The organism is Streptomyces sp. NRRL S-87 (assembly GCF_000719335.1).
In the GTDB taxonomy this organism is placed as follows: domain Bacteria; phylum Actinomycetota; class Actinomycetes; order Streptomycetales; family Streptomycetaceae; genus Streptomyces.
In genome coordinates this window covers 1-55,080 of the sequence record NZ_JOGB01000016.1, presented here as the reverse complement: position 1 = coordinate 55,080, position 55,080 = coordinate 1, and the positions used below count along the sequence as shown (strand labels likewise).

53 protein-coding genes and 1 pseudogene are annotated in these 55,080 nt (G+C 74.1%); 26 read left to right on the top strand and 28 right to left on the bottom strand.

Going from position 1 to position 55,080, the window contains the following annotated elements; all coding sequences use genetic code 11:
• Positions 1 to 109 precede the first annotated feature (109 nt).
• Positions 110 to 1,114: a DUF1996 domain-containing protein gene (locus tag IF43_RS0112420; RefSeq protein WP_051795213.1), complete on the bottom strand. Its 1,005-nt coding sequence runs from the start codon at positions 1,112 to 1,114 to the stop codon at positions 110 to 112.
• Between the two features lie 141 nt (positions 1,115 to 1,255).
• Between IF43_RS0112420 and IF43_RS0112415 the strand changes: the two genes are divergently transcribed.
• Positions 1,256 to 2,218: a tellurite resistance/C4-dicarboxylate transporter family protein gene (locus tag IF43_RS0112415; RefSeq protein ID WP_030198442.1), complete on the top strand. Its 963-nt coding sequence runs from the start codon at positions 1,256 to 1,258 to the stop codon at positions 2,216 to 2,218.
• Here the strand turns inward: IF43_RS0112415 and IF43_RS0112410 are convergent.
• The 4 genes from IF43_RS0112410 to IF43_RS0112395 all read right to left on the bottom strand — a co-directional run bounded on the left by IF43_RS0112410 (position 2,188) and on the right by IF43_RS0112395 (position 6,162).
• Positions 2,188 to 3,297: an aryl-sulfate sulfotransferase gene (locus IF43_RS0112410; protein WP_030198441.1), complete on the bottom strand. Its 1,110-nt coding sequence runs from the start codon at positions 3,295 to 3,297 to the stop codon at positions 2,188 to 2,190. The genes IF43_RS0112415 and IF43_RS0112410 overlap by 31 nt on opposite strands.
• Before the next feature lie 176 nt (positions 3,298 to 3,473).
• On the bottom strand, positions 3,474 to 4,451 hold the full coding sequence (locus tag IF43_RS0112405) for an ABC transporter substrate-binding protein (RefSeq protein ID WP_030198439.1): 978 nt from the start codon (positions 4,449 to 4,451) through the stop codon (positions 3,474 to 3,476).
• 164 nt (positions 4,452 to 4,615) lie between these two features.
• On the bottom strand, positions 4,616 to 5,362 hold the full coding sequence (locus IF43_RS0112400) for an ABC transporter ATP-binding protein (protein ID WP_030198436.1): 747 nt from the start codon (positions 5,360 to 5,362) through the stop codon (positions 4,616 to 4,618).
• Complete coding sequence (locus tag IF43_RS0112395) at positions 5,359 to 6,162, bottom strand: ABC transporter permease (protein ID WP_051795212.1); 804 nt, start codon at positions 6,160 to 6,162, stop codon at positions 5,359 to 5,361. Before IF43_RS0112395 ends, IF43_RS0112400 begins: the two co-directional genes overlap by 4 nt.
• A gap of 147 nt (positions 6,163 to 6,309) precedes the next feature.
• Between IF43_RS0112395 and IF43_RS0112390 the strand changes: the two genes are divergently transcribed.
• A complete protein-coding gene (locus IF43_RS0112390) occupies positions 6,310 to 6,879 on the top strand; it encodes a helix-turn-helix domain-containing protein (protein WP_030198431.1) in 570 nt (189 codons plus the stop codon).
• 32 nt (positions 6,880 to 6,911) lie between these two features.
• Here the strand turns inward: IF43_RS0112390 and IF43_RS0112385 are convergent, their stop codons facing one another.
• Entirely contained in the window at positions 6,912 to 7,619 is a 708-nt protein-coding gene (locus tag IF43_RS0112385; RefSeq protein ID WP_030198428.1) for an HAD family phosphatase, read from the bottom strand.
• A 134-nt stretch (positions 7,620 to 7,753) separates the two neighbouring features.
• Positions 7,754 to 8,233, bottom strand: coding sequence for an Lrp/AsnC family transcriptional regulator (locus IF43_RS0112380; protein WP_030198425.1), 480 nt, complete (start codon positions 8,231 to 8,233; stop codon positions 7,754 to 7,756).
• A gap of 193 nt (positions 8,234 to 8,426) precedes the next feature.
• On the opposite strand from IF43_RS0112380, the gene IF43_RS0112375 reads away from it, so the two are divergent.
• Positions 8,427 to 9,104, top strand: a complete 678-nt coding sequence (locus tag IF43_RS0112375) for a DUF6445 family protein (protein ID WP_030198422.1) — start codon at positions 8,427 to 8,429, stop codon at positions 9,102 to 9,104.
• A 101-nt stretch (positions 9,105 to 9,205) separates the two neighbouring features.
• Here IF43_RS0112375 and IF43_RS0112370 read toward each other — a convergent pair whose 3' ends face one another.
• The 4 genes from IF43_RS0112370 to IF43_RS0112355 form a co-directional block, all read right to left on the bottom strand.
• Entirely contained in the window at positions 9,206 to 9,733 is a 528-nt protein-coding gene (locus tag IF43_RS0112370; protein WP_030198419.1) for a hypothetical protein, read from the bottom strand.
• A 131-nt stretch (positions 9,734 to 9,864) separates the two neighbouring features.
• Positions 9,865 to 10,146: an SHOCT domain-containing protein gene (locus tag IF43_RS0112365; protein WP_030198415.1), complete on the bottom strand. Its 282-nt coding sequence runs from the start codon at positions 10,144 to 10,146 to the stop codon at positions 9,865 to 9,867.
• Between the two features lie 139 nt (positions 10,147 to 10,285).
• A complete protein-coding gene (locus tag IF43_RS0112360; RefSeq protein WP_030198403.1) occupies positions 10,286 to 10,951 on the bottom strand; it encodes a response regulator transcription factor in 666 nt (221 codons plus the stop codon).
• Positions 10,948 to 12,183 carry a sensor histidine kinase gene (locus tag IF43_RS0112355; RefSeq protein ID WP_030198400.1) on the bottom strand — a complete coding sequence of 412 codons (1,236 nt, stop codon included), beginning with the start codon at positions 12,181 to 12,183 and terminating at the stop codon, positions 10,948 to 10,950. Before IF43_RS0112355 ends, IF43_RS0112360 begins: the two co-directional genes overlap by 4 nt.
• Positions 12,184 to 12,611: 428 nt before the next feature.
• Between IF43_RS0112355 and IF43_RS0112350 the strand changes: the two genes are divergently transcribed.
• Complete coding sequence (locus IF43_RS0112350; protein WP_037888261.1) at positions 12,612 to 14,267, top strand: FUSC family protein; 1,656 nt, start codon at positions 12,612 to 12,614, stop codon at positions 14,265 to 14,267.
• Between the two features lie 75 nt (positions 14,268 to 14,342).
• Here IF43_RS0112350 and IF43_RS0112345 read toward each other — a convergent pair whose 3' ends face one another.
• Positions 14,343 to 16,385, bottom strand: coding sequence for a prolyl oligopeptidase family protein (locus IF43_RS0112345; protein ID WP_030198392.1), 2,043 nt, complete (start codon positions 16,383 to 16,385; stop codon positions 14,343 to 14,345).
• 304 nt (positions 16,386 to 16,689) lie between these two features.
• On the opposite strand from IF43_RS0112345, the gene IF43_RS0112340 reads away from it, so the two are divergent.
• Entirely contained in the window at positions 16,690 to 17,952 is a 1,263-nt protein-coding gene (locus tag IF43_RS0112340) for a nitric oxide synthase oxygenase (protein ID WP_078910105.1), read from the top strand.
• Positions 17,953 to 17,987: 35 nt separating this feature from the next.
• Positions 17,988 to 19,019: a lactonase family protein gene (locus tag IF43_RS0112335; RefSeq protein ID WP_030198385.1), complete on the top strand. Its 1,032-nt coding sequence runs from the start codon at positions 17,988 to 17,990 to the stop codon at positions 19,017 to 19,019.
• 265 nt (positions 19,020 to 19,284) lie between these two features.
• Here the strand turns inward: IF43_RS0112335 and IF43_RS0112330 are convergent, their stop codons facing one another.
• Complete coding sequence (locus tag IF43_RS0112330) at positions 19,285 to 20,211, bottom strand: sirohydrochlorin chelatase (protein ID WP_030198382.1); 927 nt, start codon at positions 20,209 to 20,211, stop codon at positions 19,285 to 19,287.
• 231 nt (positions 20,212 to 20,442) lie between these two features.
• Here IF43_RS0112330 and IF43_RS0112325 point away from each other — a divergent pair, with 231 nt between their 5' ends.
• A complete protein-coding gene (locus IF43_RS0112325; protein ID WP_030198377.1) occupies positions 20,443 to 21,120 on the top strand; it encodes a uracil-DNA glycosylase in 678 nt (225 codons plus the stop codon).
• Positions 21,121 to 21,142: 22 nt separating this feature from the next.
• Here IF43_RS0112325 and IF43_RS0112320 read toward each other — a convergent pair whose 3' ends face one another.
• Complete coding sequence (locus IF43_RS0112320; RefSeq protein ID WP_030198374.1) at positions 21,143 to 22,228, bottom strand: sialidase family protein; 1,086 nt, start codon at positions 22,226 to 22,228, stop codon at positions 21,143 to 21,145.
• Positions 22,229 to 22,514: 286 nt separating this feature from the next.
• On the opposite strand from IF43_RS0112320, the gene IF43_RS0112315 reads away from it, so the two are divergent.
• Positions 22,515 to 23,978 carry a wax ester/triacylglycerol synthase family O-acyltransferase gene (locus IF43_RS0112315; protein WP_063753322.1) on the top strand — a complete coding sequence of 488 codons (1,464 nt, stop codon included), beginning with the start codon at positions 22,515 to 22,517 and terminating at the stop codon, positions 23,976 to 23,978.
• Between the two features lie 97 nt (positions 23,979 to 24,075).
• Here the strand turns inward: IF43_RS0112315 and IF43_RS0112310 are convergent, their stop codons facing one another.
• Together IF43_RS0112310 and IF43_RS40630 are read right to left on the bottom strand one after the other, a co-directional pair.
• Positions 24,076 to 26,109, bottom strand: a complete 2,034-nt coding sequence (locus IF43_RS0112310; protein ID WP_030198369.1) for a S8 family serine peptidase — start codon at positions 26,107 to 26,109, stop codon at positions 24,076 to 24,078.
• 251 nt (positions 26,110 to 26,360) lie between these two features.
• Positions 26,361 to 26,519, bottom strand: a pseudogene (locus tag IF43_RS40630) (NADH:flavin oxidoreductase/NADH oxidase); the annotation flags it as partial.
• A gap of 121 nt (positions 26,520 to 26,640) precedes the next feature.
• Between IF43_RS40630 and IF43_RS0112300 the strand changes: the two are divergent.
• The gene (locus IF43_RS0112300; protein WP_158939288.1) at positions 26,641 to 28,266 is read left to right on the top strand and encodes a recombinase family protein; all 1,626 of its coding nucleotides are present in this window, start codon (positions 26,641 to 26,643) and stop codon (positions 28,264 to 28,266) included.
• A gap of 5 nt (positions 28,267 to 28,271) precedes the next feature.
• Positions 28,272 to 28,553 (top strand): helix-turn-helix transcriptional regulator, encoded by a 282-nt coding sequence (locus tag IF43_RS0112295; protein ID WP_051795210.1) that lies wholly within the window; start codon positions 28,272 to 28,274, stop codon positions 28,551 to 28,553.
• Between the two features lie 30 nt (positions 28,554 to 28,583).
• On the opposite strand, the gene IF43_RS0112290 is transcribed toward IF43_RS0112295, so the two are convergent.
• Both IF43_RS0112290 and IF43_RS0112285 read right to left on the bottom strand, forming a co-directional pair.
• Positions 28,584 to 29,939 (bottom strand): FAD-dependent oxidoreductase, encoded by a 1,356-nt coding sequence (locus tag IF43_RS0112290; RefSeq protein WP_030198352.1) that lies wholly within the window; start codon positions 29,937 to 29,939, stop codon positions 28,584 to 28,586.
• Between the two features lie 53 nt (positions 29,940 to 29,992).
• Complete coding sequence (locus IF43_RS0112285) at positions 29,993 to 30,640, bottom strand: DUF305 domain-containing protein (protein WP_107048478.1); 648 nt, start codon at positions 30,638 to 30,640, stop codon at positions 29,993 to 29,995.
• 75 nt (positions 30,641 to 30,715) lie between these two features.
• On the opposite strand from IF43_RS0112285, the gene IF43_RS0112280 reads away from it, so the two are divergent.
• Positions 30,716 to 32,200, top strand: coding sequence for an LVIVD repeat-containing protein (locus IF43_RS0112280; protein ID WP_030198345.1), 1,485 nt, complete (start codon positions 30,716 to 30,718; stop codon positions 32,198 to 32,200).
• 11 nt (positions 32,201 to 32,211) lie between these two features.
• On the opposite strand, the gene IF43_RS0112275 is transcribed toward IF43_RS0112280, so the two are convergent.
• The 3 genes from IF43_RS0112275 to IF43_RS0112265 all read right to left on the bottom strand — a co-directional run bounded on the left by IF43_RS0112275 (position 32,212) and on the right by IF43_RS0112265 (position 34,880).
• Positions 32,212 to 32,850 (bottom strand): TetR/AcrR family transcriptional regulator, encoded by a 639-nt coding sequence (locus tag IF43_RS0112275; protein WP_030198344.1) that lies wholly within the window; start codon positions 32,848 to 32,850, stop codon positions 32,212 to 32,214.
• A gap of 386 nt (positions 32,851 to 33,236) precedes the next feature.
• The gene (locus IF43_RS0112270; protein ID WP_030198339.1) at positions 33,237 to 34,172 is read right to left on the bottom strand and encodes a M56 family metallopeptidase; all 936 of its coding nucleotides are present in this window, start codon (positions 34,170 to 34,172) and stop codon (positions 33,237 to 33,239) included.
• 126 nt (positions 34,173 to 34,298) lie between these two features.
• A complete protein-coding gene (locus IF43_RS0112265) occupies positions 34,299 to 34,880 on the bottom strand; it encodes a DUF5134 domain-containing protein (RefSeq protein ID WP_030198337.1) in 582 nt (193 codons plus the stop codon).
• A gap of 224 nt (positions 34,881 to 35,104) precedes the next feature.
• Here IF43_RS0112265 and IF43_RS0112260 point away from each other — a divergent pair, with 224 nt between their 5' ends.
• Positions 35,105 to 35,653, top strand: a complete 549-nt coding sequence (locus IF43_RS0112260; RefSeq protein WP_030198334.1) for a GNAT family N-acetyltransferase — start codon at positions 35,105 to 35,107, stop codon at positions 35,651 to 35,653.
• Between the two features lie 139 nt (positions 35,654 to 35,792).
• Here IF43_RS0112260 and IF43_RS0112255 read toward each other — a convergent pair whose 3' ends face one another.
• Positions 35,793 to 36,476 carry a glycerophosphodiester phosphodiesterase family protein gene (locus IF43_RS0112255; protein WP_078910101.1) on the bottom strand — a complete coding sequence of 228 codons (684 nt, stop codon included), beginning with the start codon at positions 36,474 to 36,476 and terminating at the stop codon, positions 35,793 to 35,795.
• 74 nt (positions 36,477 to 36,550) lie between these two features.
• On the opposite strand from IF43_RS0112255, the gene IF43_RS43460 reads away from it, so the two are divergent.
• The 5 genes from IF43_RS43460 to IF43_RS0112235 all read left to right on the top strand — a co-directional run bounded on the left by IF43_RS43460 (position 36,551) and on the right by IF43_RS0112235 (position 41,218).
• A complete protein-coding gene (locus IF43_RS43460; RefSeq protein ID WP_078910100.1) occupies positions 36,551 to 37,057 on the top strand; it encodes an alpha/beta hydrolase fold domain-containing protein in 507 nt (168 codons plus the stop codon).
• A 174-nt stretch (positions 37,058 to 37,231) separates the two neighbouring features.
• Positions 37,232 to 38,629 carry a DUF6421 family protein gene (locus IF43_RS0112250; protein WP_030198329.1) on the top strand — a complete coding sequence of 466 codons (1,398 nt, stop codon included), beginning with the start codon at positions 37,232 to 37,234 and terminating at the stop codon, positions 38,627 to 38,629.
• 86 nt (positions 38,630 to 38,715) lie between these two features.
• The gene (locus tag IF43_RS0112245; protein WP_030198327.1) at positions 38,716 to 39,480 is read left to right on the top strand and encodes an SDR family oxidoreductase; all 765 of its coding nucleotides are present in this window, start codon (positions 38,716 to 38,718) and stop codon (positions 39,478 to 39,480) included.
• Positions 39,477 to 40,538: a low specificity L-threonine aldolase gene (locus IF43_RS0112240; protein WP_199922718.1), complete on the top strand. Its 1,062-nt coding sequence runs from the start codon at positions 39,477 to 39,479 to the stop codon at positions 40,536 to 40,538. Before IF43_RS0112245 ends, IF43_RS0112240 begins: the two co-directional genes overlap by 4 nt.
• A 77-nt stretch (positions 40,539 to 40,615) precedes the next feature.
• On the top strand, positions 40,616 to 41,218 hold the full coding sequence (locus IF43_RS0112235; protein ID WP_030198322.1) for a transglutaminase family protein: 603 nt from the start codon (positions 40,616 to 40,618) through the stop codon (positions 41,216 to 41,218).
• Here the strand turns inward: IF43_RS0112235 and IF43_RS37990 are convergent, their stop codons facing one another.
• Positions 41,219 to 41,956, bottom strand: a complete 738-nt coding sequence (locus IF43_RS37990; protein WP_051795208.1) for a hypothetical protein — start codon at positions 41,954 to 41,956, stop codon at positions 41,219 to 41,221. It abuts the gene before it with no gap.
• Positions 41,957 to 42,077: 121 nt separating this feature from the next.
• The gene (locus IF43_RS43455; protein ID WP_051795206.1) at positions 42,078 to 43,502 is read right to left on the bottom strand and encodes an RNA polymerase sigma factor; all 1,425 of its coding nucleotides are present in this window, start codon (positions 43,500 to 43,502) and stop codon (positions 42,078 to 42,080) included.
• Between the two features lie 176 nt (positions 43,503 to 43,678).
• Between IF43_RS43455 and IF43_RS41580 the strand changes: the two genes are divergently transcribed.
• Entirely contained in the window at positions 43,679 to 43,978 is a 300-nt protein-coding gene (locus IF43_RS41580) for a hypothetical protein (protein WP_030198309.1), read from the top strand.
• A gap of 103 nt (positions 43,979 to 44,081) precedes the next feature.
• On the opposite strand, the gene IF43_RS0112215 is transcribed toward IF43_RS41580, so the two are convergent.
• Positions 44,082 to 45,521, bottom strand: coding sequence for a hypothetical protein (locus tag IF43_RS0112215; protein WP_051795204.1), 1,440 nt, complete (start codon positions 45,519 to 45,521; stop codon positions 44,082 to 44,084).
• Positions 45,522 to 45,574: 53 nt separating this feature from the next.
• On the opposite strand from IF43_RS0112215, the gene IF43_RS0112210 reads away from it, so the two are divergent.
• Positions 45,575 to 46,114: a CGNR zinc finger domain-containing protein gene (locus IF43_RS0112210; protein ID WP_234332121.1), complete on the top strand. Its 540-nt coding sequence runs from the start codon at positions 45,575 to 45,577 to the stop codon at positions 46,112 to 46,114.
• Between the two features lie 78 nt (positions 46,115 to 46,192).
• On the opposite strand, the gene IF43_RS0112205 is transcribed toward IF43_RS0112210, so the two are convergent.
• Positions 46,193 to 46,927 carry a 1-acyl-sn-glycerol-3-phosphate acyltransferase gene (locus IF43_RS0112205; protein ID WP_030198304.1) on the bottom strand — a complete coding sequence of 245 codons (735 nt, stop codon included), beginning with the start codon at positions 46,925 to 46,927 and terminating at the stop codon, positions 46,193 to 46,195.
• A gap of 254 nt (positions 46,928 to 47,181) precedes the next feature.
• Between IF43_RS0112205 and IF43_RS0112200 the strand changes: the two genes are divergently transcribed.
• The 5 genes from IF43_RS0112200 (at position 47,182) to IF43_RS0112180 (ending at position 51,698) form a co-directional block, all read left to right on the top strand.
• On the top strand, positions 47,182 to 47,511 hold the full coding sequence (locus IF43_RS0112200; protein WP_030198301.1) for a thioredoxin family protein: 330 nt from the start codon (positions 47,182 to 47,184) through the stop codon (positions 47,509 to 47,511).
• A gap of 125 nt (positions 47,512 to 47,636) precedes the next feature.
• Positions 47,637 to 48,167: a flavin reductase family protein gene (locus tag IF43_RS0112195; RefSeq protein WP_051795201.1), complete on the top strand. Its 531-nt coding sequence runs from the start codon at positions 47,637 to 47,639 to the stop codon at positions 48,165 to 48,167.
• 210 nt (positions 48,168 to 48,377) lie between these two features.
• A complete protein-coding gene (locus IF43_RS0112190) occupies positions 48,378 to 49,166 on the top strand; it encodes an electron transfer flavoprotein subunit beta/FixA family protein (protein ID WP_030198296.1) in 789 nt (262 codons plus the stop codon).
• 55 nt (positions 49,167 to 49,221) lie between these two features.
• Positions 49,222 to 50,196 (top strand): electron transfer flavoprotein subunit alpha/FixB family protein, encoded by a 975-nt coding sequence (locus IF43_RS0112185; protein WP_030198293.1) that lies wholly within the window; start codon positions 49,222 to 49,224, stop codon positions 50,194 to 50,196.
• 203 nt (positions 50,197 to 50,399) lie between these two features.
• Entirely contained in the window at positions 50,400 to 51,698 is a 1,299-nt protein-coding gene (locus tag IF43_RS0112180; RefSeq protein ID WP_030198290.1) for an aldolase/citrate lyase family protein, read from the top strand.
• Positions 51,699 to 51,956: 258 nt separating this feature from the next.
• On the opposite strand, the gene IF43_RS0112175 is transcribed toward IF43_RS0112180, so the two are convergent.
• Both IF43_RS0112175 and IF43_RS0112170 read right to left on the bottom strand, forming a co-directional pair.
• The gene (locus IF43_RS0112175) at positions 51,957 to 52,757 is read right to left on the bottom strand and encodes a zf-HC2 domain-containing protein (protein ID WP_030198287.1); all 801 of its coding nucleotides are present in this window, start codon (positions 52,755 to 52,757) and stop codon (positions 51,957 to 51,959) included.
• Positions 52,750 to 53,355: an RNA polymerase sigma factor gene (locus IF43_RS0112170; protein ID WP_037888249.1), complete on the bottom strand. Its 606-nt coding sequence runs from the start codon at positions 53,353 to 53,355 to the stop codon at positions 52,750 to 52,752. The genes IF43_RS0112175 and IF43_RS0112170 overlap by 8 nt, the downstream gene beginning before the upstream one ends.
• 304 nt (positions 53,356 to 53,659) lie before the next feature.
• Here IF43_RS0112170 and IF43_RS0112165 point away from each other — a divergent pair, with 304 nt between their 5' ends.
• Together IF43_RS0112165 and IF43_RS37980 are read left to right on the top strand one after the other, a co-directional pair.
• The gene (locus IF43_RS0112165; protein WP_051795199.1) at positions 53,660 to 54,184 is read left to right on the top strand and encodes a cupredoxin domain-containing protein; all 525 of its coding nucleotides are present in this window, start codon (positions 53,660 to 53,662) and stop codon (positions 54,182 to 54,184) included.
• A 38-nt stretch (positions 54,185 to 54,222) separates the two neighbouring features.
• On the top strand, positions 54,223 to 54,750 hold the full coding sequence (locus IF43_RS37980) for a hypothetical protein (protein ID WP_051795197.1): 528 nt from the start codon (positions 54,223 to 54,225) through the stop codon (positions 54,748 to 54,750).
• The last annotated feature ends 330 nt before the right edge of the window (positions 54,751 to 55,080 follow it).

Sequence of the window (55,080 nt, the reverse complement as noted above, 5' to 3'; positions counted from 1 at the left end):
CTCTCCCTCTGTGCGTTACGTGCCGTACACGCGCGGGCCGGGCGGGCGGTTCAACGGTGCCCGCGGCATTTTCCGCGGCGGCACGGTCCGCCTCCGCCGCACGGGGGCCTCAGCAGGTGCGGCCCGAGTTGAGGCAGTCCACCACCCGGTCCATCGCCGCGTCCGTCATCACGTCCACGAACATCGCGTGGTCGGTCTTCGGGCTGTGCCGCTGCTCGGGGAAGGAGTCCAGCGCCAGCGGAGCCCCGGACGGCACGTCGTAGGAGAGGGACAACCGCAGTGCGGGCACGGGGAAGGTGCCGGCCGGGCACACCCCGTTCGGCGCCGGGAAGCGCAGGTGCTCCCGGTGCGCGGGGCTGTCCGTGTCCAGCCCGTTCCAGCAGCTGGGGAAGAGCAGGGTGCGGGTGATCCGGTCCCCGGACGGACAGCGGGGATAGGACGCGGTGCCCCGGTCCGGAAGGCCGGCGCACCCCCAGCGGGCCCGTACGAGCGAGTCGTCCCGCGCCGTCGCCGCCACCGCGTTCCCGGTGACCGCCCGCAGGAAGCGGGGCATCGGCACCACCTTGCTCACCGGGTTGCCCAGGAACTCGACCGCGACCGAGGCCTCGGGCAGGACCGCACCCGTGTTGCCGTGCCCGGCGGACCGCTCGTACGGTCGGTCCGCCGGCCGGTCCGGGCGGCGCAGCACCGGCCAGTAGTACACGGACCGGTCACCGCCGCGGCAGGTCGTCGTGGCGGCGGCGAGGGAGCCGTCCGTGGAGCGCGCCGAGGCGGAGAGGTTCCCGACGTAGGAATGCGTGTGGTGCGCGCCGCCGGGCAGCCCCGGCGAGACCACCAGGTTGTCCTGGTTGTAGTGCCCCTCCGCGTTGCGCCCGCAGTCCACCCGCACCCGCCCGGTCGAGGCGTCCGGGCCGGGCGCCGGGGCGGGCGGGTCCGCGGGCACCGCACGCAGGTCGACGGGGCGACCCGCCCCGTCCACCCCGCCCGGGGCGGAGGCCGGACCCGCCGAGCGGGCGACTCCGAGCACGGCGGCCGTCAGGATCCCCACCAGGACGAGGCAGAGCCCGGGGAGCAGCAGTCCGCGGGCCCGGGCCGCGAGGGTTGTGGTGCTCATGCCGGTCACCGTCCCCGGTCGTCCGTACAGGCGTCAACCACCGTCTTGGTATGCGGCCGGGAACCACCTCTGAAGCGCCCTGGACAGCGCGAACGCGCCACCCGGGTGGCGAAACCGGCGGTACCGGGTTCCGCTGGGAACGTGCGTGACCACCCTCAGGGCCACTGGTGGGCCGAGCTGCCGCCCGCCGCGGGCGCCGTCGTCATGGCCACCGGGATCCTCTCCGTCGCCCTCCGACTGACGGACTACGAGATCCCCTCCCTGGTGTTCTTCGCCCTCGCGGGCCTGGTGTGGGTCCTGCTGGCGTTCGACTTCCTGACCCGGCTGTTCGGCGACCGGCGGCGCTGGCGCAGCGAGGCCGACAACCCGCCCGCCCTGACGGCCGTGGCCGCCACCACCGTGCTGGGCGTGCGCTGCTCGATGCACGGCTGGGGGGACCTGGCGTACGCGCTGCTCGCGGTCGCCGCCGCGCTGTGGCCGGTGCTGCTGCTGTCCGTGATGCGGCACTGGCACCGCGGCATGCCCGGGGTCGCCTTCCTCGTCTGCGTCGCCACCCAGGGCCTGGCGGTGCTCGCCGCCACGCTGTCCCTCGCCGGTCAGGGGGACTGGCTCGGCCGCGCGGCCCTGGTGGCGTTCGTGCTCGGTCTGCTGCTGTACGTCGAGGCGCTGCTGCGCTTCGACTTCGGGCAGGTACGGACGGGCGCCGGCGACCAGTGGATCGCCGGCGGGGCGCTGGCCATCTCGGCGCTCGCCGGGTCGAAGCTGACCCTCTCACCGCTGTGGACGGGGGCCGGGCACACCGCGCTGCGCGTCGGCACCCTCGTCCTCGTCGGCCTCGACCTGGCCTGGTACGTCGTCCTGCTCGCGGCCGAGGCCGCCTGGCCGCGCCCCGGGTACGACATCCGCCGCTGGTCGACCGTCTTCCCGCTCGGCATGACGGCCACGGCCTGCCTGTCCACGGCGACAGCCACCGGCGTCGACTGGCTGACCGCCACGGGCCGGGTGCTGCTGTGGATCGCCCTCGGCTTCTGGGTGGTCACCGCCGGCGCCACGGTGCTGTCGCTGCGCCGCCGTCAGAGCCAGGGGACCTCCTCGCCCGCGTAGCGGTAGGCGCGGAACACCGCGTTCTGCGCACCGCGCGAGGACTCCAGGCCCACGCCCCGGCCGAACGCACCGAACTCGGGCACCACGAACTCCCAGACCACGTCCCCGTCCGGGGTGACCTCGAAGAGCCGGCCGAAGGAGCCCTCGGCGACGAAGGTGTTGCCGTTCGGCAGCCGCTGCGCGCTCGACATGTAGGGGCTGTAGAAGTTCTGCGGCGGGTTGTCCTCGTACGACCAGACCCGGCGGCCGGTCACCGGGTCGAGTTCCAGCACCCGGGAGTAGGGCACCGAGGTGGTGTCGCGGTACGTGCCGTTGTCGAAGACCAGGACGGTGCCGCCCGGAAGCTCGTGCGGGTAGTGCTGCTGGGCCAGCACGTCGGGGCCGATCCGCCAGCGCACCGAGCCGTCCTTGCGGTCCACCGCCACGGTCGTCGAGGCGCTGCGGAAGCCCACCACGACCCCGCCGTCGGCGAGTTCGTTCACGGTGTTGGCCATGGGCCAGTGCTCGCGGGCGAAGTGCGGGTTCAGCGGGGTGCCGGCGGGGTCGAGGTGCTCGATCGCGGCCCACCGCCAGACGATCTCCCCGTCCCAGGTGAGCTCGTACACGACATCGCCCCAGACGGCGCCGTCGGGCGCCTCCGAGCCGGGGATGCCGCCCCGGATCCGGGCCGCGTCGGCGGGGTCGAGCCGCTCGACCGCGAGGACCAGCAGGTTGCCGTTGCGCAGGACCGTGGCGTCGTGGTGGTGGTGCGGGTGGCGCACCTCGCGCAGCACGGTGCCGTCGGGGGCCACCTCCTGGAGGATGCCACCGTGGTAGACGTCCCAGATGGGGAACAGGCTGGGGCCGGAGGTGTCCTTGCCCTGGTAGAAGAGGTTGCCGTTGGGCAGCAGCCGGCCGTGCCGGCCGGGCGGGTGGGGCAGGCGCCAGGTGTGCGCGGGGCGGCCCTCGATGTCGACGAGGTGGACCTCGCCGGGCCCGGCGATCGGGGTGTACAGGGTGTACCCGCCGTAGGAGCGGGCCGGGTCGTGGGCGCGCAGGCCGAGCCCGCGGCGGCGCAGGGTGTTCTGGTCGACGGTCATGGCGGGTGGTGTCTCCTCGTGGATCAGGGGATCAGGGGATCAGGGGATCAGGGGATTTTGGGTCGGTGTCGGTGTCGGTGTGGGTGTTGGTGGGGGTGGGGGTGGGGGTGTGGGTTCGGGGAGGCGTGGTCGGGGCGGGCGACCGCCCGACGCCGGGCGCGAAGCCGGAGCGGTGCTCAGCCGACGGTCACGGCGGCCGGGTCGACGGCCTTGAGCGGGCCGGGCCGCAGGGTGCGCCGCATCGCTGCCTCGTCACTCGGACCGGACAGCCCCTGGGCGGCCTTGGCCCACACGGCCTCCTCGTGCAACTGCCGGAGCAGGTCCGCGGACAGCGTCGAGCGGTAGGTGTAGCGGGGCTGGTAGCGCTCCACGTACGCCGCCTTCAGCGAGCCCTTGGCCTGGGCGAGGACCGAGCGCCGGGCCGCGGCGGGGTCCGCGGCCAGTTCTCGCTGGGCGCGCACGACCGAACGCAGCACGGCGGTGGCGGTGCGCTCGTCGGCCGCCGGGCCGCAGACCAGGAGCGTGCGGGCGGTGTAGCCGGAGAACGGCAGCTCGGCGTAGCGGGCGCCGAGGGCCGAACGGGTGGCGTCGTAGAAGCTGGGGAAGGTGACGCCGGCGTCGACGTCGCCGCGGGCGAGGGCGGCCGGGACCTGGTTGGGGGCCAGGTTGACCACCGTGACGTCGGCGGAGGTCAGGTGCCCGGCGGCGAGCATCCGGGAGAGCGCGTACTCGACGTTCGTGCCCCTCGGTACGCCGACCCGGCGCCCGCGCAGGCGGTCGAAACCGGTGACGGCGCGGTCGGTGCGGGTCAGCAGCCGCCAGTCGGAGAACGCGGAGAGCTCGGCCAGGACCTTCACGTCGCGGCCGTTGAGCGCGGCGGTGACCGCCGGCAGGTCGCCGACGACTCCGAAGGCCGCCTGACCGCCCAGGACGGCGTTCAGCGCGTCCCGGCCGGTGGCCAGGGTCCGTACCCGGGCCTCGACCGCCCACAGCCCGCGGTCCTCGGCGAGGTAGACGGGGGCTCCGCCGAGGTGGTCGCTGGCGGCGACGGTGACGGGCCGGGAGCCCTCGCCGCTGCTGCCGGAGCAGCCGGTGGTGAGGGTGGCGAGCAGCGAACCGAGCAGGAGCGCGAGGGCCGCGCGGGGTCTGAGCATGGTGGGGCTCCAGAGACGGGGAGTGGGTGACGGGGGAGGAGTGCCGGCAGGCAGCGGAGGTTGAGGGAGTCGAGGAGGAAAGGGAGGCGGAGCGGTGGGCGTCGCCGGCCGGGTGCGCCGGACGCCGACCCGTGGCGGATCCGTGGCGGTCCCGCGCGGATGGGTCAGGGGACCTCGGCAGGTGCACCCAACTGCTCGGCGACGCGCGCCCGAAGGAGCCGGTCGGGGCCCTGAGGGGGAACGTCGTGCGTGGCCACCACCCGGCCCGGCCGGCCGCCGAGCACGAGCACCCGCTGCGCCAGGGCGAGCGCCTCGTCGATGTCGTGCGTGACGAAGAGGACCGTGGTGCCGGTGCGCCGCCACAGTTCGACGAGCAGGGCCTGCATGCGGGCCCGGGTGAGCGCGTCGAGCGCCCCGAACGGCTCGTCCATCAGCAGTACTTCGGGTTCGGCCGCCAGCGCCCTGGCCAGTGCCACGCGCTGCTGCATCCCGCCGGAGAGCTGGGCGGGGTGCTTCTCCGCCCCGTCGGACAGGCCGACCTCGGCGAGCGCCGTCAGGGCCCGTCGCCGCCGCTCCGCCCGGTCGAGGCCGAGCCGCTTCAGGGCGAACTCGACGTTGCCGCGGGCGCTCAGCCACGGGAAGAGCGCGTAGTGCTGGAAGACCACGCCCCGGTCGGGGCCCGGTTCGGTGACGGTCCGCCCGCCGACCGTGATCCGGCCGCCCGCCGGCCGTACGAACCCCGCGACCGCATTGAGAACGGTCGACTTCCCGCAGCCGCTCGGCCCGAGCAGCGCGGTGAACGACCCCGCCGCGAACGCGGCGTCCAGGTCCGCTACCGCGGGCGCGCCGCGCCGGTCGCCCCGGCTCCCGTACCCGACGGACACCCCTTCCAGGCGCACCTCGCGGCTCACGGCGCCTCCCAATGGACGACGCGGCGGCCCAGCGCGGCCAGCGCGAGGTCGACCAGGACCCCGACGAGCCCCAGCACCAGCAGCCCGGCGAACATCCGGTCCACCCGCAGGAACTGCCCGTCCACCTGGAGGCGGTACGCCAACCCGTCCTCCGCCCCGCCCAGTTCGGCCGCGACGAGCGCGAGCAGGGCCACCGAGGCCCCGTACCGGAGCGCGGCCAGCAGGGCGGGGGCGGCCGCGGGGAGCAGCACCTCCGTGAACCTGCGGTGCAGCGGGGCTCCGAGCGAGCGGGCCGCGCGCAGGTGGCTCACCGGGACCCGCGCGACCCCGTCGTGCACGTACAGCCAGACCGCGAGCAGGACGGCGTACGCGATGAGCAGCCGTTTCGCGGTCTCGCCTATGCCGAACCAGGCGGTGGCCAGGGGCACCAGCGCGATCGCGGGGATGGGCCGGAGGAAGGAGACGAGCGGGGTCACGGCCGCGGACAGGCGCGGCACGTACCCGGTCGCGAAGCCCAGCGCGCTGCCGGCGGCGGCACCGAGGGCGAACCCCTGCCCGGCCCGGCCGAGGCTGGCGGCCAGGTCGGCGGCGAGCGTGCCGTCGGCGGCGGCGCCGGCCAGTGCGTGCAGGGTGGCACCCGGGCCGGGCAGCAGGCCGGGGGCGACGGCTCCGGAGGAGGCGAGGCCGGCCCAGAGGGCGAGGGCCGCCGCAGCGGTGCCGAGCGGCGGCAGCAGGCGCCGGAGCCCCGCCGGGCCGGGGGCGGGGGCGCGGTCGGCGCCGCGGTGATCGGGGTCAGACACGGGGCATCTCCTTGGGCCTGCGGCGTTCCGCGAGGCGTCTATAAGTGAGGTCAATAATTGACCACGCTTATTGCAGAGATGTTGCAGCCGTGCGAAACCCGTCCGGGGCCCCTCAGGCGGTCCGACCGGTGGGGTACGTTCGGCTGCGTGTCACGATCCGAACCCACGCCCGAGGCCCTCGCGGTCGGCCGGGTGATCCGCGCCCGCCGTAAGGAACGCGGCGTCCCCATGGCGGAGCTCGCGGCCCGCTCGGGCCTGTCGCAGCCGTTCCTCAGCCAGTTGGAGCGCGGGCTCACCACGCCCAGCCTGAGTTCGATCTACCGGATCGCGGAAGCCCTCGACGTGGCTCCCGGAGCGTTCCTCCGACCCCCCGGCCGTCCCGGCACGGTCAGCCACGAGAGCGATCCCCAGGTGATCCGGGTCAGCGAGGTGGCGGGACAGGTGGCGCGGGTGCTCATCCCGGGCGGCAGCAGCGGCCTGATGGAGGCCTACGAGCACCACTTCGAGCCCGGCCAGGGCGAACGAGGCTGGTTCCGACACCCCGGCGAGGACTTCCTCTACGTCCTGGAGGGCGAGATCGTCCTGGAGTTGGAGGGCGAGGAGCCGCTGACCCTGCGGGCCGGGCAGAGCGCCCACCACCGCGGCGACGTCCCGCACCGCTGCCGCCTCGCCACGGCGACCGCGGCCCGGACGCTCCTGGTCATCGCGTCCTCCTGACGGCCCCCGTCCCCACCGGGCCGCGGAGGAGCTCACGGTCGGGCGGTGGGCCCCCGGTGCCGGTCGGCGGCCGGCGCCGCCCGGGCGCGCAGCCAGGCGTGCGCCGCCTCCGCGTCGAACGACGCCTGTCCGCCCGCGAACAGCAGGTCGGCGGCCGCGAACGCCGGGTCGGCCGCCGCCCCGTACGGCACCGCCAGGCAGGCCATCCCGGCCGCGTGCGCCGCACGTACGCCGGGTGCGGAGTCCTCCACCACCACGCAGTCCGCCGCTGTGGCCCCGAGCCGTCGCGCCGCCTCCAGGAACACGTCCGGTGCCGGCTTGCCGTGCGGCACCTCCTCGGCCGACACCGTCACCGGCAGCAGCCTCGCCAGCCCCGTCCCGGCCAGCACGGCGTCGATGGCCTCCCGCGACGACCCCGATGCCACCGCCATCGGCACGCCGTCCGCGTGCAGCCGCTCCACGAGCCCGCGCATCTCCGCGTAGACCTCGGTCGAGCGGCCGGCGAGCTCCAGGTAAGCGGCGTTCTGCTCGTCCAGCAGCGTCGCCACCGGCGCCTCGATCCCGTACCGCTCCCGCAGGACCGCCAGCGTCTCCCGCGTGCCGACCCCGATGAAGGCCGCGTGCTGCTCCCAGGTGAAGTCGGGGACCCCGTGCCGCGCCAGGGTCCGGCAGCCGGACTCGTAGTAGTTCGGCTCGCTGTCCACGAGGGTGCCGTCGAGATCGAATATGACGGATAGCATCCGCAGCACCCGTTCTGCCGGTTCTGTTCCTGTCCCCCCAAGGATGTCAGGGTCTGCGGCTCCATCCGGCCCGCGGCCCGTACGGTGGTGCCGTACCCGCACCCGTGCCCGTACCCGGGCCGGCCGGCCGGACGTCAGGGCGTCCGGGCGGCCCTGCCCACGGACTCGACCAGCGGCAGCAGCCGGTGCGCCACCCGCTCCCGCAGTGCCACCTCCGTGCGCGTGCGCACCACGCCCGGCATCCGGATCAGCCGCTGGATGACGTCCTCCAGGTGCGCGTTGTCCCGGGCCGCCACCCTGGTGAGCAGGTCGCCGCCGCCCGTGATGGAGTGCGCCTCGATGATCTCCGGTACGGCCGCCAGCGCGTCCCCCACCTCGTCCAGGTGGCCCTGCGTCACCTCGACGTGCACGAACGCCAGCACCGGGTGCCCCAGTGCCGCCGGGGACAGCACCGGACCGGTGCCCGTGATCACCCCCGTCCGCTCCAACCGGTCCAGCCGTGCCTGGAGCGTCCCCCGGGCGATCCCGAGGATGCGGGCGTACTCGCGCACGCTGGTGCGCGGCTGCTCGATCAGCAGGCGCAGGATGCGCGTGTCGAGTTCGTCCACCGCCATGGTCCACCGGCCTCTACTGGAGCGAATGGTGCACCCCAAACGATACCGATGGCCCAGGCGTCGGGCCTGAAACATCCCTTCCGGCCTAAAAGCACCCCTCGCGCCCTCTGCTCCCCGGCCGTCGCCGGACCTTGCCGCAACCTTGGCCCCCGCTTTGCCGACCGAGGACCGGCCCGGAGCTACGGTCCCGGCCATGCCCCCACACCCCCGCGCCACCCCGCTGCCGGTGCTGCCGTACCGCAAGCCCACCCGAGGCCGTGACTTCTGGGTCCTCGACGACGTCCTCCCCGACCCGGACGCCGTCCGCGCCCGCATCCTCCAGCGCGACGACTGGACCGAGGGCTACCCGCACAAGCCGGAGGCCTGGCCGGGCCTGCGCACCATGCCCGGCCTCGAACCCGACGAGCTCGCCCACGTCGAACGGCTGGTCCGCCGGGCCACCGGCGCGGCGGAGATCTGGCCCGAACGCCCCGCCGGCGGCGGCACCTTCAACCACAACTGCGTCCAGGTCGTCGGCGCCGGCGAGTGCGAGTCCCGTCCGCACACCGACTCCCGCACCCTGTGCCGCTACGCCGCGGTCCTCTACCTCAACCCGACCGTGCCCAAGCAGTGCGGCACCAGCTTCTACCGCCAGTCCCTGCCCGGCGGCCGACTCGGCGGCAACCAGGTGCTGGCCCCGCACAACACCCTCGTCGACGCCCTCGGCACCCGCTTCGTCGCCCCGGACTCCTTCGTCGAGGACGTGGTGGTCCCGCACCGCTACAACCGGCTGCTGCTGTACTCGGCCAACCTGATCCACAGCGCCACGGGCTACTGGGGTGAGACGCTCGCGGACAAGCGCATGACCGCCGTGTTCTTCTGGATGGCCTGACGGCCTGACGGCCTGAGAGAAGAAGACCGGTCCCGGCGCCCCCCGTGGGTGCCGGAACCGGTCGGTCCCGCGCGGCGGCCGTACCGGCCGCCGGTGGTGGCTCAGCCCTTGATCGCCACGATCTTCTTCGTCCGCAGGTCGGCCTGGACGTGCACCTTCGAGGTGCTGCTGCCGCTGCGGTTCCAGGTCAGGGTGATCGTCGCGTTGGCCTTGCCCATGCCGTTGCCGTCCGAGGTCACCTTCCACTTCAGCGGCACGTTCTGGGCGCGCAGCACGCCGTCGGCGTGGTTGTGGTCCTCCCACGTCTTCAGGCTGCGCTGCAGGGACTTCGAGAGGTAGAAGGAGCGCAGCTGGTTCGCGAGGCGGCCGTTGTCGCTGTGGTCGTACACCGCGTCGATGTAGGCACCGTAGAAGTCCGCGATGCGGTTGAAAGCGCCCTCGGGGCTGCCGGACACCGAAGGGGCGGCGGCCGCGGCGGCGACCGGTGCGGCCGCCACCGGCTCGGCCAGGGTGGTCGTCGTGGCCTGACGGGGACCGTCGGCCTGCGAGGTCGCCACGAGCGCGAGCGTCAGGGCGGCGGCAGCGGCGGTGGCCGTGGCGGCGGTGCGGGTGGTGAGGAGCTTGGGCATCTGCGGTAGGAACCTTCCCCGTTCGGTCGTGCGGTGGCAGACGGTCACTGCCACTGCACTCACCGACGGGCTCCGGTGCCCGTCCGGTTCCCCACCCGACCGGAGATTTCCAGCCAATCGTGAAAGGTCACCTAGGCGTCGGTGTCCCTGGGCCGACGGCCGAACTGCTCGTCCAGGACGGACAGCCGGCGCCAGTACTCGTCCTCGTCGATCTCGCCGGAGGCGAAGCGGCGGCCCAGCATCGCGATGGGGGAGTGCTCCCCGTGCGCCGCCCGGGCCTGCCACGGCCCGCCCCGCCGGCCGCGCCACACGGTGCGGCGCAGGACGGTGAGGGTGCCGATGACGACGGCCGCCCAGATCAGCGGGAAGAACAGGATCCACGGGCCGGGCCCGGCGTAGGCCAGCGTGTTCATGAGGGTCATCTCCTCGGGGAGTCGGTGGTCTCTGTGGCTCCCTTCGAGAGTCGCGCCCGCGGCGCCCCGGGTCGTCGTACGGCCGGCGGCACCCGGGGTACCACCGGGGGAGTACGCCCGGCCGCGAGGAGCGCCCAGGTCAGTCCAGCCAGCCCGGCCGCACCAGCCCCGACTCGTAGGCCAGGACCACCAACTGCGCCCGGTCCCGGGCGCCGAGCTTGACCATCGCCCGGCTGACGTGGGTCTTCGCGGTGAGGGGGCTGACGACCAGACGCCGGGCGATCTCCTCGTTCGACAGCCCCAGGCCCACGAGCGCCATGACCTCCCGCTCCCGCTCGGTCAGCCGGTCCAGCTCCGCCGCCGGTCCCGGCTCGCGGGACCGGGCCGCGAACTCGGCGATCAGGCGCCGCGTCACGCCTGGGGAGAGCAGCGCGTCCCCCCGGTGCACGGCCCGCACCGCGCGCAGCAGCTCGGCCGGCTCGGTGTCCTTGACGAGGAATCCGGAGGCTCCGGCGCGCAGCGCGTCGAAGACGTACTCGTCCAGCTCGAAGGTGGTCAGCACCACCACGCGGACCGACGCGAGCGCCGGGTCCGAGGTGATCCGCCGGGTCGCGCCCAGGCCGTCGAGCACCGGCATCCGCACGTCCATCAGGACGATGTCGGGCCGCAGCTCCCCGGCCAGCCGCACCGCCTCCGCCCCGTCCCCGGCCTCGCCCGCGACCTCGATGTCGTCCTGGGCGTCCAGCAGCGCCCGGAACCCGGCCCGGACCAGCAGCTGGTCGTCGGCGAGCAGTACCCGGATCACGCCCCGTCCCTCCTCGTGTCCTGCGGGAGCGGCAGCACCGCCCGCACGGCGAATCCGCCCGTGGGCCGCGGACCGGCCTCGATCGTGCCGCCCAGGGCCGCCGCCCGCTCCCGCATCCCGGTCAGCCCGGTGCCGCTGCCGCCGGCGTCCCCACCGGTCGCCGGGCCGTCGTCGGCCACGGTCAGCTCCAGCGCGTCGCGCGTGCGCACGACGCGCACACGCGCCGTGCGGGCGGCGGAGTGGCGCACGACGTTGGTCAGCGCCTCCTGGACGATCCGGAAGGCGGCGAGATCCGCCCCCGGCGGCAGTGCCCCGCCCTGTGCCCCGGTCCGCTCGACCTCGACGGTGAGGCCGGCCGCCGCGGCCTGCTCGACCAGCTCCGGCAGCCGGTCCAGGCCCGGTGCGGGCGCCCGGGGGGCCGCTCCCGGGGTGCGCAGGGCGTCCAGCACCTGGCGCACCTCGCCGAGGGCCTCCTTGCTGGCGGCCTTGATCGTGGTCAGTGCCGTACGGGCCTGCTCCGGGTCCGCGTCGAGCAGCGCCAGCCCGACGCCGGCCTGGACGTTGATCACGGAGATGCTGTGCGCGAGGACGTCGTGCAGCTCGCGGGCGATCCGCAGCCGCTCCCGGTCCGCCCGGCGCCGGGCTGCCGCGGCCCGCTCGGTCCGCTCCCGGGCCCGCCGCTCCCGTCGTACGCGCACCAGCTCGGCCGCGGCGAACAGCGCGACCACCCACGCGACCGTCCCGAACTCCCCGGTCCAGGGGCGGGGGCCGTCCCCGGCGGGCGGCAGCCGGCGGTACAGCCAGTGCGCGATCGCCAGGTGCCCCGCCCAGAGCAGGCCGACCGCGGTCCAGGCGGCGTACCGGTGGCCCGCGGCCACGGCGCTGAGGGCCGCGACCGCGACGGCGACGAAGACCGGGCCGTACGGGTAGCCCAGCGCGAGGTACGCCAGCGTCACGGCGCACACCGCGAAGACGACCGCGACGGGGCGCCGGTTCCGCCACAGCAGCAGCGCCGGCCCGAGGGCCAGCAGCACGCGCGCGGCGGCGTCGAGGGGGCGGGCGTCGGGCTGGACGTGTGCGGCCCAGGTCGACCCCAGTTCGGCCGCCACGGCCACCACCACGGCCGTCCGGACGTCCGCCCCCGCCGCCCCGGGTGCCCCGCCCCGCCGTCCCCGCCGACGCCGGCCGTCCGTCCCGTCGTGCTCCGCGCCGTTCGGCCGCTGGTCCTCCATGCGGCCACGCTAGACCGGGCCCGCGGGTCCGGTCGTCACCCGAGCGACGTGATCACCCCTACTCCCGCGGGAGTACGGGGACGCGCCGGGCGCGGGGGAGCGCGGGCGGGGGGCGTTCGGAACGGGGCTGCGGATACCGTGCAAAAGGGCCGGTACGTACGCCGGGGCGGCCGTTGGCTCCTGCATGGCTCAGTTGGGCGCCATCCCGGTGGGCCATTGGTACCGGTCGGCCCGGTCGAGTTGAGCCACCACCCCTTTAGGTGTTTATCCTTGGCCTATCCATGCATCAGGCGGCGCCGCAGCGCCGGACGGCAACGGCGCCTCCGGACCGCGGCGCTTTCGTCGTGCCTCCGCGCCCCCACCACCCCCGGGCGGCCGGCCGCGCGGCGACCAGCACGACGAGGGGGCGGCCGACCGCCGTGAAGAGGATGTTCGTGGCACCCGATCCGGGACACCTGAGACTGCGCACCGCGGCCCGCGCGGTGCTCGGCGTCGGCCTCGCCGTGGCCGTCGCCGAACTGGCCGGCCTCTCCCTCACCGCCTCCATCACCGGAGGCCTGGCGGCCCTGCTCGCCCTCTTCACCGTCGCCGACGCCTCCGTCCGCGCCCAGGCGCGCACCACGGCACTGCTCCCGGTCGCCGGATTCCCCGTGCTGGCCCTGGCCACCGCGCTGCACGGGGTGCCGCTCGCCCGCGACGCGGCCTTCGTCGCCGTCGTCTTCGGCGGGGTGTACGCCCGCCGCTGGGGCCCGCGCGGACACGCGCTCGGGATCTTCGCGTTCATGAACTTCTTCGTCACCCAGTTCCTGCACGCCCTCCCCGGCCAGCTGCCCGAGCTCTATGCGGCCGTCGGCCTCGCCCTCGCCTCGGCCGCCCTGGTCCGCTTCGCGCTGTGGCCCCTCGAACGCCGCACCCCGCCCGCCCCGGTCCCGGCCCCGCTGCCCGGCCGGGGCCTGGCCCGCCCCACCACCCGGCAGGCGGTGCAGGCCACCGTCGCCTGCGCGCTCGCCCTCGGCGTGGGACAGGTGCTCTCCCAGGACCGCTGGTACTGGGCCGTCGGCACCGCCTGGTGGGTCTTCGTCAACACCACCTCGCGCGGCGAGACCCTGGTACGCGGCTTCCGCCGGGTGCTCGGCACCGTGATCGGCATCGCGATCGGCCTGCTCGTGGCCATCCCGCTGCACGGCGCCCCCGCCCCGACCGCCGTCCTGGTCGCCCTGTGCGTCTTCGGGATCTTCTACACCGCACCCGTCTCGTACTCGTGGATGATGCTCGCGGTGACGGTGATGGCAGGACTGCTCTACGGCCTGCTCGGCGTCCTCCACCCGGGCCTGCTGGTGCTGCGCCTGGAGCAGACCGCCGTCGGCGCGGGCGCCGCCTGCCTCGCCGTGGTGCTGCTCCTCCCCGTCACCACCCACACCACCAACCAGCTCTGGATCGAACGCGCCCTGCGCAGCGTGCACGCCGCCACCGCCGAGGCGATCGCCCGGCTCGCCGGCGACGCGACCGCCGACCCCGCCCCGCACGCCGCGGAGCTGGAACTGCTGCTGGGCCGGGTGCGGATGGCCCTGGCGCCGCTGGTCCACCCGCTGAGCCCGTTCCGGGGCCGCAAGGCCCGGGCCCGGCAGGTCATCGCCCTGCTCGACGAGTGCGCCCGGGAGGTGCGCGGGCTGGCGGCGGTGGCCGCCGACCCCGAGGCCGGGCACGACGAGCGGCTGGCCGCCGCGTGCTGGCGGGTCGAGGGCGCGGTCGAGGCCCTGACCGCCCGGGAGAACGCCGCCCACGAGGCCCGCGGCCGCGCCGCCCGGGCCACCGCCGCGCCGAAGGCCCCGGCGACCGCGACCGTCCCGGCCGCCCGCACCGCCCCCGACGCCGTGCCGGCAGCCGTCCCGGCCGCCCGCACCGCCGCAGACGCGGGCCCGGAAGTCGTTCCGGCAGCCGTCCCGACCCCGCGGGCCGCAGCCGCCCCCACCACCCCGCCCGGCGTCCCCGCCCTCGCCCACCTGCACGGCCTGGAGCGCCTGCTCACCGAGCTCGACGCCCCGCTACGGGTCACTCCCACCCGGCTGCTGACCCCGCGCTGACGCGCCGATCCGCACCCGACCCGGGCCGCCGTGCACGACGTACGGCGGCCCGGTGCCGTAACGGGACGCGGACCCTCACCCCGGCGAGCCCTCCGCCCCGGTGAGGTGGCGCCACAGGAAGGTGTGGGTCAGGGCCTCGTTCCACGCCGTCTGCTCGTGGTCGGTCGCCCCGCCGTGCCCACCGCCCAGGTGCTCGTGGAACAGCACCCGGTGGCCCAGCTCGCGCAGGCGGGCGGCCATCTTCCGCGCGTGCCCCGGGTGCACCCGGTCGTCCCGCGTCGAGGTGAGCAGCAGCAGCGGCGGGTACGCCGCCTCCGCCACCGCGTTGTGGTAGGGCGACAGCTCCGCCAGGTGCGGCCGGTCCGCCGGATCGTCGGGGTCCCCGTACTCGGCCGTCCACGAGGCCCCGGCCAGCAGCCTGTGGAAGCGCAGCATGTCCAGCAGCGGCACGGAGGCCACCACGGCCCCGAACAGCTCCGGGTGCCGCACCAGCATCGCGCCCATCAGCAGCCCGCCGTTGCTGCCGCCCTCGATGCCGAGGCGGTCCGCCGTCGTGACGCCCCGCTCCACCAGGTCCCGGGCCACGGCCGCGAAGTCCTCGAAGGCCCGCGGCCGGTTCGCGCCGAGCGCCGCCCGGTGCCAGGCCGGGCCGTACTCGCGACCGCCCCGGATGTTGGCCACCACGTACGTGCCGCCGCGGGCCAGCCACGCCCGCCCGGTCACCGCGCTGTAGTACGGCAGCTGCGAGACCTCGAAGCCGCCGTATCCGTACAGCAGGGTGGGCGCGGGGCCGCTGCCCTCGGGCCCGACCACGAAGTACGGCACCCGCGTGCCGTCGGCCGAGACCGCGAAGTGCTGCCGTACGGACAGCCCGGAGGCGTCGAAGAGCTCGGGCGCCCGCTTCAGCTCCTCGACGACCGCCGTGCCGTCCGGTCCGAGCTCGCCCCGCACCAGCGTCGCCGGCTGCAGGAAGCCCGTCACGGTCAGGAAGTACTCGTCGCCCTCGTACGGGTCGGTGTCCGTGACGGAGGCGGTGACCAGCGGCGGCAGCTGTGCCATCGGCCGGCGGGACCAGCCGTCCGGGCCCGGGGTGAGGACCTCCAGCCGGCTGGAGACGTCGGCCAGGGACCGCACGATCACGTGGTTGCGGGTCCAGCTGTGCCCGGCCAGCGCCGTGCTCGCGTCGGGCGTGAACAGCACCTCCGCCGCCCGCCCGCCGGCCAGGAAGTCCTCGAAACCGAAGACGAGCAGGCTGCCCGCCGGGTGGCCCAGCCAGGGCGACTTCGGCACCACGACGAGCCACTCGCGGTGCGCGTAGGCCGCCGCGTCCTCGGGCACCTCGATCAGGCGCGGCCCGTCCGCGGTGAGAAGGAACAGCTCACTGCGCCAGAAGTCGACGGAGCGCACCACGAAGTCCCGCTCGAAGCCGGGCGTGTCGTCCCGCCAGCCGGTCACCGACAGGTCCGCGGGCGCCACCTCGTGGACGAGCTCCGCCGCCGCGAGCGGGGTGCCGCGCCGCCAGCGGCGCACCTGGCGCGGGTAGCCGGACTCGGTCAGCGTCCCGGGGCCCAGGTCGGTGCCGACGTACACCGTGTCCGCGTCGATCCAGTCGATCCGGGTCTTGGCCTCGGGCACCTCGAAGCCGCCCGCCACGAACCGCTTCGTCGCCAGGTCGAACTCGCGCACCACGCAGGCGTCCGCCCCGTCCCGGGAGAGCAGCACGAGCGCCTGCCGGTACTCCGGGTACAGCACCCGGGCGCCGGCCCACACCCACTTCTCGCCCTCCGCCGCGGCCAGCGCGTCGACGTCGAGGAGCACCTCCCACTCGGGTTCGTCCTTGCGGTACTCGTCCAGGCCGGTGCGCCGCCACACCCCGCGGAGGTGGTCGGCGTCCTGCCAGAAGTTGTACAGGTGGCCGCCGCGCCGGGTGACGTACGGAATCCGGCCGGTGTCGTCGAGGACGTCCCGCACCTCCTCCCGCAGCGCCCCGAACACAGGATCGCCGGTCAGGGCCGCGACCGTCTCCGAGTTGCGGTCCCGTACCCATTCCAGGGCGGCCTCGCCCCGTACCTCTTCCAGCCACAGCCAGGCGTCAGCGTCATCAGCGGTATCCGTCACCCCGCTATTCTCGGGCCTCGCCGGGCCGCGCGTCCCGGCCTGCCGCCACGGAGCTCGCCATGGCGTCCGTACCGGAGCCGGCCGTCCGCGCTCGCGTCAGCCCGGCGTCCGGTGGGGAACCCGCCAGGGTACGCGCCGCAGGGCTCCGAGGAGGCCCGTGGGCGTGGACACCACCTGTGCGCGTGAATCCGCGTGACCCACGGCCCGGCCTTGACCTGCGGCATGTACAACGGGTGCTTGTTCACAGCACATTCATCCGGCACGTACAGGGTGGATCTGGCCGGACAGGGGGTAACCGCCCGGAATGGAAACAGTGCAGCTGCACTCGACGGTCGCTCAGATGTGGGCAGCGGCCGAGGAGTTCATCCGGCTCCACCACCGGGAGAACCCGGAGGAGGGGAGCCCCTTCAAGCGTCTCGCCGTCGTCCGCGACGAGATCGAGACCACCGGCACCTACCGGCACACGGCGCGGGAGCTGGAGCACGGCGCCCGCGTCGCCTGGCGCAACGCCAACCGCTGCATAGGGCGCCTCTACTGGAACTCGCTGCGCGTGCGTGACCGCCGGGACCTCACCGGCGCGGACGACATAGCCGCCGAGTGCGTCGAGCACCTGCGCGAGGCCGGCAACGGCGGCCGCATCCGGCCCACCATCACCGTCTTCGCCCCGGACACGCCCGACCGGCCCGGCCCGGTCATCTGGAACGAGCAGCTCATCCGGTACGCCGGCTACGGCTCCGAGGGCGGGATGCCCCAGGGGGACCCGCGCAACGCGGCCTTCACGGAGGCCGTGGGCCGGCTCGGCTGGCCGGGCGGCCCCGGCACCCCCTTCGACGTCCTGCCGCTGGTGGTGCAGGGCTGCGACGACAAGCCCCGCTGGTTCGAACTCCCCGCGGACGCGGTCCTCGAAGTGCCCATCGAGCACCCGGAGGACGAGAGCTGGGCCGACTGGGGGCTGCGCTGGCACGCCGTTCCCGCCATCTCCAACATGACGCTGGAGATCGGCGGCGTCCGCTACCCGGCGGCGCCCTTCAACGGCTGGTACATGGGTACCGAGATCGGCGCCCGCAACCTCGGCGACACCGACCGGTACAACCTGCTGCCGGCCGTGGCCCGCAGGCTCGGGCTCGACACCTCCAGCGACCGGTCGCTGTGGAAGGACCGCGCGCTCGTGGAGCTCAACCGGGCCGTGCTGCACTCCTTCGACCAGGTCGGGGCCACCATCACCGACCACCACACCGAGTCCCAGCGGTTCCTCGCGCACATCGACCGCGAGGAGCGGCACGGCCGCGAGGTGGGTGCCGACTGGTCGTGGATCGTGCCGCCGCTGTCCGGCTCGGCCACGCCGGTCTTCCACCGCACGTACGACGACACGGAGCGCACCCCCGCGTACGTGCACGACCCGGCGGCCCGCGACCGCGCCCAGGGCATCGGGCTGGTCCAGGACGACGTGGTGCACGACGGTGCCGTGGAGGACGACGTCCTCGCGCGGGCCGACGTCGCCGCGCGGGCCGACGACCTGCTCCTGGCCCGCTGCCCGGTCCAGGGCCACGGCCACGGACTGCTGTAGCGCCCCTCTTGGTCTAGACCTGCTACGGTCGGCGGGTGCGCGCATACATCGGATCGTTCACCTCGGCCGGCGGCCGCGGCATCACCACCGCGGCCGTCGACCCCGCGACCGGAAAGCTCACCCCGCTGGCGACCACGGCCCCCGTCCCCGACCCGTCCTTCCTCGCGCTCGACCCCGACGGCGCGGTGCTGTACGCGGTGAGCGAGACCGGGGCGGGTGCCGTAGCCGCCTTCGGGCTCGGCCCCGACGGGCCGAGCCCGCTCGGCGATCCGTGCCCGGTGGGCGGCTCGGGCCCCACGCACCTGTGCGTGACGGGGGAGTGGCTGGCCACGGCCCACTACACGTCGGGCGGCGTCAGCACGCTGCGCCGGGCGGCCGACGGCCGGCCCACCGGGCCGGCGAGCGTCCTCGCGCACGAGGGCTCGGGCCCCGACCCGGAGCGGCAACGCGCCCCGCACGCCCACCAGGTCGTCCCCGCCCCCGACGGCCGGTGGCTGCTCAGCGTGGACCTCGGCACCGACTCGGTGCGCGTGTGCGCGCTCGACCCGGGGACGGGCGCACCGCGGCTGCACGCGGAGGCCCGGTTGCGGCCCGGCAGCGGGCCCCGCCACCTGGCCTTCCATCCTGAGGGCCGGTACGCGTACGTGGTCAACGAGCTCGCGCCCACCCTCAGCGTGTGCCGCTGGGACGCGGCCGCCGGCACGCTGACCCTCCTCGACGAGGTGCCGGTGGCCCCCGAGGAGGCGTCGGAGTACGTACGCGGCTACCCCTCCGCGGTGGTCGCCTCGCCCGACGGGCGGTTCGTCTGGACGGCCGTCCGCGGCCACGACACGATCGGCGTCCTCGCACTGGCCGACGGAGGCGCGGCGGCGGTGCTCACCGCGAGCGTCGACTGCGGCGGCGTCTGGCCCCGCGACCTGGCCCTGGATCCGACGGGCCGTCGCCTGTACGCGGCCAACGAGCGCTCGGGGGACGTCACTTGGTTCGACCTGGACGAGGACACCGGCGTGCCCGTGGAGGCCGGCCGCATCGCGGTCCCGGCGGCCACCTGCGTGGTCTTCGGCTGAGGCCGGGCGCCCCCTGCCGGCGCCGGCGACGCCACCGGGCGCCGGGTGGGCTGACGACTGGCCGACCGGCGGACGGGTTGGCCGGCGGCCGGGTCGGCCGGCGGACAGGTCGACCGGCTGCCGGCTGACCGTCCCGGCGTGGGCGGATCGGGTTCGGGGCGCCGTTCCGGGGCGCGGCGTACGGGGGGCGCGGCGACCCGGACGCGCGAGGGCCCGCCGTCCCCGGACCGGGGGCGGCGGGCCCTGCTGCGGACGAACGGGAAGGTCAGCGCACCGGGGCGCCCTGCGCCGGCTGCGGGATGCCCAGCGCGGCCGCGTACTGGGCCACGGCGAGCTTGCCCAGCGCCGGGTACGCGCCCAGCGGCTCGGCGGTGGCGCAGTCGGCCTCCTTGCAGGCCGTGTCCAGCAGCCCCTCGGCGGCCTCCGGCCCGATCAGGTACGGGGCAAGCGCCAGGTTGAGCGAGCCGGAGCCGCGCAGCTGGTCGGCGACCGCGGCCACCGATCCCTCCTGGTCGAGCGCGGCGGCGATCACGGGCACCGCGAGGCGGGCGGCCAGCAGCATGCCGGTGATGCCGGCGGCCTGCACGGCCTCCTCGCCGCCCACCGTGCCGAGGATGATGCCGTCGGCGGCGGTCGCGACGGTGAACAGCCGCGCGCGGTCCGCGCGGGCCAGGCCCGCCTCGGACAGCCGCACGTGCAGGCCCTCGGCGAGCAGCGGGTGCGGGCCGAGCACGTCGGCCAGCTCCACGGCGGCGGAGCTGTCCATGAGCGCCTGCTTGATCCGGCGCAGCAGCGCGCCGTCGGGGCCCGCCAGCAGCGGCACGACCACGGCGGCCGGACCCTCCGACGGGGCCACCTCCTGGCCGGCGGCGCGGGCGAACTCGGCACGGGCCGCGCGCTCGGCCGCGATGGCGGTCAGCAGGGCCGTCAGCGTCGGGAACTCGGTGCCCTCGGTGTCCTCGCCGTCCAGGTAGCCGATCCGGGCGTCGAGGCCCGGCAGCTCGGAGCGGGCGATGCTCAGGGTCTCCTCCGCCAGCTGGCGCGTGGCGACCGAGGGGGTGCCGGGCACCGCGAGCACCAGTGCGGGTGCACCCTCGGGGGCCACCGCCGGCTCGGGGCGGCGGTGCCGCCCGGTCTGGCGGGGACGCGGCATTCGTACAGGCAGGCCAGCGGGCCCAGTGGGGGAGCTCATGGCGCCGCATGCTACTGGTTTTCCGGGACCGGCTGTTCGGGCAGGGCCCGGTCGGGCGGCATCTGTCCGCATTTATCCGATGAAGATTCGATACCGTCAACTCACGCTCGGCGCACACCACTCCACGGTGCGTGTCCGCCCGGCGGGTTCCGGTCCTGCGGTGGCCGAGACCCGTCGGGCCGGCCGGAGCGGGTTCGGAAGCAAGGTCATTGCGCCAGTAGAGTGACCGTCGTGGCAGCTCAACCCCTGAACGAACTGGTCGAGCCCGGCTGGGCGCAGGCGCTCGCCCCGGTGGCCGGGCGCATCGCGGCGATGGGCGACTTCCTGCGTACGGAGATCGCCGCGGGCCGCAGCTACCTGCCGGCCGGGCGGCACATCCTGCGGGCCTTCCAGCAGCCCTTCGCCGACGTGCGCGTCCTCATCGTCGGCCAGGACCCGTACCCCACCCCGGGCATGGCCGTCGGGCACAGCTTCGCCGTGTCGCCCGACGTGCGGCAGCTGCCCGGGAGCCTGGAGAACATCTTCCGCGAGCTCGGCCAGGACCTCGGTCTGCCCCGCCCCGCCAACGGCGACCTGACCCCCTGGACCCGGCAGGGCGTGCTGCTGCTCAACAGGGCGCTGACCACCGCCCCGCGCAAGCCCGGCGCGCACCGCGGAAAGGGCTGGGAGGAGGTCACCGAGCAGGCGATCCGCGCCCTCGCGGCCCGGGGCACGCCGCTCGTGTCGGTGCTGTGGGGGCGCGACGCCCGCAACCTCCGCCCGTTCCTCGGGGACTACCCGGCCATCGAGTCCGCGCACCCGTCGCCCATGTCCGCCGACCGCGGCTTCTTCGGCTCGCGCCCCTTCAGCCGCGTGAACGACCTGCTCGCCCGCCAGGGGGCCGAGCCGGTCGACTGGCGACTGCCCTAGCCGGCCGCCGGCGGGGCGCGGGTCAGGTCAGGACGGCCGCCCGCACGCACAGCACGTCCGGCAGGTGGGACAGCAACGGGTGCCAGCTGTCCCCGTCGTCGGCGGAGGCGTACACCTCCCCGTTGCGGTTCCCGAAGTAGATGCCCGCCGGGTCCGCGTCGTCGGTGCACAGCGCGTCCCGCAGCACCGTGCCGTAGTGCGCCGACTCCGGCAGGCCCGCCGTGAGCGGCTCCCAGCTCGCCCCGGCGTCCCCGGTACGGAAGACCCGGCAGCGGCGCCCCGCCGGCACCCGGTCGGAGTCCGCGTTGAGCGGGAACACGTACGCCGTGTCGGCGCGGTGCGGGTGGGCGGCGACCGGGAAGCCGAAGTCCGAGGGCAGCCCCGCCCCGATCGCGGTCCAACTGCCACCGGCGTCGTCGCTGCGGAAGACGCCCCAGTGGTTCTGCAGGTACAGCCTGTCGAGGTCCACGGCGTCCTGGGCGATCTTGTGCACGCACTGCCCGAACTCGGGGTTCGGGTCCGGCAGGAACACCGCCGAGACCCCCTTGTTGGACGGGTCCCAGTGGGCCCCGCCGTCCGTGGAGCGGAACACGCCCGCCGTGGAGACCGCCACCGTCAGGGCGTTCGCGTCGCGCGGGTCCGTCACGATCGTGTGCAGGCCCTCACCGCCGCCGCCCGGCACCCACTTGTCCCGCGTCGGATGCTCCCACAGGGCTCTGACCAGCTCGAACGTTTCGCCGCGGTCCTCCGAGCGGAACAGCGCGGCCGGCTCCGTGCCGGCGTATACGACCTCCGGCGCGGCCGACCCGGCCGGGTGCAGCTGCCAGACCCGCTCCAACGAGGCTCCGGTGTCCTTCGGGAACGCCACCGCGGGCCGGGGCGGTTCGGTCCAGGTGGCGCCCAGGTCGTCCGAGCGGAACACCGAGGGCCCCCAGTGCGAGCTCACCGCGCCCACCAGCAGCCGCGGCACGGGCCCGCGCCGGTCCACGGCCACCGCGTACACGGACTCGGCGGGGAAGTGGGGGCCGTCGAACTCCCACGTCCCGGCCCGCCGTCGGCCGACGAACAGGCCCTTCCTCGTGCCCACGGTGAGCAGTACCTCGGTCATGGCCGGCACCTCCGACGTCGCGGCCGTCCCGGTCCGGACCCGTGCCGGACGCGGCCCTTTCGACCCACTGTGCACCCGCCCGCCCGCCGTGGCCCCCCGGCGCGACCGCTGCCCGCGCAAGATTCTCGTAACTGAACGCCAGATGACGATCGCGTTGAGTTGCTTGATCGGACCTGACGCAGCAGGCTTCACTTCTGGTCTTACTTCTTGACACGAGAGGGACAGCGTGCTCGCAGACCCCGCGCACCCGCCGGAACCCGTCGACCTCGCCGGCCCCGGCGATCCGATGGAACGCCTCTCCCCGCTGGACCTCGCGTTCTGGCGCATCGAGTCCGCCCGCCACCCCATGCACCTCGGCGCCCTCGCCCTCTTCACCGCCGACGGGCCCGGCGCCGCCGCCCGCGCCGCCCGGCTGCTGGCCGAGCGCAGTGCCCACGTCCCCGGCCTGCGCCGCCGCATCCAGGACGTCCTCCTCCCCGTGGGCGCCGCCGCCTGGACGTCCGATCCCGGGTTCGACCCCGCCGACCACGTCCGGTTGCTGCCCGGCCGCCACCCCGACCCGCACCGCACGGCCGGACCGCTCATGGCCCGCCCGCTCGACCGCGGGCGGCCGCCGTGGGAGGCCCACGTGATGGAGGGCGCCGACGAGGGGTCGTTCGCGGTCCTGTTCAAGTTCCACCACGCCCTCACCGACGGTCTCGGCGCCCTCGCCCTGGCCGCCAGGCTGTTCGACGGGGATGAGGCTGGGGCGTCGGGTGGTGGGGCGCCGGGTGGTGGTTCGTCGGCGGCCGCCCCGTCGGCTGTCGCTTCGGGGCGTGCCCGGTCGGGTTCGGGTTCGGGGGCGGGTTCGGCCTCGGGTTCGGGTGCGGGTTCGTTCGTCGGATGGCCCGTGCCTGATCTGCGGCGGCTTCCCGGCACGCTGCTCGCGCGCGTCCAGGACCGCGTCCAGGACCTCGGCCAGGCCCTGGAGATCGGCGCCGCCGTCGCGCGTTCCGGCCTGCCGATCGGCGTCCCCGACGGTCTGACCACTCCGCCCGGCGCCGCAGGCGAGCGCAGTACCGCGGGTGTCACCCTCTGCCTCGACGACGTCCACCGGGTCCGCAAGGCCGCCGGCGGCACCGTCAACGACGTGCTCATCGCCCTCGTCGCGGGTGCGCTGCGCCGCTGGCTGGCCGAGCGCGGTGACCGCGTCACCGGCCCCGGCCCGCGCGCCCTCGTCCCCGTCTCGCGGCGCCGCCCCAAAGGCAAGGGCGCCGGCGGCGCCGGGAACCGGCTCTCGGGCTACCTCGTCCGACTGCCGCTGGCCGAACCCGACCCGCTCGGGCGGCTCGGAGCGGTACGCGCCGACATGGACCGCAACAAGGAGGCCGGCCCGCACCGGGGCGCGGGCGCCGTCGCCCTGCTCGCCGACCACGTCCCCCCGCTCGGCCACCGCCTCGGCGGCCCGCTGGTCGCCCAGGCCGCCAGGCTGCTCTACGACGTCCTCGTCACCAGCGTCCCGCTGCCCGGCCTGACCTTCACGCTCGGCGGTGCCACCCTGCGCGAGGTCCACCCGCTCGCCCCGCTCGCCCAGGGCCAGGCCCTGGCCGTCGCCGTCTCCACGTACAAGGGCGCCGTCCACTACGGCCTGGTCGCCGACTCCGCGGCGGTCCCCGACCTCGACGACCTGGCCCGCGCGCTGCGCGAAGAGCTCGACGGGCTGCTGCGGGCGGCGGACGGGGCGGCGGTCGGGGTCGTGGGGCGGGCCTGAAGAAGTTCGGCACGGCTGCCGGGTCGGGATGGGGGTTTTGAGGGGCAGACGGGACCGGCCCGGCCGTACGGCCGGGCCGGGAAGCACCTCGTACGGGTCAGAGGATGCGCCAGGCGACGGCGTACGGCTGGGCGAACAGCGTGATCCGGTGGGCCCTGACGACGACCTCCACCTCGCCGGACGGGACGGCCTGCCAGTTGACCTGCTCGACGTTGTTGACGCGGTCGAAGCCCGGACTCGTCCCCATGTTGCCGTGCCGCTCCTGGCCACCGGCCCGGACGATCAGGTCGAGGTCGTTCTGGAGCGCATCGCCAGGGGGGTCCGTCCAGACGAGCGTGACCTTCAGGGTGTGGGCCGCCACCCCCTGCGGGACCGTGATCGTGAACGCCCGTTCCTCCCCTTGTTCCAGTGCGTTGGCCTCGACGAAGCCCGCGAGGCCGGCTTCGGTCGGCAGGACGACGGCGCGCTGGAGGTTGACGCGGCCGAAGCCGGAGTTGTTGTTGGGGGAGGCGCCCGCCTCGGACGGCGTGTACTGGCCGGGCAGTTCGTCGGCCCCGTTGATCAGCATGGCCTTGATGAGCGCGGCGGTGGGCTTGGGCGTGCCGTTCTTCACCAGCGTCTCGCGCAGTACCGCCACACACCCGGCGACCAGCGGGGTGGCCATGCTGGTGCCGCTGTCGAACATGTAGGCGGAGTCCGTGGAGGTGCCGAAGGTCCCGCTGTCATCGGCCAGGCGGGAGCGGGCCGAGAGGATCGCGGTCCCGGGGGCGACGACATCGGGCTTGATCCGGCCCTCCCGGCTGGGCCCGCGGCTGCTGAACGCGGCCATGCCCGCGGGGTTGTCCGCCATCCTGTCGTCGTGGATCGGCGGGGCGGGCCACCGCGCCGCTCCGCCGAGCAGCTGGCTGTACGTCTTGGGGATCTCGGGGCGGTTGCCCTCGCTCGCGCCCACGGTGATGACGTTCTTGGCCCCGGCCTGAGCGCTGACGGACCGCATGTTGATGCGGCCGTCCCCGTCCCGGTCTTCGCCGCTGTTGCCCGCGGCGAAGAGGATGACGAAGTCCTTGTTGTCCCAGACCATCTGGTCGGCCTCGCGGGCGGCCGGGTTGTACGGCAGCCCGGGCTGGACGGGGCCCCACGAGTTGGTGTGGATGCGCGCCCCGTCGTCGTTGAAGGGCGGCTCGAACAGGTCGAGGAGGTTGTCCGGGATGCCGGTGAGCTTGAAGTTCTCGTCCATCAAGGACTGGAGGACCAGTCTCGCCTCGGGCGCCGTACCGGTGACGGGGCCGCCCATCGACGCCGACGTCCCGTCCCCGAGGACCGAGCCGGCCACATGGGTGCCGTGGCCGTGCGGGTCGTCGGTGCGCGCGGGGCTCGTACGGCCGAAGGCGACCAGGCGCTTCACGCGGTTGGTGAAGGCGGGGTGCACATTGGTGGTGGACCCCTTGTCGAGACCGGTGTCGGCGACGCACACGATCTGGCCCTCGCCCCGGAACTTCGTGCCGTTGAGCGACACGTGCGCCTGCATGAGGTTGCCCGAGACGGTGTTGTAGAGCGCCTGCTCCGGGACCTCCTCGATCTCCTTCACCTCGTCGAGCGCGGCGAGGGAGGCCAGGTCCTCCTCGCGGACCGTGATGCGCACCTTGCCGCGTACGGGCCGTACGCCGTCGCCGCCACCGGCGGCCGCCGCGATCCGGTCGCGCACTCCGTCCGTGCTCACGTCCACGTCGTCGTGCAGGACGACGTCGACGGTGCGCGTCGCGGGACCCGCGTCGTCCATGGGGTTCGCCAGCTCGGCGACGCTGCTCCGCAGCCGGGGGGACCGGAGCGACGCGCCGATCTTGAAGCCCTTGAAGTACACGTCCGCCCAGGCCACGAACGGCAGGGCGCGTACGGCGTCCAGGTCCGTGGCCTGGTAGCCGCACAGGTACGTGTCGTCGGGGACGTACTCGTGGACCACGACGCCGAGCGCGGCGAGCTGTTCCTTCTCCTCGGCCGTGGGCGGGTGGGTGGTCTGGACGAGGAGGTAGTCGGACGTGGCGGCGTCCTCGTTCGTCAGTGCGTGGGTGGCCAGCTCGTCCGCCTGGGCCAGTGGGTCGACGGTGACGCCGTTGATGGTGATTCGGGACATGCCGAACTCCCGGGGTGCGGGTGTGGGGGGAAGTCGCGCACCGGGGCGGTCTGGTCCTCTGGGGCAGTGCCCGAGCCGGCGCCCGCGCGGCCGGGGTCCGAACGGACCCCCGGCACGCCGGGCTGCGCGTCACTTCTGTTCGGCCAACACGCTAGGCCGGGGCCCGGCCGTCCGCACGCGGACCTCACGGGAGAGGCCCCCATCCGGGCGGGGTGTCCCTCGGGTGGGGGCCTCTCCGTCGACCGGGTGGGTCAGGAGCGGTGGTACTGGACGGGGGCGGGGACCTCGGCGCCCAGTTCCCGCGCGGCGTGCCGGGCCCAGTACGGGTTGCGGAGCAGCTCGCGACCCAGGGCCACGGCGTCGGCCTCGCCGTTGGCCACGATCTTGTCGGCCTGCTCGGGCTCGGTGACCCGGCGGCCAGGGCCCGGCGGGCGGCGGCCGCGAACTGGTCCACGACCTCCGCGATCTGCTCGGCCGTCAGTGCTGCCTTGCGGCCCGCGTGCGCTTGATGCAGTGACTAGCATGCGACACGTGGCAGCCATTCCAAGGGGGAGGGTCCCCGTACGCGAGGGCGGACTACGGCTCGTCGGCGCAGTGCGTCTCAGCCGCTACACGGACGCGTCGACGTCGCCCGAGGTCCAGAAGGAAACCGTGGAGCGGGCCGGCGCCCGTGTGGGCGGAACGTTCGTCGGGTGGGCGGAGGACACCGACGTAAGCGCTCTGAAGACGACGCCGTGGGAGCGTCCCAAGCTTGCCTACTGGCTCGAGCGTCCCGACGAATGGGACGTGATGATCTGGCAACGCATGGACCGCGCCGTTCGCTCCATGGCGGACATGGCCGATCTGGGGCGCTATGCGAAGAAGAACGGCAAGCGGCTGATCTTCGCTTCCGGTCCCGGGGGCGATCGCCTGGAGCTGGACTTCAGTTCGCCCATGTCCGAGTTGATCATGTTGATCCTGGCCTTCGCTGCGCAGCTCGAAGGCCAGACGATCATGGAGCGGAACCAGGGTGCAGCTGCACACCTCCAGTCCCTCGGACGCTGGACCGGTGGCACGCTGCCTTACGGCTACAAGCCTGGCCGGCGCGTCTTCGGCGACGGCAACGAGGGCTGGTGGCTCTATGAGCACACCGACGATGATCCGCGCCGCTCGACGGCCGACATCCGCCGCCGCATGGTCGGAATGGCCACCGCCGGGCGGAACTACAGCGAAATCACGAGGTGGCTCGAGGAATTCGGCGCCATCACTCCAACGAATCACCGGGCGCTCATGGCGACTCCGCCGCGGGATCTCGACGCGGAGAGCCGGTGGCAGATCACGGTAGTGCGTGAACTGCTGCTGTCTCCGACGATGCGCGGACACATCCTGAAGAAGGATGGAACGCTCGTCCGTGGCGAAGAGGGCGCTCCGATCTTGCAAGGAGAGCCGCTCATCGATGATGCGACATGGTACGGCCTTCAGGACGACGCCCTGAAGGCGCGTGCATCAGGCAACGTCGTTCGACGCAAGGACGCTCATCCGCTCCTGAATGTCGTCGTCTGCGGCGCGTGCGACCGGAACATGTACCTGAATTGGTACACGGAGCGGAAAGGCGGACGTGGGGAAAAGGCGAAGCTGACCGGCGTCAAAAAGCAGGTGTTCCGCTGTAACGGCAAGTACCACGCGCCGGGTGAACCCGCTATGACGATCCACGCCGAGCCCGTCATGGAATGGATCACGGGGCAGTTCCTCGCCCATCTTGGCCCTATGCGTCGAACTCAGCTCGTTCGTGTTCCGGGTTCGGACCACCGAGGAGAGATCGCCGACCTAACGGCAGATATCGACGAACTGTCGATGCGGCTCGCGCAGCTTCGCGGACGTGCGGCAGACGTGGTGATGCAGCAGCTTCAGGCGCGCAGCGATCGCCTCGAAGAGCTGGAGGCCACTCCCGTCGTACCCCCACGGGAAGAGGTCGTTCAGCTCGACGTCACATGGGGCGACGACTGGCGGGCGGCGGAAGACTGGACGGCGCGTCGGCACATGCTTATCTCTGCCGGCGTACGAGTGAAGGTGAGCGCTCCGCCCCGTTGGAGAGCACCCGTGGACGAACGCTGTGAGTTCCTCGTGGGGACGCACGTCGACCCGGTGGAGGACATGCTCGCAGACATCGTGGAGTAAGAGCTGTGATGCACGCGCTCTCCGACCCGGTCCGGCTCCTCGTCGTACGGCGGCTGGCCGCGGCCCGGGACGAGCTGGCGTGCTCGTACTTCGAGCTGCCCGTGACCAAGTCGACGAGCACCCACCACTTCCGCGTCCTGCGCGAGAGCGGCGTGATCCGCCAGTGCTACCGGGGCATGGCCAAGCTCAACCGGCTGCGGACGGACGACCTGGACGCGCTCTTCCCCGGACTCCTGGGCAGCGTCCTCGCGGCCGCCGACGCGGAGGCCGGCCGCCTGGCGCAGTGAGCCGGGCGAGGAGGATGCGGGCGCCCCGGTCTACGCCGGCTGCTCCGCGGCCGCCAGCAGCCCCTGCCAGTCCGGGATCTTCACCGAGCCGCGTCCCAGCGACCGCCCCAGCGACCGCTCCGCCGACTCGATCGACAGCCACCCGCCCCACTCCACGGGCCGCAGCCCCGCCGCGCGCAGCGCGGCGAGCGGGTCCGGTGCCACCGGCCGGGCGGCCAGCAGCGCCGCGTCCGCCAGCAGCGATCCCGCCGTCTCCTTCGCGCAGGGCCGGTTGGTGCCGATCACCCCGGTCGGGCCCCGCTTGATCCAGCCGGCCACGTACTCGCCCGGCGCCGGGGCCCCGTCCCGCAGCACCCGCCCGGCCGCGTGCGGCACCGTGCCGCTCGCCGCGTCGAACGGCAGGCCGGGCAGCGGCACCCCCTTGTAGCCGACCGCCCGCAGCACCAGCTGGGCCTCGATGTCCTCGTACGCGCCGGTCCCGCGCACCCGGCCGTCCGGCTCGGCCAGGGTCCGCTCGAAGCGCACCGCGCCGACCCGCCCGTCCGGCCCCGCCAGCAGCTCCACCGGCCGCAGGAAGAACCGCAGCGTGATCCGGCGCGGCAGAGCGGGGTCCGGACCGGCGCCGGCCCAGGCCCGCAGCACCTCCACGTTGCGGCGGTTCACCGCGGGCAGCGCGGCCGGATCCGCGAACGCCGGGTCCAGGGCGAGCTCCGCCGGGTCCACCGAGATCGCCACCCCCGGCAGGGTGCCCAGTTCGCGCAGCTCCTTGGTGGTGAACTTGCCCTGGGCGGGGCCGCGCCGGGCCACCATCCGCACGTCGCGCACCCCGCTGCCCGCCAGCGCCCCGAGGGCCGGCTCGGGCATGTCGGTCGGCCGCAGCTCGTCCTCGCCGCGGGCCAGCATGCGGGTGACGTCCACCGCCACGTTGCCCGCCCCGATCACCACGGCGGACCGGACCCCGTCGAGCGCGAACCCGCCGTCCGCCGCGTCGGGGTGGGCGCTGTACCAGGAGACGAAGTCGGTGGCCGCGCTGACCCCCGGCAGGTCCTCGCCCGGGACGTCCAGCCGGCGGTCCCGGGCGGCCCCCACGCAGTAGACGACCGCGTGGTAGAGCTCCAGCAGCCGCTCCGGGCCGAGCTCCGGGCCGCCGACCTCGACGTTGCCGAGGAACCGGACGCGGTCCTCCTCCAGCACCGTGCGCAGGTTGCCCTGCAGGGATTTGATCTTCTCGTGGTCGGGTGCCACGCCGTACCTGACCAGCCCGTACGGGCAGGGCAGCCGGTCCAGCACGTCGACCCGCACGTCCGGCACGTCGTGCTGCTGGACGAGCGACTGCGCCGTGTAGACCCCGCTCGGACCCGAACCGACGACCGCGACACGAAGCACGGCGGAGCTCCTTCCGCAGGGTGTCTTCAGCATGCCACCGGGGTCCCGGCGAGTCAGCCCATGGACCGCATCCGCTCGATCTCGGCACTCTGTTGGGCGATCACTTCCGTCGCCATCTCCTCCACCGCCCCGTTGTTCCCGCTCTTGAGTGCCTCGCCGGCCATGGTGAGCGCCCCCCGGTGGTGGGCGGTCATGAGCTGGAGGAAGAGCCGGTCGAAGGCCGCGCCGCGCGCCGCCCCGAGCGCGGCCAGCTGCTCCGGGGTGGCCATGCCGGGCATCGCGGCGTGGTCGTGCTCGTGGCCGCCGGCGGGGCGGCCGGCCGCGTGGAAGGACAGCCAGCGCTCCATGGCGCCGATCTCCGGGCCCTGGGCGGCGGCGATCCGCTCCGCCAGGCGCTTGACCGGGGCGGACGCGGCCCGGTCGGGCGCCAGTGCGCTCATCGTCAGGGCCTGCCGGTGGTGGGTGATCATGGATTCGACGTAGCCGAAGTCGGCGGAGTTCGGACTGTCGTCCGGGCGCTCCTTGGCGGCTTCCTCCGCGGTCAGCCGTCGGTTCGGCTCACCCGGTTTCCCCGGTGCCACCACCGCCGGGGCCGCCTTGTCCGTCCCGTCCGGAGCGTCGTCGCAGCCGGTCGACGCCAGGACGAGCGCCGCAGCGGCAAGCCCCAGGCCTAATCGTCGACATGTGCCATCTGTTGCCATGCGCATGATAAGGAACATACTGCCGGGGGCCGTCTTTCGCGCCCGTCGTGCATCAGTGGATCCCAGGAGGATGCAGTGATCGAGTTACGCACCACCCGCCGACGCAGAGGCCGTTGGGGAGCCGCTGCCACGGTGACCGGCCTGCTGGCGGCGTTCCTCGCAGCCGCCCCCGCGGCGGCCACCCCCGACCCCGGCACTGCCCCGGCGGGCCACGACGTCTCCCCGCGCACCGCCGAGCGGGTCCGCGGAGCCATCGCCGCCGGTGACCTCCCCGGCCAGGACGAGGTCGTCCACAGCGCGAACGTCGAGCACGTGGCGAACATCCCCAAGGGCGCGCTGCAGAACTTCAACACCGACCTCGCCTTCCAGGGGAAGTACGCCTACGGCGGCAACTACGACGGCTTCGTCATCTACGACATCAGCCGCCCGGCCGCTCCCCAGGTCGTCACCCAGGTGCTCTGCCCCGGCAGCCAGAACGACGTCTCGGTCTGGAACAACCTGCTCTTCCTGTCGACCGACTCCTCGCGCAGCGACAACTCCTGCAGCAGCGTCCCGCAGCCGGCCTCGGAGAAGTCCTCGTGGGAGGGCATCAAGATCTTCGACGTCAAGGACAAGAAGAACCCGAAGTACATCGCCTCCGTCGAGACCAACTGCGGCTCCCACACCCACACGCTCGTGCCCGGCGGGAACAGCGTCTACCTGTACGTCCAGTCGTACTCGCCCAACGACGCGTTCCCGGACTGCAAGCCCCCGCACGACGGCATCTCGATCGTCAAGGTCCCCAAGAACGCGCCGGAGCAGGCCAAGGTCATCGACTTCCCCGTCCTCTTCCCGGACGGCGGCAACCCCGGCGCGCCCACCAACCCCGGCGTCTCCAAGACCACCGGCTGCCACGACATCACCGTCTACCCCGCGAAGAAGCTCGCCGCCGGCGCCTGCATGGGCGACGGCGTGCTCCTCGACATCAGCAGGCCGGAGCACCCCCGGGTCATCGACCGGGTGCAGGACAACGTCAACTTCGCCTTCTGGCACTCGGCGACCTTCAACGAGCGCGGCGACAAGGTCGTCTTCACCGACGAGCTCGGCGGCGGCGGGGGAGCCACCTGCAACGCGGCCACCGGCCCGAACCGCGGCGCCGACGGCATCTACGACATCACCGGCACCGGTGACCAGCGCAAGCTGGTCTTCCGCAGCTACTACAAGATCGACCGCCACCAGGCCGACACGGAGAACTGCGTGGCCCACAACGGCTCGCTCATCCCGGTCGCCGGCCGCGACATCATGGTGCAGGCCTGGTACCAGGGCGGGGTCTCCGTCTGGGACTTCACCGACTCCGCCCACCCGCGCGAGATCGGCTACTTCGAGCGCGGCCCGCTGTCCACGACCGAGGCGCTCATCGGCGGCTCGTGGTCCGCGTACTACTACAACGGCCACATCTACTCGAGCGACATCGCCAAGGGCTTCGACGTCCTGACGGTCCGCGACCCGCTCACCGACCCGGCCGAGGACGTCTGGATGGACCGGCTCAACGTCCAGTCCCAGCCCGACTACCGCTACTGACCGACGCGCCCTCAGGCCGCGCGCGTACCGTGCGGCAGGGTTCCGCCGGGCGGCTCCCCGTCCGGCGGAACCCCCAGCTCCCAGTCCAGCCCGTACCGCTGGAACAGCTCCGCCCGCAGCCGTGCCGCCGCCATCGGCGCCCCCGGCAGCAGCGCCGCGAACACCGCTCCCATCAGCAGCGCCCGCAGCATCGGGTAGTCGGTGTCCACCGAGTCCGACCCGTACGCCGCCACCACGCCCCGCAGCAGCTCGGCCAGCCGCTGCTGCTCCGGGCACTGCACGAACCCCTCCGCCGAGAGGATCCCCGCCATGTGGGTGCGCATCAGCAGGGGCTGCTCCCGCGCCAGGCCCAGGATCGCGTCGATCGCCCGGGCCAGCAGCTCCCGACCGTCGTCGGTGCGCGGTTCGCGTTCGAGGGCCGCGGCGAGGCTCCGGTGCATCAGCCGGTGCACGGCGGACTGCAGCAGCTGCCGCTTGCCCGGAAAGTAGTACGACACGAGACCGCGGGCCGCTCCGGCCCGGTCCGCGATGTCCGCGAGGGTCGTCGCCTCGTAACCACGTTCGGCCACGAGCTCGACCGTCGCCTGCAGCAGGCGCTCCCGGGAACGTCTGCGCAACTCTTCATTGACCGACGGGCTGCGCGGGGACATGCTTAACTCCTGCGTTGACTGGCTCCCAGCCAATATACTCAGCGCACTCCGTCCCGGGGCCGTTCCGACGTGCTCGCGATCGCGTTCCCGCGACGGTCCGGCTGCCGGCGCTGGGGCGACGCGGGGGATCGTCCCAGCTCCGGCACCGTCATGCCCGTGCGGTCGCCCGCCTGCGCAACGCCGGACGGTCTTGCCCACGCTCCCGTCAGCGAACTCCGGGCTCACGACTTCACGAGAGCCCCGACGCCCACCCGCTCCCCGCGACCCGGGTCACCGTCTCACGAGAGTGCCGCCGCCCACCCCACCCCCGACACCGGCCCACACCACAGGGCGGAGGCCCCGCAGAGCGAGCCCCCGACACTCCGACCCCGCCCCACCCCCACCCCTCACCCCAGCGCGCTGAGCCCCGGCGCGAAGGCCACCAGCAGCGGCACGGCCGGCACCAGCGCGGCCGCGGCCGTCAGACGCAGCCGCCGGAACGCGGTCAGGCGGGGCTGCGCCGCCAGCAACCTCCGCACCCGCTCCGGGACATGGGACTGGGGGGCCGCGCCTGGCCCGAACACGCCCTTGTCCTCGTTGAGTTCGACCAACGCCAGAGCCACCGTCAGCCGGCCGAAGCGGCGCGAGGCCACGTCGTCGGCGGCCAGTTCCACCAGCCGGTGCATCTCCGCCCGGAACGCCGCGAACACCGGCACCTGCGGGAACCCGCCCGCCAGCGCCCCCGCGCAGTGCAGCAGCCAGTCGTGCCGGGCCGTGGCGTGCCCCTGCTCGTGCGCGAGCACGGCGTCCAGTTGACGGCCCTTGAGCCGGCGCAGCGCGCCCGTGGAGACCACCAGACGCGGATCCGTGCCCGCCAGCCACCACGCGTCGGGCCGCGGGGCCTCCAGAATGACCAGGTCCCCCGCGGCGGGCCGCTCACCCGGCAGCAGCGGTGCCCGTTCACGGAGTTCGGCCCGCCGGTACCTGCGTCCGGCCCGCGCCCGCAGCACCTCGCCGGTCAGCATCGCCGCGGTCCACACCCCGCCGAGGGCCAGCACCAGGGCCGTTCCGGCCGCCCACGTGCCGCCCTCGCCCAGCCCGTACGCGTCGGCCACCCCGTGCGGCGCCCCGGCGAACACCCGTCCCCGCACGGCCGACCAGGCGGCCGAGGCGCTGAGCACCATGGACAGCCCGAAGCACAGCAGGACGGCGGCGACCACGCACTGCCACACCCACAGCGCCACCACGGGTTCGCGGTCGGTCCAGTCGGCACGGGCCAGCAGGCGCGGAGCGACAAGAGCGGTCAGGACGCCGAGCACGAGGAGTACGGCGGGGACCATCATGGCGTCACCCTACGAGCGCGCCCCTACCCCCGGGTATGCCCCCGCACCCCAAGTGACGGAGACCACGTCGAGCAGCTAGACGGGAACTCCCGCCCCCCCACCCACAGAAGACACGCACGAGCCACGTCACATCCCGAGCAGCATCGCCAGCATCCCGAACCCCATGGCCAGCCGGCACGCCTCGGTGACCTCGCGACGCACGGCCCAGACCCCCTTGACCGCGGCCGGTCCCGCGGCCGCCGGGAGCCCGGCCCCGGGGCTGAGCGCCGCCGGGACCAGACGCGTGCCACCGTGCAGGACGTACACCGTGTAATAGAGGAGGAGCAGCCCGGTCACCACAGGCACCCCGCCCGCACCGCCGTGCCCGTGGTGTCCGCCGCCCGGCAGCATCCCCGCCGCCATGTAGACCATCGCCAGGGAGCCCACCAGGTGGTGCACGTGGTGGTGCCCGCCCCGCCGCGCGGCCCACAGCGCGTGCCCCGCCGCGCCCACGAACACCGCGCCCAGCAGCCGTCCCCCGTCGTCCGCCCACCGCCCGGCGACCGGCAGCGCTGCCATCGCCGCCATGCCGAAGCCCATCAGCGCCTCGGCGCCCGCCCCGACCCGGTCCTGCGCGGACTCCGCGCGCAGCCGACGTAGGCAGTACGCGCCGCTCAGCACGCACAGTGCCACGAGCAGCCAGCCAGGCGTAGCCGTCGCCTCGTGCACGAGGACCTCCCCTCCCTCGGGGGAGGGATGCCCGCCCCGGCGGGGGCGCACGCGGGCGCAGAGGGGCAGTGGGGCGGGGCCGCACGCACCCCGCCCCCTTTACGCGCCGCTGAGCGCGCCCGGGATAGGCTCGTCGGACCCCGCGCCGCGTGCTCCGGCCCGCCCGCGTGGCCCCGGGCACGCGCCACGCCCGGCACCGGCCGTACCGAGAACGGAGACCGTCCATGGAACCGAGCACCGTCCGTACCGAGGCAGCGCCGTCCTTCCGGCCCGCCGTCCTCGAGGACGTGCCGGCACTCGTGGCGCTGGTGGAGTCGGCCTACCGCGGTGACTCCAGCCGGGGCGGCTGGACCACCGAGGCGGACATCCTCGACGGCCAGCGCACCGACCCCGACGGGGTGCGCGCCGTGATCGAGGATCCGGCGAGCATCCTGCTCGTGGTCGAGCAGGACGGCGAGCTCGTGGCCTGCTGCCAGCTCGAACACCGGGGCGAATGCGCGTACTTCGGCATGTTCGCCGTACGTCCGGCGCTCCAGGGCGCGGGCCTCGGCAAGGTGATCATCGCCGAGGCCGAGCGTCGGGTCCGGGCCGACTGGGGCGCCCGCGAGATGCAGATGACCGTCATCTCCGTCCGCGAGGAGCTGATCGCCTGGTACGAGCGCCGCGGCTACCGGCGCACCGGCGAGACCAGCCCCTTCCCGTACGGGGACGAGCGTTTCGGCCTCCCGCGCCGTCCGGACCTGGAGTTCGAGCTCCTCGTCAAGGTCCTCTGAACCAACCCTCGCCCTCAACGCCGAGCCCTGAGCCCTCAACCGGCCTCGGCCCTCAACCGGCCTCGGCCCTCAACCGACCTCGGCCCTCAGCCGACGTCGGCCCTCAACCGACCTCGCCCCCCACGACCTCACCCCACCTTCAGGCAGTGAACCGGCCGGTCCGCCGGATCTCCGGGAAGTCGGTCGTCGCCCCGTCGAGTTCGAGGGCCCGTGCCAGCCGCAGCTGCTCCAGCGTGTTGACCGTCCAGCCGGTCACCCGCAGCCCGGCCGCGTGCGCGGACTCGACGGTCTCCAGCGTGAGCCGGCGCAGGTTGAGGGCCAGCGTCTCCACGCCCGCCGCCAGCGCCCGGTCGACGACGTCCTCGCCGTACCGGCTCGCGGTCAGGGTGGTGCGCACGCCCGGCACGAGGCGGGCGATCTCGGCGAGGGCCGCGTCGTGGAAGGAGGAGACCTCCACGCGCGCGGTCAGGTCGCGGCTGAGCATGACCTCGGCGAGGGCGGTGGCTGCGGCGAGGTCCCGGACCTCCGCCTGCAACGGGGCCCGGACCGCGTCCAGAACCTCCTCGAACACCGGGATCCGCTCGCCCTGCCCGGCGTCGAGCTCGCGCAGTTCGGCGAGGGTCAGATCGGCGACGGCACCCGAGCCGTCGGTGGTGCGGTCCACCTCGGCGTCGTGCACGGCGACGAGGACGCCGTCCTTGCTCAGCTGGAGGTCGAGCGCGATGACGTCCATGCCGGAGCGTTCCGCGCGGACGAACGAGCGGAGGGTGTTCTCGGGTTCGACGCCCATGACCCCGCGATGACCGATGGTGAGGAAAGTCAAGGTTCTCTCGCTTCCGTCGACGGCGGCTCACCGCACGGCGGCCCTGACCGCCCGCGCGGTAAGCAGGCAGCGTAGTGGGCCGTGCGCGGATTGAGACCGTCCGTGCACGCACTGTCGCGACGTCCTTGGCCAGGAGGGGACTGGCCTCCGGCGCCGGGCGGGGCCGCCCGGTCCCGTTGCGCGTCACCCGGGCGTGGGCGCGTCTTCCGGGTCTTGACGCGGCGAGCGCGCCGGTCCCGGCTCAGCCGCCATCGCCGGGCGCTCGTACGGTCGCACCGGCCCCCGCGCCAGCACCGGCCCCGGCACCAGCACCGCCACCAGCCCCGGAACCAGCACCCGCACCCACACCCACACCCGCACCCGCACCCGCACCCCCGCCGACCCACCCCCTCACCTCCCCCCTGCTGGCCGAAACGCACCGCCTGCCGCCCGCCCGCAGGGTGACTGCGGAGTGTGATCGCTGCGCGACGACGGGGCGGCGTACGTCCCGGGCCCAGCGTGCGGCCGGCGTCCCGGCGCGGGAGGATGCGTACCCGGGGATGTACCACGGCTCCCTCGCCCTCGCGGGCCTGCTCGGGTAGGCGGACCAGGCCCTCGCGGGGATCGGCGAAGGCGTCGCCGCGACGGTGGGTGACGGGAAGACTTACGGTCGAGCGGGGGGTTCCGCAGAATAATTTATTGATCCCCCTCTTGAGCGGAAGAGCCTCGCATGCATACGCTGTGTTGACGTGAGGTTCTCCTGTGGAGGAAGTGACATGACGGAAACTCTTGTGCCGGGCGCCGACGGTGGCGTGATAACCGCCGGTCAGCGGGTGGTGGACCACCCGGCATGGCCCGTGCTCAAGGCCGCCGTGGAAGAGATCCGGCCTTGGCAGTCCAAGGACGGCTCGATCGACTTCGACGCCGAGGGCGCTCCCCAGTCGGCGACGGTCGCCGCCGTCGTCGAGCGCATGATCGGCGCGGTGCAGGAGCTCTCCCCCCTGCTGCCCCACGCGAAGGCCTACCACGAGGCCCTCGTCTCCGACCTGCGCAAGTGGGTCGCCGACGGCTTCCAGGTGCCGGACTTCCTCGACTCGCTGCTGGCCTTCCAGCCGGCCGCCGAGCGCGCCGACGGCCTGCAGCACCTCGTGGTCTTCCCGATGTACACGCAGAACGGCAACCTCGACCGCAACTTCGAGGCCGTCGCCCTGAAGATGGTGTGGCCCGACTGGCTCGCCGAGCTGGAGCGCACGCGCTACGACAACCCGCTCTTCCTGGGCATCACCTTCCAGGACTTCACCGCGGGCTACGACACCAACTCCGCCGTGCTGTTCCCGGAGACCATCGCCGTCCGCGAGGCCCCCGAGCGCTTCAGCTGGGGCGGCATCTTCTGCGACCGCGAGGCCGCCCGCTTCCGCGTGGTGACCGAGGCCGCCGTCGAGACCCTGGGCCTGGAGCTGCCGGAGGACATCCGCGAGATGCTCGGCGACCAGGACCGCTGCGAGAAGGCGTTCGTGCTGTGGGACATGGTCCACGACCGCACCCACAGCCACGGCGACCTGCCGTTCGACCCCTTCATGATCAAGCAGCGCCAGCCGTTCTGGATGTACGGCCTGGAGGAGCTGCGCTGCGACCTCACCGCCTTCAAGGAGGCCGTGAAGCTCGACGCCGAGGGCAACGAGCACGGCCGTGACGTGCAGTACGCCGTCCTCTTCGACCGCATGTTCCGCTTCCCGCTGACCGGTGACCGCAACCGGAACTACGACGGTCTCGGCGGCCAGCTGCTCTTCGCGTACCTGCACAAGCACGACGTGATCCGCTGGACCGACAACAAGCTTAAGATCGACTGGACGCGTGCGCCGGAGATCACCAACCAGCTCTGCGCGGAGATCGAGAAGCTGTACCGCGACGGCATCGACCGTCCGAAGCTGGTGCACTGGTTCAAGGCGTACGAGCTGGTCTCCACCTACCTGGCCCCGCACCCGGGCTCCAAGTGGGCCAAGGGCGCCGACGCGCTCGACCTGACGCAGCCGCCGCGCAAGCTCGTCGACGACGTGCTTCCCGACGAGTTTCCGCTCAGCATGTTCTTTGAGGCCCTCGCCAAGAAGCTCAAGGGCGTGATCGCCTCGACCAAGGGCATCACGGCGGAGGACGCCGAGCGAGTGGCCGCGTGACGGACCACGCGGACGAGGCCTCCGGGGCGGCACACGCCGCGGAGGCCCCCACGAGTGCCAACGACAACGGGGACGGGAACGCGAACGTGAACGCAAGCACGAACGGCAACAACGGTCCGCTCAGCGGCGCGGTGGTCGCCGTCGCCGGCGCCGGCGGCCCCGCCGGCAGCGCGGCGGTACTGCGACTGGCCGAGGCGGGTGCCACGGTCGTCGCCTGCGACGCCGACCCGGCCCGCCTCGCGGAGGCCGTGGACGCCGCCCGCTACGCGCACGGCGGCGCCACCGTGATCGGCGACACCGTCGACCTGCTCGACCTGGACGCCACCAAGGAGTGGGTCGCCCGGACCGAGAAGGAGTTCGGCCGGGTCGACGGCCTGGTCCACCTGGTCGGCGGCTGGCGCGGGGCGGACTCGTTCACCGAGTCGCGGCCGGAGGACTGGGAACTGCTCGAGAAGCTCCTGATCCGTACGGTCCAGAACACCTCGATGGCCTTCCACGACGCCCTGCAGCGCTCCGGCAACGGCCGCTACGTCCTGGTCAGCCAGGTCGGCGCGCACAAGCCGGTGGCGAACAACGCCGCGTACAACGCGGGCAAGGCGGCGGCCGAGGCGTGGACGCTGGCCATGGCCGACTCGTTCCGCAAGGCCGGCGGCGACGAGGGTCCCGCCGCCGCGGCTACGATCTTGGTCATCAAGGCACTGGTGCACGACGCGATGCGCGCCGAGCGTCCCAATGCGAAGTTCGCGGGCTTCACCGACGTCAAGGAGCTGGCCGAGGCCATCATCGGCGTCTGGGAGCAGCCCGCCCCTGAAGTGAACGGACAGCGTCTGTGGCTCACCCCGCAACCCTGAGGACCGACGCCCGCCGGCACCACGATCCGGCGGTACGCGGCTTCGCCTCCGACAACTACGCGGGAGCGCACCCGGAGATCCTCGAGGCGATCGCCCTCGCCAACGGCGGCCACCAGGTCGCCTACGGCGAGGACGAGTACACCGAGCACCTCCAGAAGGTCATCCGCAGCCACTTCGGCCCGTACGCGGAAGCCTTCCCGGTCTTCAACGGCACCGGCGCGAACGTCACCGCCCTCCAGGCGATGACCGACCGCTGGGGCGCGGTGATCTGCGCGAAGACCGCCCACATCAACGTCGATGAGGGCGGCGCTCCGGAGCGGATGGCGGGCATCAAGCTGCTCGCCGTCCCTACCCCGGACGGCAAGCTGACGCCCGAGCTGATCGACCAGGAGGCCTGGGGCTTCGAGGACGAGCACCGGGCGATGCCGCAGGTGGTCTCGATCACCCAGAACACCGAGCTGGGCACGGTCTACACCCCGGACGAGATCCGGGCCATCTGCGAGCACGCCCACGGGCTCGGCATGAAGGTCCACCTCGACGGGGCCCGGATAGCCAACGCCGCGGCTTCGCTGGACGTGCCGATGCGCACGTTCACGAACGCGGTGGGCGTCGACGTGCTGTCGTACGGCGGCACGAAGAACGGCATGCTCTTCGGCGAGGCCGTGGTGGTCGTCAACCCGGACGCGGTCCGGCAGATGAAGCACGTGCGCAAGATGTCGATGCAGCTCGCGTCGAAGATGCGGTTCGTGTCGGTGCAGCTGGAGGCCCTGCTCGCCAAGGACCTGTGGCTGCGCAACGCGCGGCACGCCAACGCGATGGCGCAGCGCCTCGCCGCGGGCGTCCGGCACGTCGACGGGGTGGAGATCCTCTACCCGGTGCAGGCCAACGCGGTCTTCGCGAAGCTGCCGCACGAGGTGACGCTGCGCCTGCAGAAGCGTTACCGCTTCTACTTCTGGGACGAGGCCGCCGGCCACGTCCGGTGGATGTGCGGCTTCGACACCACGGAGAACGACGTCGACGGCTTCCTCCAGGCACTCAAGGAAGAGATGGCCCGGTAGCGCCGACGGCTGAATACTCATACCCCCGACCGCAAATGCATTGCATTGCGGTCGGGGGTATACCTATGCTCCCGATCATGGAGCTGATCCAGAAGGAGCCCTCGCTCGACGCCTACCTGGCCGCCAGCGAGGCCATAGACCACACCCACCCCCTGGTGCGAGACACCTCGGCCGCCCTCTGGGCGGACACCGGCGACGCATACTCATACGCCCGCGCCGCCTTCGAGTACGTCCGGGACGCCATCCCGCACTCCGCCGACTCGGGTGACCCGCGGGTCACCTGGCGCGCCTCCGACGTCCTCGCCGCGCGCACCGGCATCTGCTACGCCAAGTCCTTCGCCCTGGCCGCCCTGCTGCGCCACCGCGGCATCCCCACGGCCCTGTGCTACCAGCTCCTGGGGGAGGACGACGGCTCGGACCAGGTGGTCCACGGCCTCGTCGCCGTCCGCCTCCCCGGCGACGACACCTGGCGCCGCCAGGACCCGCGGGGCAACAAGCCGGGCGTCGACGCCCGCTTCTCCCTCGGCCCCGAGCGGCTGGCCTTCCCCGTCCGCCCGCACCTCGGCGAGATCGACTACCCCGACCTCCACGCCACCGTCCCGCCCCCCGTCCTCGCAGCCCTCCAGCAGGCCGAAGACCGCTCCGCCCTCTGGCGCACCCTCCCGACGTCGCTGCCGTAGCTAGCGGGTGCCGCCCGGCGCGGTGCGCGGCGGTCCCCCTCGGCCCCCCAGAGCGGCCCGCAGGCTGCCGGGTAGCCCGTGCCCCGGCACCGGGATGCTCCCGAGCACCTCGTGCCGGTGCTCGACGACCTCGGCGAGCAGACCGGGCGCGAGGGGTGCCGCGCGGGGGTCGGCGTCCCCGCGGTCCCCCCAGGCGTCCTGGGCCCGGAAGCCGGTCCCCGCCAGCGCCCCCGCCCACAGACCGGCGTCGTGGTACTCGCCCTGGCCGGCGTGATCGAGGAAGAGACAGTACGCGGCCCGCGGATGGCCGGCGCCGGCGGCCAACTGCCACCAGAACCGCGCGCCGTCGGCACGGCCCAGCAGGTGCAGCAGGCAGCCGAACACGAAGGGACCCTCGTCCTCCCCGGCCCCGGCCCCGACGAGGCGCGCGAGGTGGTCGCCGGACTCTGCATCGAGGGACACCGCGCAGATGGCATTCAGGTCCCGACCCGCCCGCTCGGCATCGACCGGGCGGTCGGACGCCGGGTCCGGCCACTGCTCCCGCTGCCCGGCCGGGACGCCGGGGTCCTGCGCACCCTCGCCCGCCCCCGTGCGCCACCGGGCGACGGTGCGCAGGGCCCCCTGCCGGCGGAGGAGGTGGTTCCGTGCCGCCGAGACGTCGTAACGGGTGGTCCGGTCCGTGACCTCCGCCCGGGCCAGGTAGTCGGCCAGGGACCGGTTGCGCCGGCCGTCACTCATGCTCTTGTCCCTCCGTGTTCGACGCGTCCCGTCCGCCGCGGGGGCGGACGACGGCTCCGGGTGCCCGACGAGGGCCGCCTCCACCCAGCGTCCGGGGACCTCCGAAACGTGCAAGGGGATGTCAGCCCGGCTGCGGCACGTCGCCCTCGGACACGTGCAGGAGGTCGGCCAGGCGCGTGCGCGCCAGGCGCAGGAGGGAGCGGACGGACGCCTCCTCGACGCCCATGAGCCGTGCCGTGTCACGGGTGGTGAGGTCCAGCCCGTAGCGCAGCACCACCGCGTCCCGCTGCCGTTCGCTCAGGCGCCCCACCGCCGCGTAGAACTGGATCCGGTCGGCGAGGACCTCGTACGGGTCCTGCCCGACCGCCGCCGCGGCCGTGTCGAACGCCGCGATGTCCATCGGCTGTGGATTCCGCTTGCGCCCGCGCTGCTGGTCGGCGATCCGGTGCTTGAGGATCGCCCACGCGTACGCCTCCGGCCGCTCCATGGTGAGCATCCGGGGCCATGCCTGCATGACCGAGTCGAACGCCCTGTCCACCGCCTCCTCGGCGTCGGCGTCCGACCCCAGCTGGAGGTAGGCGTACCGCAGGTAGGTGTGCAGCGATTTCCCGTGGAAGGCCCAGAACGCCAGGGACTCGGCCGATCCCTGCTGCATCAGCGCGGTCGGGGCCGGTCCCGAGGGCGACCCGGCGGGAGTGGCGGCCGTCTCGGAACCGGCATCCCGCCGGTGGTGGGCCGGAGGCTCCCCGTACCGGCCGGCCGGCCCCTGCGGGAGCCGTCGGTGGAGGGCCTCGCCGGTCAGCACCCGGTCGAGCCGGGCGATCGCCAGGGCGAGCGCGTCGGGTACCGGCGAGCGCGGATCGACCCCGCCGTCAGGGGCGGGCTCGTCGTGTCCGGTGCCCTCGGGCAGGGCCAGCTCCCGGGCCATGAGGGCCAAGCGGGCCGCCCACTCGAGGAGGAGCTCCGCCAAGCGGTCCAGCTCCGCCACGGGACGGCCACCCGCCTCCCGCTCCGGCGGCCCGGACCGGAACCGCGCGGAGCGTTCGGCGGTGACCTGGGCCTCGATCAGCTCGCAGGTCGTGACGAGGAGCCAGACCAGGCTGCCGACCCGCTCCCGTTCCTGGCGGTACGCGGCCAGCTCCTGCTCCCGCTTCAAGAGCCGCTCCGACAGCTCCATGATCCTCAGCCCGAGCTCGTCGAGAGAGGGGGCGGGACCGGTCTCGCGCACTCCTTCCGCCGCTACGGCTGCCTGCCACAGGGGCCGCGCCTCGGCCAGGAGGCCCTGTAAGTCGGTGGCGCTCCTGGTCACCGCGTCGGCAACCGCCTCGACGAACTCCCACGAGACGCCGATCCCCGCGAAGTGCTCGTACACAGCGGTGCGCTTGGGGGTGCCCGCGCTCCCGAAGTGCTCTTCCTTGAAGCCGGCACGCACCTGTCCCACGGAGAGTCCGGCCCGGTCCACCCACGTGCGCAGGCACTCCGCGAGCGCGTTCGCCTCGGGCGTGCCGCGCGGCGGCTCCCACTTTCGACGCCCACCACGGCCCATGTGCCGCACTGCCCCCTCCGTGCATCCGCTCGACGCCGTTGCGAGGCCCATCCTTCCCGCGCGCCCGGGTGTCCGGGACCGTCCGCCGGACGGCCCGGACGGCTCGACACCGTCGTTCCCCACCCACCAGGGTCGGAAGGCCACATGGTCATCCGAGCACGGGAAGGCAGATCGACATGCCGATTCCACTTGATCTCCTGCAGGCGACGCCCTGGTGGGTCCTGGCCGGTCTGGCATTCCTCGCGGTCGTTCTCGGCTTCGTCCTGCGGCTCGCCCGGATGGCACTGCCCACGGAATCCGAGCACCGGCTGCGCTGGTGGCAGATACTCCTGACACAGCGCCAGGAAAGCCCGGCCGAGGGGTCGGAGGAGGGCAGGGGACGGGCGCCGGCCCCCACCACCGGGCCCGACCACCGGGCCCGACCACCGGGACGTGAGCGCCGGCCGCGCCCCGGCGCGGGGGAGCGCCCGCAGTGAGGTCCGCGGTGGCGCGGGGGGTGACGCCCCGCGGGTCGGTCGGGTCGGGCGACCCGCACCCCCCAGCCCCGGCACGCGCCCGCCCCCGGCCGGCCGGGGCCGTTCAGCCCGTCCGGCGACCGGGGCGCGGACGCCCGGGCGGAGCCTCGGGTGCGGGGCCGGGCAGCACCGGCTCCGTGGCGGGGTCCGGCGCAGTGCCGGGCGCTTTCGGGGCGGGGCCGGGCGGGGGAGTACCGCCCCGCACGACCGTCCGGTGCAGCAGGGCCGCGGCCAGCTGCACGACCCCGATCCCGACCAGCAGCCACCGCGCCGGTACGCCCGCCCCGATGCCGAAGCCCGCGGCCGCCGCCCCCGCCGAGGCGGCCGTCATCTTCAGGCCGGCCCCCAGCGTGAACACCTGCTCCCGCGTCCCGTCGGGCGCGTGGTCCGCCCGGATCCGCAGCGTCGCCGCCAGCAGCGGCCCGTCGCACAGCCCCGCCACCGCGAAGAGGACCGCGGCCACCGGCATCGACGGCGCCCAGGCCGCCCCGAGCAGGGTCAGACCCGTCCCCGCCATCGCGCCCTCGGCCAGCCGGCCCGACGGCAGCGACAGGCGCGAGAGCCCCAGCGAACCGGCCAGCGCCCCGATCGCGAAGGCGGTCATCAGAACGCCGCCGCGCCCGTTGCCGCCCAGCAGCCCCGCCAGCAGCACCGCCGTGGTGGTCAGCGCCCCCAGCCCGAGGAACGCCAGGCTGGTGGCCGACGTGATGGCCCGCAGCTCCCGCACCCGCCACAGCGCCACCAGTCCGCTCGACATCCCCGAGGCTTCCGAACGGCCCGCACCTCCCGCACCTCCCGAGCCGACCCCGCCGACCCGCCCGGCCGCGTCACCGGGACCGGCCGCGTCACCGGGACCGGCCGCGTCACCGGGACCGGCCGACCGGGTCGCGCCGACCGGGACCGCGGCGGCGGGGCCGCCGTACGGCAGGAGGGCGGCGCACGTGGCGGCCAGGGCGGCGGCGCCGGCGAGCGCGCCGAGGGCGGCGCCCCCGGACCAGGTGGCGGCCAGTGTGCCGACGACGGCCGGCGCGGACACCGAGGCCGCGTTGTACGTCGCCGCGTCCCAGGCGTACGCCCGGTCGCGGCCCGGACCGGCCGGCACCAGCCGCGCCACCAGGCTCGACAGGCCGCCCGTGACCACCGGCCCGCACGTCCCGCCCGCCACCGCCACCGCGGCCACCACCCAGGCCGGCACCCGCCCGACGAGCAGCGCCAGCGCCGCCAGGGCCGCGCCGAAGCCGGCCAGCGCCCCCGCGTAGAAGAACCGGGGCCGGCGCGCCCGCGCGGCCACGGCCCCGGCCAGCGGAGCGGCGAGGGCGTGCGGTGCGGTCCACGCGGTCAACACGAAGGCGCCGTGCGCCGCGCCGCCCGTACGCTCCACCGCGACCAGCACCAGGGCCAGCCCCACCCCCTCGCCGGCGAACCGGGCCGCCACGGCCGTCGCCAGGTACCCCCTGAGCCCCCGCAGTTCCCGACTCCCCGGGACCGTTCCCGCCGCGCGCATCCGAGCCCCCACTCCGTAACGGCTTACCGGGACAAGACATTACACTCGGCGGCGTGAAGGGATTCGACCCCGCCCAACGGCTGATCGACCTCGCCAACGAGGTCCGTACGGCACCCGACGCCTCCCGCGAGGCCCTCGCCGCCCTGCTCGCCCGGCACGGCGAGAGCGAGCGCGACCTGGCCCCGGGGGCCTTCTCCGAGGCCGACGCGGCCGAACTGCGCGCCGCCGCCCGCCGGATGGGCGGGGTCCTGGCCGAGCCCGACGCCGACCGCGCGGCCGAGGCCCTCAACGCGCTGTTCGACGCGTGCGGCGCCCGCCCCCGCCTGACCCGGCACGGCGGCCACGCCTGGCACCTGCACGTCGACCGCGAGGGCGCCGGCTGGGGCGAGTGGTTCCTGGCCTCCGGGGCCCTCGCCCTCGCCGCCGTGCTGACCGAGTACGGACGCGTCACCTGGGGCGCCTGCGCGGCCGCCCGCTGCGGCGCGTACTTCCTGGGCACCGGCCCCGGCAGTGCCCGCCGCTACTGCTCGGCCGCCTGCGCGTCCCGGGAACGCGTCGCGGCCCACCGCCGCCGGCAGCGCGCCGGGCGGTGAGCCGCGCTCACACCACTGTTCGCATGTCCGGACCCCTGTCCGGGTGCCCCGGGGCCGTTCGTACCGCGCCCGGGGGCCTCAGGCCTTGCGGAGCTCCGCCTCGCGGACCTCGGCCGCCGTGGGCGCCGTACCGCCCAGGTGCGCCGGCAGCCACCAGGAGTCCTCGGCACCCTTCGGCTTCGCCGGGTACGCCCGCTGGGCCGCGTCCAGCAGCTCCTGCACGCGCTCGCGCAGCCGCCGGGTCAGCGCACCCGCGAACTGGTCGGCCGGCGCCTCCATCGGCTCGCCCACCCGCATCGTCACCGGGATGTGGCTGCGCCGCAGGTCCTTGGGCCTGCCCTTCGTCCACAGTCGCTGCGTCCCCCACAGCGCCACCGGGATCAGCGGCACGCCGGCCTCCTGGGCCATCCGCACCGCACCGGACTTGAAGCTCTTGAGCGTGAAGGACTGCGAGATCGTCGCCTCGGGGAAGACGCCGATGATCTCGCCCGAGCGCAGCGCGGCCAGCGCCTGCTGGTACGCCCCCTCACCCTGATCGCGGTCGACCGGGATGTGCTTCATCGCCCGCATCAGCGGCCCCGACACCTTGTGCCGGAAGACCGAGTCCTTCGCCATGAACCGCACCAGGCGCTTCGACGGACGCGCGGTCAGACCCGTGAAGATGAAGTCCAGGTACCCGATGTGGTTCGACACCAGGACGGCGCCGCCCTTGCGCGGGATGTTCTCCGTGCCCTTCATGTCGATGCGGATGTCGAGCGCCTTGAACAGGCCGTGCGCGGCACCGATCACAGGGGGGTAGACCAGCTCTGCCATCGTGGGGAGACTCCTCGTTTCTCTGCTGGGGAGGTCTGAAGAGGTTCTCCCGCGGAAAGCACGTAAGTTACGCCAGCGTAGGTACCGGCAAGGGGATGGTGCCCGATGCGCGCGTCAAGGGCCAGTCCGCGGGGCTCCGGCCGGGGAGATCCTCGTCACGCCGGGAATACCCGGCGCTACGGGTGTGCTGCCCCCGAAGGTACGGATCCATTCGTAGGGAGAGGCTAAGCGTGGGCGAGCGCGGGGCGGGAGCGGTGCACCCCGAGGGGGACGGGCGCGTGCGCCTCGGCGAGGCCGAACTCGGCGCCCGGCGCGGCGAGCGGGCCACCCTCGTCCAGTTCTCCAGCGCGTTCTGCCAGCCCTGCCGGGCCACCCGCCGCATCCTCGGCGAGGTCGCGGACCTGGTGCCGGGCGTGGCCCACGTCGAGATCGACGCCGAGGCCCGCCTGGAGCTGGTCCGCGCCCTCGGCATCGCGAAGACCCCCACCGTCCTCGTCCTGGACGCGGCCGGTGCCGAGGTGCGCCGGGCGGCCGGCATGCCGCGCAAGGCGGACGTCATCGCCGCACTGGGCGCCGTCCTCTGAGCCCCTTTCACGCCGCCGCCGGGACCTCGCGCTCCGTGAGACGCCTCGCATCTGAGGGAAGCCGCTTGACTGCACATGGCAACGATCGACAGGCTTCGGCCAGCCCCCATGTGAAGGACACGCCCATGACGGCCCCGCCGGCCCCGCCCGCCCTCATCCCGGCCCTGCCGGGCTCGCCCGAGCTGCTGCGTTCGGTGTTCCGTCGGCACGCCGCCGGCGTCGCGGTGATCACCGCGGCCCGGGAGGGCGTACCGGTCGGCTTCACGGCCACGTCGCTGAGCTCGGTCGCGGCAGAGCCGCCCCTGCTGTCCTTCTCCGTCGGCACGGGCTCGTCCAGCTGGCCCGTGATCGAGGAGACCGGCCATCTGGGCGTGCACATACTCGGCGAGCACCAGAGCGGGCTGGCGGGCCTGTTCGCGCGCAGCGGTGCCGACCGGTTCGGCCCGGACACCGCCTGGCGCACCGGTCCGGAGGGCGTGCCGCTGCTGGACGGCGTACTGGCCTGGATGGTGTGCCGGGTCGTGGCCCGGGTGCCGGCCGGCGCCCACGTCGTCGTGATCGCCGAGGTGCTCGCGGGGAACCCCGAGGGGGACCCGGCGGGCGCGGGGCGGCCGCTGCTCTACCACCAAGGGCGCTTCAACGCCCTGCGTGACTGAGTAGTGCCTGCTCGGGGGCACTTTCCGAGGCCTCCGAGCGTTGGCAAGGTCACAGTTCGGTGAGCTTGCTTCCTGGTGGAACGCACGCTGTACTGACGAGTAACATTTGGTCCGGAGCGCAACCCGCCCCGACCGGGATCCGCCCCAAAAGGCGCCTATGCTGCCTGCACGAGGCAGCACCAGAAAAGACGATGCAGTAGGAGAGCCGGCGTGAGCCTGAGGATCGTTGTCTGTGTGAAGTACGTGCCCGACGCCACCGGCGACCGGCACTTCGCCGATGACCTGACCGTCGACCGCGACGACGTCGACGGCCTGCTGTCGGAGCTCGACGAGTACGCCGTCGAGCAGGCGCTGCAGATCTCCGAGGAGTCGGACGACGACGTGGAGATCACCGTGCTGACGGTGGGCCCGGAGGACGCGAAGGACGCGCTGCGCAAGGCGCTCTCGATGGGCGCCGACAAGGCCGTCCACGTCGAGGACGACGACCTGCACGGCACCGACGTCATGGGCACCTCGCTGGTGCTCGCCAAGGCGATCGAGAAGGCCGGCTACGACCTGGTCATCACCGGCATGGCCTCCACCGACGGCACCATGGGCGTCCTCCCGGCGATCCTGGCCGAGCGACTGGGCGTCCCGCAGGTCACCCTGCTCTCCGAGGTGAACGTCGCGGACGGCAAGGTCACCGGCCGCCGCGACGGCGACGCCGCCAGCGAGCAGCTCGAGGCGTCCCTGCCGGCCGTCGTGTCCGTCACGGACCAGTCGGGCGAGGCCCGTTACCCGTCCTTCAAGGGCATCATGGCCGCGAAGAAGAAGCCGGTGGAGTCCTGGGACCTGTCCGACCTGGACGTCGACTCCGACGAGGTCGGTCTCGAGAACGCCTGGACCGCGGTCGACTCCGCGACCCCGCGTCCGGCCCGCACCGCCGGCACGATCGTCAAGGACGAGGGCGAGGGCGGCAAGCAGCTGGCCGAGTTCCTGGCCGGCCAGAAGTTCATCTGAGCTTCGGTCATCCCTCCGATCGCCCCCTCTACTTCGCAAAAGCTGGAGAAGCCCCATGGCTGAAGTTCTCGTCTACGTCGACCACGTGGACGGTGCCGTCCGCAAGCCCACCCTGGAACTGCTGACCCTGGCCCGCCGCGTCGGCGAGCCCGTCGCCGTCGCCCTCGGCGCCGGTGCCGAGGCCACCGCCGCGGTCCTGGCCGAGCACGGTGCCGTCAAGGTCCTGACCGCCGACGCCGCCGAGTTCGCCGACTACCTCGTCGTCCCGAAGGTGGACGCCCTGCAGGCCGCGTACGAGGCCGTGTCCGCCGGGGGCTCCCTGGCCGCCGTGCTCGTCCCGTCCTCCGCCGAGGGCAAGGAGATCGCCGCCCGCCTCGCCGTCCGCATCGGCTCCGGCATCATCACCGACGCCGTCGACCTCGAGGCCGGCGACGAGGGCCCGGTCGCGACGCAGTCCGCGTTCGCCGCCTCCTTCACCACCAAGTCCCGTGTCTCCAAGGGCACCCCGGTCATCACCGTCAAGCCGAACTCGGCTCCGGTCGAGGCCGCCCCGGCCGCCGGCGCCGTCGAGGCGCTGGCCGTCACCTTCTCGGCCCTGGCCACCGGCACCAAGGTCACCTCGCGCACCCCGCGCGAGTCGACCGGCCGCCCGGAGCTGACCGAGGCCGCGATCGTGGTCTCCGGCGGTCGCGGCGTCAACGGTGCCGAGAACTTCTCGATCATCGAGGCGCTGGCCGACTCCCTCGGTGCCGCCGTCGGCGCCTCCCGCGCCGCCGTCGACGCCGGCTGGTACCCGCACTCCAACCAGGTCGGCCAGACCGGCAAGTCGGTCTCGCCGCAGCTGTACATCGCCTCCGGCATCTCCGGTGCGATCCAGCACCGCGCCGGCATGCAGACCTCGAAGACCATCGTGGCCATCAACAAGGACTCCGAGGCCCCGATCTTCGACCTGGTCGACTACGGCGTGGTCGGCGACCTGTTCCAGGTCGTCCCGCAGCTGACCGACGAGATCAAGGCGCGCAAGGGCTGATCCGCCCTCGCCGTCTGACCTGTGCAGACGCACGGCCCGGGGCCGCGTGGTGAGACTCACCGCGCGGCCCCGGGCCGTTTTCCGTCGTGCCCCCGGGTGACTCGGCCGGAGCGTCCGGAGAACATTGACGAGGGGTTCCGGTGTCACTAGATTTTGCTATACGGATTTGAGATTCCGTGCAGCGGAAAATAGGAGAGTGCAGGATGGGTCAGCAGGAGAAGGTGGCAACGAGCCTCCAGGGCGCGGTCAGCGAGCGCATCAGCGCCTCGCTCGCGCCGGTGGACGCGGAGCTCGCGCGCCGCTACCCCGGAGACCCGGGCACCCGGCAGCCGATCCACACCGTGTACGTGCCCGGTGACGCCTTCGACGCCGCCACCATCCGCTCCTGGGGCGACCAGGCCCTCGCCGCTCTCGACGAGCACGCCCCCGACGCGGCGACCTTCGCCCGCGTCCTCGGCATCGCGGACGAACTGGCCGGCCCCGTGTACGAGCGCGTCCGGGCCAAGCTCGCCACCGAGCCGATCGAGGACCTCCGCGTCGACTTCGAGGACGGCTTCGGCGTCCGCTCCGACACGGAGGAGGACCAGGCCGCCGCCCGCGCCGCCCGCCTCGTCTCGGAGGCCTTCGCCAACGGCACGAACGCCCCCTACATGGGCATCCGCATGAAGTGCATGGAGTCCAACGTCCGCGACCGGGGCCTGCGCACCACGGACGTCTTCCTCTCCGGACTGCTGGAGCACGGCGGCCTGCCCGAGGGCCTGGTCCTGACCCTCCCCAAGGTCACCTACGCCGAGCAGGTCAGCGCCTTCGTCGAGCTGCTGGAGGCCTTCGAGTCGGCCCGCGGGCTGCGCCCCGGCCGCATCGGCTTCGAGATCCAGATCGAGACCAGCCAGTCCATCCTGGCCTCAGACGGCACCGCCACGGTCGCCCGCATGATCGACGCCGCCAAGGGCCGCGCCACCGGCCTGCACTACGGAACCTTCGACTACAGCGCCTGCGTCGGCGTCTCCGCCGCCTACCAGTCCAGCGACCACCCGGCCGCCGACCACGCCAAGGCGATCATGCAGGTCGCGGCCGCCGGCACCGGCGTACGCGTCTCCGACGGCTCGACCAACGTCAAGCCCGTCGGCACGACCGAGCAGGTCCACGAGGCCTGGAAGCTCCACTACGGCCTCACCCGCCGCGCCCTGGCCCGCGCCTACTACCAGGGCTGGGACATGCACCCCGGCCACCTCCCGACCCGCTACGCCGCCGTCTTCTCCTTCTACCGCGAGGGCCTGGAGGCGGCGGCCGCCCGCCTGAAGGCGTACGTCGCGAAGATCGAGGGCGACGTCATGGACGAGCCCGCCACCGCCAAGGCCCTCGCCGGCTACCTGGTCCGCGGCCTCGACTGCGGCGCCGTCGGCACCGACGAGGTCACCGCCCGCACCGGCCTGACCCGCGCCGAGCTCGACGCCTTCGCGATCCCGCGCCGCTCCGCCACCCTGACGGCGACGGCGTAACGACCCGCGCGCCGACCTCCGAGGCCGGTACCCCCGAGCGGGGGACCGGCCTCGGAGGCGCGCTCGCGTACGGACCCACGAGCACCGGAGATCGTCCCTGGCGATCGGGGCCGGCGATCGCGGCCGGCGATCGGGGCCGGCGATCGGATCCGGCGCCGGCAAGTCGCTTCAATCGGCGATCGGCGACCGGCGGTCGGCGCTCGGCACCGGCAAGTCGGCGATCGGTGATCGGCGATGGCCAATCGGTGATCGGCACCGTCAGAACCGGGCCGTTGCCAGCACCGTCCCGTCCGGCGTCGTCAGCCGGGCGCCGGCCAGCGCGCCCGCGTCGACCGCGGCGGGCGATCCCCAGTAGCCGTACCCCTCGTGCAGCCTGAACGAGCCGAGCCGCACGGTGCTGCCGTCCGATCGCACGAGCAGGCAGGACACCGGCCCCTCGTACGGGACCCCGGCGTCGTCCATGTCCACGGCCATGTACACCCAGCCGGCCGAGTCGGCGGCGCCCGGCGCAGCCGGATGCGCGTTGATCTCGCCGACGGACCGGCCGACGGCCGGCCCGGTCGACGCGTGGTCCGCGGGTCCGGCCCCGGCCGCCACCCGGGCCGCCCCCGGCGCGAGCACCAGATCGGCCCGCAACAGGCCCGCCATCGTCGTGCCGGAGCGCGAGGCCGGGGCCGGGCCCTCGGCCACGTACGTGCCGAGCGCCCAGCCCCCGAAGCCCAGCGCCAGCGCGCAGGCCCCGGCCACCGCCGCCACCCGAATCCTGGCCCCCCGGCCGCGGGCGGCCTCCCGGCGCCCCGCCGCGCCCGCCGGCGCGGCCCCGGGCCGCAGGCTCAAGCGCCGCGCCACCCGCTCCTCGAAGCCCCGGGGCGGCTCGCGCTCCGGCAGCAGCGCGAGCAGGCCGTCCCCGAGGAGCGCGAGCTGGTCGACGTACTCCCGGCACTCGGCGCACCGGTCCAGGTGCGCCAGGGCCTCGGCCCGCTCCCGCCCCGAGAGCACGCCCAGCGCCAGCTCCCCGGCCCGCTCCCGCAGCCGCGCGCAGCCGGTGGCCTCAGTCATCGCCGCCTCCCTCCGCGCGCGGCGGCTCCGGCGGCCCGGCCGCCAGCGTCGCCCGCAGCCGGGCCATGGCCGTCCTGATCCGCGTCTTGGCCGTACCCAGGGGGATGCCCTCCAGCTCGGCCACCTGCCGGGCGGTCATCCCGTAGACCCCGGCCATCGCCAGGGCCCGGGCCTGCTCCCGGGGCAGTCCGGCCAGCGCCGCGCGCAGCCCGGCCGCCGCCTCGTCGGCCAAGGCCCGCCGCTCGGGGGTCTCCGTCACCGCGCCGAGCAGCGCGTCGAGGTCCTCGGGGGCCACCGGCTCGGGCCGCCGGGCCCGGACGGCGTCCACGGCCAAGTTGTGCGCGATCGTGGTCAGCCAGGCGGTGACCGAACCGCGGCGCGCATCGTAGACCTGCGCGTGCCGCCAGGCCCGCTCGAAGGTCTGCTGCGCGACGTCCTCCGCCAGCGCGGCGTCCCGCGTGACGGCGACGGCCACGCCGTAGACCCGGTGCTGGAACCGCCGTACGAACGTCATGGCGAGCTCCGGGTCACCGGTGGCCAGCCCGGCCAGCAGCGCCTCGTCGGGGAGGCGGCCGACCGGGAGCTGCAGCCCCTGCATGCCAGTAGGTACGTTCCGGCGCGCCCAGGGGATTGCCCGGCGATGGCGGAACCTCACGCTCCCATTCTCCGCCGTGTCCAGCCTGCCGTGTCTCGTGTCCCGCGTCGCCACGGCCCGCCGCCGGCGCGCAATCCCTCCCGACGCCGCACCCGTATCCCGACTGCGACGGGCACGGACGGGACACCGGCCCGGCACGGACGGGACACGGGCCCGGCACGGACGGGCCCCGCCGACCGGCACAGACCGACCGGCACAGACGGCCCCGCCGACCCAGCACAGACGGCTCCGCCGAAGGAGGCCCGACATGACACCGCACCCCGCACCCCTCCACCACATCCTGCTACGGGGCCTGGCAGCGGGCGCGCTGGCCGGCGCCCTCGTCGCCTGCGGGGGCGGCGGGTCCGGCGCAGGCGCCCAGAGCCCGGCCGCCGGAACGTCGAGCACCCAGGAGCAGACTCCGCCCAGTCCCGCGAAGGCCGTGACCGTGGTGGACGTCGCGATGACCGACTTCCACCTCAAGCTGTCGAAGACGGACCTCACCGCCGGCCGGTACACGTTCCGCGCCGCCAACGACGGCCACCACCCGCACGCCCTGGAGATCGAGGGCCCGGGCGGCGAGCACCGTACCCCGACCCTCCAGCCCGGGCAGTCCGCGGACCTCACGGTGACGCTGAAGGCCGGCTCGTACGAGATGTACTGCCCCGTCGACGGCCACCGCGCCCTGGGCATGGAGACGGACCTGCACGTCGGGGCCGCCAGCTCCGGCTCGACCGGGAACGGCACCGACACCCCGGACAACACTCACGACACGTCGGGCAACGGCTACTGAGCCGTGCGCGCCCGATCTTCTGACATCAGGAGGGGCCCATGCACCCCCGAACGGCCGACCTCTCGCTGCGCGCGGTCGCGGCGAGCTGCGCGCTCCTGAGCGCAGTGGTCCACCTCTACCTCGCCCCCGAACACCTGGAGGAGATGCCCTACATGGGCATCCTCTTCCTCATCGGCGGCGCCGGCCTGCTGGTGGTCACCGCGGGCCTCGCGCTGACCGACCCCCGCCCGGCGTGGGTGGGCGGAGCCCTGCTGAACGCCGGCATGCTGCTCGGCTTCGCGCTCTCCCGCACCGTCGGGCTGCCGGACTACCACGAGACCGGCTGGGACCCCCCGCACGGCGTGCTGTCCGTCGCCTCGGAGGCGGCGTTCCTGCTCGCGGCCGCGGCCTGGTACGCGCTCGTGCGCCGCAGTCCCGACCGCAGTCCCGACCGCAGTCCCGACCGGAGTCCCGACCGTAACCCCGCCCGCGGACAGGCCGGCCGGACCGGCCCGGTCGATCGGATCACCGGCCACGCCCCGCACGTTCGCGACCGGGGCCCCGCAAGCCACGCGCGACTCCGCTGACAGGCCGCGCCAGGTCCTGTGGTGCGGGGAAAAGCCGGGAGCCGGGCCGAGCGCACCCGGCACTGAGCGCACGCCGCACCGAGCGCACCCGGCACCGAGCGCACGCCGCACCGAGCGCACCCGGCACCGAGCGCACCCCGCACGAAGAGCGGCGGCCGGAACACCACGAAGCCCCCGTCAGGTCACCCCGTGGTGTGTGGGGGAGGTGCTTGACAGGGGTGGCAGGCTGGTCCGGAGGCAGGCCCGGGCCAGGGGTGGCCGCAGGCCAGGGCGAAGCCCCAAAGCCCCTGGGGTGGGCCTGCCGCAGGGCCTGCAGGCCGCCCCTGTCAA

Bases quoted from the DNA above. Each gene is read 5' to 3' on its own strand.
- IF43_RS0112380 (WP_030198425.1), bottom strand. From the start codon at position 8,233: ATGGCGGTGGACGAACTCGACACGCGCATCCTGCGCCTGCTGATCGAG.
- IF43_RS0112330 (WP_030198382.1), bottom strand. From the start codon at position 20,211: ATGAGCTCCCCCACTGGGCCCGCTGGCCTGCCTGTACGAATGCCGCGT.
- IF43_RS0112250 (WP_030198329.1), top strand. From the start codon at position 37,232: ATGACGGAAACTCTTGTGCCGGGCGCCGACGGTGGCGTGATAACCGCC.
- IF43_RS0112320 (WP_030198374.1), bottom strand. From the start codon at position 22,228: ATGACCGAGGTACTGCTCACCGTGGGCACGAGGAAGGGCCTGTTCGTC.
- IF43_RS37990 (WP_051795208.1), bottom strand. From the start codon at position 41,956: ATGAGTGACGGCCGGCGCAACCGGTCCCTGGCCGACTACCTGGCCCGG.
- IF43_RS0112315 (WP_063753322.1), top strand. From the start codon at position 22,515: ATGGAACGCCTCTCCCCGCTGGACCTCGCGTTCTGGCGCATCGAGTCC.
- IF43_RS37980 (WP_051795197.1), top strand. From the start codon at position 54,223: ATGCACCCCCGAACGGCCGACCTCTCGCTGCGCGCGGTCGCGGCGAGC.
- IF43_RS0112165 (WP_051795199.1), top strand. From the start codon at position 53,660: ATGACACCGCACCCCGCACCCCTCCACCACATCCTGCTACGGGGCCTG.
- IF43_RS41580 (WP_030198309.1), top strand. From the start codon at position 43,679: ATGCCGATTCCACTTGATCTCCTGCAGGCGACGCCCTGGTGGGTCCTG.
- IF43_RS0112310 (WP_030198369.1), bottom strand. From the start codon at position 26,109: ATGTCCCGAATCACCATCAACGGCGTCACCGTCGACCCACTGGCCCAG.
- IF43_RS0112350 (WP_037888261.1), top strand. From the start codon at position 12,612: ATGTTCGTGGCACCCGATCCGGGACACCTGAGACTGCGCACCGCGGCC.
- IF43_RS0112375 (WP_030198422.1), top strand. From the start codon at position 8,427: ATGCCCCCACACCCCCGCGCCACCCCGCTGCCGGTGCTGCCGTACCGC.
- IF43_RS0112370 (WP_030198419.1), bottom strand. From the start codon at position 9,733: ATGCCCAAGCTCCTCACCACCCGCACCGCCGCCACGGCCACCGCCGCT.
- IF43_RS0112260 (WP_030198334.1), top strand. From the start codon at position 35,105: ATGGAACCGAGCACCGTCCGTACCGAGGCAGCGCCGTCCTTCCGGCCC.
- IF43_RS0112170 (WP_037888249.1), bottom strand. From the start codon at position 53,355: ATGCAGGGGCTGCAGCTCCCGGTCGGCCGCCTCCCCGACGAGGCGCTG.
- IF43_RS0112420 (WP_051795213.1), bottom strand. From the start codon at position 1,114: ATGAGCACCACAACCCTCGCGGCCCGGGCCCGCGGACTGCTGCTCCCC.
- IF43_RS0112195 (WP_051795201.1), top strand. From the start codon at position 47,637: ATGACGGCCCCGCCGGCCCCGCCCGCCCTCATCCCGGCCCTGCCGGGC.
- IF43_RS0112385 (WP_030198428.1), bottom strand. From the start codon at position 7,619: ATGCTATCCGTCATATTCGATCTCGACGGCACCCTCGTGGACAGCGAG.
- IF43_RS0112285 (WP_107048478.1), bottom strand. From the start codon at position 30,640: ATGGCAACAGATGGCACATGTCGACGATTAGGCCTGGGGCTTGCCGCT.
- IF43_RS0112365 (WP_030198415.1), bottom strand. From the start codon at position 10,146: ATGAACACGCTGGCCTACGCCGGGCCCGGCCCGTGGATCCTGTTCTTC.
- IF43_RS0112355 (WP_030198400.1), bottom strand. From the start codon at position 12,183: ATGGAGGACCAGCGGCCGAACGGCGCGGAGCACGACGGGACGGACGGC.
- IF43_RS0112235 (WP_030198322.1), top strand. From the start codon at position 40,616: ATGGAGCTGATCCAGAAGGAGCCCTCGCTCGACGCCTACCTGGCCGCC.
- IF43_RS0112405 (WP_030198439.1), bottom strand. From the start codon at position 4,451: ATGCTCAGACCCCGCGCGGCCCTCGCGCTCCTGCTCGGTTCGCTGCTC.
- IF43_RS0112180 (WP_030198290.1), top strand. From the start codon at position 50,400: ATGGGTCAGCAGGAGAAGGTGGCAACGAGCCTCCAGGGCGCGGTCAGC.
- IF43_RS0112185 (WP_030198293.1), top strand. From the start codon at position 49,222: ATGGCTGAAGTTCTCGTCTACGTCGACCACGTGGACGGTGCCGTCCGC.
- IF43_RS0112270 (WP_030198339.1), bottom strand. From the start codon at position 34,172: ATGATGGTCCCCGCCGTACTCCTCGTGCTCGGCGTCCTGACCGCTCTT.
- IF43_RS0112275 (WP_030198344.1), bottom strand. From the start codon at position 32,850: ATGTCCCCGCGCAGCCCGTCGGTCAATGAAGAGTTGCGCAGACGTTCC.
- IF43_RS0112410 (WP_030198441.1), bottom strand. From the start codon at position 3,297: ATGACCGTCGACCAGAACACCCTGCGCCGCCGCGGGCTCGGCCTGCGC.
- IF43_RS0112340 (WP_078910105.1), top strand. From the start codon at position 16,690: ATGGAAACAGTGCAGCTGCACTCGACGGTCGCTCAGATGTGGGCAGCG.
- IF43_RS0112175 (WP_030198287.1), bottom strand. From the start codon at position 52,757: ATGACTGAGGCCACCGGCTGCGCGCGGCTGCGGGAGCGGGCCGGGGAG.
- IF43_RS0112215 (WP_051795204.1), bottom strand. From the start codon at position 45,521: ATGCGCGCGGCGGGAACGGTCCCGGGGAGTCGGGAACTGCGGGGGCTC.
- IF43_RS43455 (WP_051795206.1), bottom strand. From the start codon at position 43,502: ATGGGCCGTGGTGGGCGTCGAAAGTGGGAGCCGCCGCGCGGCACGCCC.
- IF43_RS0112205 (WP_030198304.1), bottom strand. From the start codon at position 46,927: ATGGCAGAGCTGGTCTACCCCCCTGTGATCGGTGCCGCGCACGGCCTG.